Genomic DNA, 55,038 nt, shown 5'->3' with positions numbered 1-55,038 from the left:
ACAGGGCCGGCAGCTTTTCCCGGACCCAGGCACGGGCCTCGGTGGCGCTGGGGGCGGAGAGGGCCAGCTTGGCCAGTTCCTGCGCCTCGGCCAGGGTTACGGTTTTCAGCACGGCAGCTACGGCGGCCAGGGAGCGCGCGGTCATGGACAGGGTGGTCACGCCCAGGCCGGTAAGGACGACGGCGAGGGCCGGGTCCGCGGCAGCCTCACCGCACACGCCCACGGGTTTGTTGCTGCCTTCCGCCCGCGAGCCTTCCACGGTGAGGCCCACCAGGCGCAGGACGGCCGGCTGCCAGGGGGTGTTCAGGTTGGCGAGCGGGCCCAGCTGGCGGTCCGCCGCCATGGCGTACTGCGTGAGGTCGTTGGTGCCCAGGCTGGCGAACCCGACCTCGCGCAGGATGGACTCGGCCGTCAGGGCGGCGGAGGGAACCTCCACCATCACGCCAGGGGTCTTGATGCCGGCGTCCGCGCACATGGAGGCGAAGCGTGCGGCCTCTTCCGCGGTGGAGATCATCGGTGCCATGACCCACACGTCCGCTTCGGACTGGTCCGCTGCCAGCGCGATGGCTTCGAGCTGCCGGTCCAGCACGCCGGGGGTGGTGAAATCGGTGCGGTAGCCGCGGACGCCCAAGGCCGGATTGGGTTCGGTGGAATCGGTGAGGAAGGGCAGCGGCTTGTCGGCCCCGGCGTCCAGCGTGCGCAGGACCACCTTCTTGCCCGGGAAGGCATCGAACACGCTCTTGTACGCCGCGGCCTGCTCTTCCACGGAGGGTTCGGTGTCCCGTTCCAGGAAGCAGAATTCGGTGCGGAACAGGCCCACGCCCTGGGCGCCCAACTTGGCGGCAGCCTCTGCGTCCTTGCCGCCACCCACGTTGGCCAGCAGCGGCACCTCGTGGCCGTCCGCCGTCATGCCGGTTCCGGTGAACTCGGCCAGCAGGGACGCGGTGGCCGCCCAGGCCTCGGCGGCGTCGCGGAGCTGAGCGTCAGGCTCTGTGGTGACGGTGCCGGCGGCGCCGTCGACGTACACGTCGGTGCCATCGGGGAGTTCGTCAACGCCGACGGCGGCGACCACCGCGGGCAGTCCCAGCGAGCGGGCGATGATGGCGGTGTGCGACTGCGGCCCGCCGCCGGAAGTCACCAGTGCCAGGACCTTGTTCGGGTCCAGGGTGGCGGTGTCCGCCGGGGCGAGGTCGTCGGCCACCAGGACAAACGGGGTGTCCGAGGCAGGAATGCCGGGTGCTGCCACGCCGCGCAGTTCCGCCACGATGCGGGCGCGGACATCCAGGACGTCCGTGGCACGCTCGGCCATGTAGCCGCCCAGGTTGAGCAGCATTTCCGACACGGAGGAGCCGGACTCCCAGATGGCTCTTTCGGCCGACGTCCCGCGGGCCACCAGCTTGGCGGCGCCCTTGATCAGCATGGTGTCCTTCGCCATCAGCGCGGTGGCTTCCAGGACGGCCTTGCCGTCACCGCTGGCGTGCGCCGCGCGGGCCTTCAGCTCGTCATGGACGGCGGTGGCGGCGGCTTTCAGTGCTGCCGTGGCTTCCTCAGGAGTGGTGCCTTCTGCCAGCTGCTGGCCTGCAGGCGGTTCGCTGATGGGCTTGGGCATCTGCCGGACGGTGCCGATGATGCGGCCGGGGCTGACGCCAACTCCTGGGAAGTTCTGCACTGAAGGTCCTTAGGTCTACGGAAATGTGCCGGAAAAAAATTGTATGTGATTCAGTTCATATAGCGACGCTATAGGTGCTAGGGTAGCGGTTATGAGTTTGGATGGCCAGCTTCCCCCCAAAATGCGACTGCTGCGTGCTGCGGCGGAGTTGTTGGCCAAATCCGCGGGGACGCCCGTCTCCACCCGCCAGATCACGCAGCTGGCGGGGGTTACCGCCCCCACGCTGTACCACCACTTCGGCGACAAGGAAGGCCTCTTCGACGCTGTCGTCGCGGCCGGCTTCGAGGAATATGTCGCCGGGGAACGTGATTTCGCCCCGTCCGGGAACCCTCTTGAGGACATCCGGAGAATGTGGGACAACCACGTCCAGTTCGGCCTCAACCAGCCGGAGCTGTACCTGGTGATGTTCGGCAATATCCGTCCGGAAAGCCGCCCGGCCATCGTGGCTGATGCAGAGGCGCTCATGGAGGAAATGCTGAACAAGGCAGCGGTGGCGGGCCAGCTGAACGTCCAGCCGCGCGAGGCGGCCAGGTCCATCCTGGCGGCCAACGTGGGCGTGACGCTGATGCTGATTGCGGAGCCCGCCGCCGAACGGAACCTCGAACTGTCCACCATGACCCGCGACGCCATGATTTACGCCGTGGCCACCGAGCGTGCCGCCGATGCGGCTCCGGGCGGCTCCGGAAAGTCATCGGTGGTGGTGGCAGCGATTGCCCTGAACGCCGCACTTCAGGCCTCGCACTCCGACCAGCTCTCCAGTTCGGAACTCAAACTGTTCCTCGAATGGCTTCACCGGATCAGCACCAGCTCTTAGACATCGGACCATCCTGCGGAGCCGCAGGAATCACGGTTAGGAATTCACATGGCAACAGAGACAGTTGCAAAGCCACGTACCAGCGCGCGCGTGCACGTCCAGAAGTTTGGCACCTTCCTCTCCGGAATGATCATGCCCAACATCGGCGCGTTCATCGCCTGGGGCATCATCACGGCCCTCTTCATCGAGAAGGGCTGGCTGCCGGTGCCGGAACTGGGCGGCTTCGGCACCAACGCGGAGGGCGATCCCAACACCGGCCTGGTGGGCCCCATGATCACCTACCTGCTGCCCCTCTTGATTGCCTACACCGGCGGCCGGATGGTCTATGACGTCCGCGGCGGTGTGGTGGGCGCCATCGGCACCATGGGCGTGATCGTGGGCGCCGGCATCCCGATGTTCATTGGTGCCATGATCATGGGGCCCCTGGGTGGCTGGACCATGAAGAAGATCGACTCCCTCTGGGACGGAAAGATCCGCCCGGGCTTCGAAATGCTGGTCAACAACTTCTCCGCCGGCATCTGGGGCGCGCTCCTGGCCATGCTGGGCTTCTACGGCATCTCGCCACTGGTCACCGCATTCAGCGAAGGCGCCGGTAGGGTGGTCCAGTTCCTGGTGGACAACGGCCTGCTGCCGCTTACCAGCATTTTCATCGAGCCGGCCAAGGTCCTCTTCCTGAACAACGCCATCAACCACGGCGTGCTGACCCCGCTGGGCGTCCAGCAGTCCCTGGAGCAGGGCAAATCCATCCTGTTCCTGCTCGAAGCCAACCCCGGCCCCGGCCTGGGCATCCTGCTGGCCTACATGTTCTTCGGCCGCGGCGTGGCCAAGGCCTCTGCTCCCGGTGCGGCCATCATCCACTTCCTGGGCGGCATCCACGAAATCTACTTCCCGTATGTACTGATGCGTCCGCTGCTGATCCTGGCCGCCATCGCCGGCGGCATGACCGGCGTGGCAACGCTGGCCATCACCGGTTCCGGCCTGGTTGCCCCGGCAGCCCCGGGCTCCATCATCGCGGTACTCGCCCAGACCTCGCGCGACAGCTACGTGGGCGTGATCCTTTCGGTGCTGCTGGCCACTACCGTTTCCTTCCTGGTGGCCTCTGTGATCCTCAAGACCACCAAGCACAGTGATGAGGTGGACCTCAACGACGCCACCGCGAAGATGGAGCAGATGAAGGGCAAAAAGAGCTCAGTTGCCTCCACCTTGACCGGCGCCGGCGCCGGTGCTGCCACAGGCGGCGGCGTGGGCGTCCTGGCCGGGCCGGTGCGCAACATCGTCTTCGCGTGCGACGCCGGGATGGGCTCCAGCGCCATGGGCGCCTCCGTGCTGCGGAACAAGATCAAGGCGGCCGGCTTCCCGGAGGTGAAGGTCACCAACGCCTCCATCGCCAACCTCAGCGACACCTACGACGTTGTGGTCACCCACCAGGACCTCACAGAGCGGGCAAAGCATTCGACCGGAAGCGCAGTGCACTACTCCGTGGACAACTTCATGAACAGCCCGCGCTACGACGAGATCGTGGAGCTGGTCCGGGAGAAGAACACGGAAGGGGAGGCGGAGGCCGTTGCCGCGCCTGAGGCAAGTGCCGCCGTCGTACGCCCCGAAACCGGCGCGGCACCCGAGGTGCTGGCGCGCGACAGCGTGATCCTGGAAGGTTCCGCCACCACGCGGGACGCCGCGATCGACGAGGCAGGGCAGCTGCTGCTGGCCCGTGGCGCCGTGGATGAGGGCTACCTGGCCGCGATGCACGAGCGCGAGGAATCCGTGTCCACGTATATGGGCAGCTACCTGGCCATCCCGCACGGCACCAACGCCGCCAAGGACCACATCCGCACGTCGGCCGTGTCCGTGGTGCGCTATCCGCAGGGCATCGACTGGAACGGCAAGGAGGTCAAGTTCGTGGTGGGCGTGGCCGGCGTGAACAACGAACACCTGCACATCCTGTCCTCCATCGCCAAGGTGTTCACGGACAAGGAGCAGGTGGCCCGGCTGGAGGCTGCCACCACCGTGGACGAGGTCCTGGCGCTCTTCGGAAAGGTCAATTCATAGTGAAGGCTGTCCATTTCGGCGCAGGGAACATCGGCCGCGGCTTCGTGGGCCTGCTGCTGCACGACGCCGGTTACGAGGTGGTGTTCGCGGACGTCGCCGACGAGCTGATCAAGCAGTTGGCGGCCGCGGACAGCTACGCGGTGCACGAGGTGGGGGAGGACCCCGCCGTGCGGACGGTCAACAACTTCCGCGCGCTGAACTCCACCACGCAGGAGGCGGAACTCGTTGCGGAAATCGCGACGGCGGACATCGTCACGACTGCGGTGGGACCCCACATCCTGAAGTTCGTGGCGCCGGTTATTGCGCGCGGCATCGTTGCGCGGGAGCCCGGTCTGGCACCGCTGCAGGTGATGGCGTGCGAGAACGCAATCAACGCCACGGACATCCTGGCCAAGGAGGTGGCCGCCCAGCCGGGCGCCGCCGCAGGTGCCCTGGACGGGAAAGTTGTGTTCGCCAACACAGCCGTGGACCGGATCGTGCCCAACCAGGAGCCCGGGCAGGGCCTGGACGTCACCGTGGAGACGTTCTACGAGTGGGTCATCGACCGCACTGCCTTTGCTGATGCCGCACCGGTAATTCCCGGTGCCACCTTCGTGGACGACCTCGCGCCCTACATCGAGCGGAAGCTGTTCACGGTCAATACCGGGCACGCCTCGGCCGCCTACCTCGGGTTCGAGGCGGGGCTGGAGAAGATCTCCGACGCGATGGCGGACCAGGACGTTGCCGAGGACGTCCGGGCGGTGCTGGAGGAAACCAAGCAACTCTTGGTGGCCAAGCACGGTTTCAGCAACGACGAGCAGGAGGCGTATGTCCAGAAGATTCTGGTCCGCTTCGCCAACCCGCACCTGCCGGACACCGTCACCCGGGTGGGCCGCGCACCCCTGCGGAAGCTGAGCCGGCACGAGAGGTTCATCGGTCCGGCGGCGGAGCTCGCCGAACGCGGCGTTGTCCCGGAGGCGCTGCTGGGGGCCATCGCCGCCGCGCTGCGCTTCACCGACCCCGCCGATTCCGAGGCCACCGAGCTGGCAGCCATCCTGGCCACCGAAAGCGCGGCAGGGGCAACGGCGCGGATCACCGGGCTGGAGCCGGAGCACCCGCTGTTCAACGCCGTCGCCACCCTGGTGGAGGAGCGGCAGGCGGAACTGGCAGCCGCCCCGAACTGACCCCATCCCGCTTAACCGCGACGCCGGCACCCACCCGGGTGCCGGCGTCGTGCGTTGAGGGCGGGGTGTTACGCCTTAGCCGAGCCTTTCGCGACGAACAGCGTCTCGGCCTGTTCCAGGGACATGCCATTGGTTTCCGGCACCTTGAACATGACGAAAAAGAAGGACGCCGCGGCGAACAGCGCGTACATGGCGTAGGTCAGCGGCAGCGAGCCGGCGGCCATTACCGGGAAGCTCAGGGTGATGGCGAAGTTCGCCACCCACTGCGCCGCTGCGGCCAGGCCCAGGGCGCGGGCGCGGATCCGGGAAGGGAATATCTCGCCCAGCAGCACCCACACCAGCGGGCCCCACGAGGCGCCGAAGCTGACCACGAAGACGTTCGCCGCCACCAGCGCAACCGGACCCCACGCGCCCGGCAACGAAATCTCGGACCCCGCTCCTGTGGCGGAGGAGAACGCCAGCGCCATGGCCCCAAGGGACACGGCCATGCCCACAGACCCGGCCAGCAGGATGGGTCGGCGGCCAATCCGGTCCACCAGTGCGATGGCCACGAGGGTCACCAGGATGTTTGTCACGGACGTTGCCACGGAGATGGCCAGCGAGTCCTTTTCCTGGAAGCCCACCGCCTTCCACAGCGTGGTGGAGTAGTAGAAGATCACGTTGATGCCCACGAACTGCTGGAGCACGGAAAGAGTGATGCCCACCCACACCACGGCCTGCAGGCCAAACGTCTTACCGCGGAGCGAGCCCTTCTGCCCGGCGAGTTTGTCATCCTCGATGGCGTCCCGGACTTCGCGGATGTGCCGGTCCACGTCGCCGGCCGCCACGATTGAACTGAACACCTTCCGGGCCTGCTCTTCCTTGCCCTGGAACACCAGGAACCGCGGGGATTCCGGCAGCGTATAGGCAACCCAGCCATACACCACGGCGGGAAGTGCGGCTGCAAGGAACATCCAGCGCCACGCCTCGAGGCCCAGCCAGAGCGGCTGGTCGGCGCCGCCGGCACCGGTGGCCAGCAGCGCGTCGGACAGCAGTGCGGCGAAGATACCGGTGGTGATGGCCAGCTGCTGGAGGGATGCCAGACGGCCGCGGACCTGCCGCGGGGAGATTTCCGAGATGTAGGCCGGCGCGATCACCGAGGCCAGGCCGATGCCGAGGCCGCCCACCAGGCGCCAGAAGATCAGGTCCCACACGCTGAACGCGAAGCCGGTGCCCAGTGCACTCACCAGGAACAGCAGTGCGCCGATCTTCATCGCCGGGATGCGGCCGTAGCGGTCCGCCACCTTGCCGGCCAGGTACGCGCCGGCCGCGCAGCCGAGCAGGGCGATGGCCACGGCAAAGCCCGTGACGGCCTCGGACAGCACGAATTCGTCCTTCATCGCGTCCACGGCGCCGTTCACCACGGAAGAGTCGAACCCGAACAGGAAGCCGCCAACCGCCCCCGCGAGTGCCAGCCAGATCACCCGCCTCGGAATGTGCGTGGTCGTCTGCTCCTGGGCAGTGGGCATGGTTCTCCCTGGGTCTGGGGGTTTGATGGATGCGGTGCGGACGTCGTCGGCTGCCCGGCCCAACCGGCCGGCGCACTCGCGCTGTACAGTGTGGCACGCCACGGCCCGCGGTTCCACTCGGGCGGCCGGGGACGCGGCGGCCGGAAATGTACGACGGCGGGAGGCGCCGCCGTCGTACGCCTCCTCTCCCGGGCTGCTCGTTATCCGTCACTTCCGGCACGCTTTTGGCTCGCCTCAACGGGGGAAACCGCGGATTGTAGGGGAAATACAACGGGAGGCGGCCCAAAAGGCTGCCTCCCGTGACGCCCGGAGGATGCCCTAGTGGGCGGGGACCTGCCGGGAGTCCTCTCCCTCCCGTGCGACGCTCTGGTCCGTCAGCTTCTTCCTGGGCAGCGCCAGGCTGATCAGGAAGGCCAGCGCGGTGAGGCCCGCGGCGGTGAGCATGACCGCGTCGATCGAGTGCGCGAACCCCTCGGTGATGGGCCGCGTCAGCGTGCTGTTGGCGGTGTGCAGCCAGCTGGTGTCGTTGAGCGAATCGTGAGATGCGCCCTGCTGGAAGAACTCGTACAGCTTGGCGTTCGCCGGATCCGCAGCCACCGACGGGTCCGCCAGGACGGACAGGTAGGCCGGGTCAGCCATGGCGGCCTTCATGCCGTCCGCGATGCGGGCGGCGGCAAGGCTGAACAGCATGGAAATGAACACGGCCGTGCCCACTGCCCCGCCCATGGAGCGGAAGAATGCGGCGGAGGAAGTGCCCACACCCATGTCCCGCGGAGGCACGGACGTCTGCATGGCCAGGGTGAGCGGCTGCATGCAGAAACCCAGGCCCATGCCGAAGAACACCGCGATGAGGCCCGGGACCCAGAGTTCGGTGTCCACTCCGAGGGAGAAGCCCATGGCCAGTGCGGCCACGGTAAGGATGGCGGTGCCCATGATGGGGAAGATCCGGAAGGTGCCCGAGGCGGAAATGGTGCGGCCTGCCGTGATGGAGCCGGCCAGGATGCCCACGGTAAAGGTGATCATCATGAGCCCCGCTTCCGTGGGCGTAAGGCCCTTCACCAGTTGCAGGTAGAGCGGCAGCATCGCGATGGCCCCGAACATTCCGATGCCGATGATGAAGTTCAGCAGCGAGGACAGCCCGAAGGTGGAGTTCCGGAAGAGCCGGAGCGGAATCAGCGCGTAGTCACCGGCGCGCTTCTCGGCCAGCAGGAACCAGGCGATGCCTGCCACGCCCAAGCCATAGCAGAGGAAGGAGTTCAGTGAGGTCCAGCCCCAGCTGCGGCCCTGCTCTGCCACCAGGAGGAGCGGGACGATGGCCAGGGTGATGGCCGCGGCTCCCCAGTAGTCGATCTTCTGTTTCAGGTGCTTGGCGGGGAGGTGCAGGAAGAGGAACACCACGGTGAGTGCGGCCAGGCCGATGGGCAGGTTGATGAAGAACACCCAGCGCCAGCCGTCGAAGCCCAGGATGGTCTCCGCACCGGCGAACGCGCCGCCCACCACCGGGCCCAGCACCGAGGAGATGCCGAAGACGGCCATGAAGTAGCCCTGGTACTTGGCCCGGTCCTTGAGCGAGACGATGTCCCCGATGATGGTCAGCGCCAGTGCCAGCAGGCCGCCCGCGCCGAGGCCCTGGACGCCGCGGGCGAAGGCAAGTTCGGTCATCGAGTTGACCGAGCCGGCGTACAGCGAGCCCACCAGGAAGATGGCGATCGCCGTGAGGTAGAGGGGCCGGCGGCCGAAGATGTCGCTCAGTTTGCCGTACAGCGGCGTGCTGACAGTGGACGTGATCAGGTAGGCCGTGGTGGCCCAGGCCTGGAGCGAGAGGCCGCCCAGGTCGTTGGCGATGGTGTAGATGGACGTGGACACGATGGTCTGGTCCAGCGATGCCAGGAACATGCCCAGCATCAGGCCCACCATCACGGTGACGATCTGGCGCTGGGTCAGCGTTCCGCCGGCGCCGGGCGCGGCAGGGCGTTTGGACATGTGGTGCTCCAGGGAAGAAAGGGAATCAAGCCGATAGTTGCTTTCAGTAACTATCCCATGCCCGGTTTTCTTCCCATTGCCGGGAATTTTTTCGCTGCGCCCCTAACGCTCCACCAGGATGCCGTCCGGATCGCACCAGATCATGGCGCCGGTCCGGACAGTCACGCCGTCGATTACCACGTCCACATCGACCTCCCCGGCGCCGTCCTTGGCGCTCTTTCGAGGGTTGCTGCCCAGGGCCTTAACGCCCAGGTCCAGCCGGACGATCGCCTCGCGGTCCCGGATGGCGCCATTAATAACGACGCCGGACCACCCGTTCGCCACGGCGCTCTCGGCGATCATGTCCCCCATCAGTGCGGTGCCCAGCGAGCCGCCGCCGTCCACCACCAGTACCGCCCCGTGGCCCGGGGTGGCCAGCGTGGCCTTGACCAGCCCGTTGTCCTGGAAGCAGCGGATGGTCCGGGCCTTGCCGCTGAAGTGGCTCCGCCCGCCCAGCGACTGGAACTGCAGCGGAACGGAGGCCAGCTGCTCTCCGCGCTCGTCGTAGAGATCTGCTGTGTTGATGGGCTGGTTCATGCGTCTCCTTGATACGGCGCGGGCGATGTAGGCCCAGCGGGTTGCAGTAGCTTGGGTTACCGCCCACGATAGTCTGACTCCTGACATCACCGCCGCACGTCCGCCGCATCAGGGGAAAGACGCCCATGAGCCTGTCCAGCACTCCCGTTCCGGCGGAGCCTGCGGCCGCGGCGCTCGCCGAGCCCACCCGAAAGGTCACGGCCCGCTGGGTGACCGGTCTGGTGCTGGTCAACGTGGGCATCAATGCCGCCTTCTTCGGCCCCATCAACGTTTTCATCGGGCAGCAGGCCATCAGCATTGATGCCCCCAGCAAGGAAGCGATCCTGTCGCTTGTCACGGCGTGCGGGGCCGCGGTCTCACTGGTGGCCAACCCGCTGTTCGGTGCGCTCTCGGACCGCACCACGTCCCGGCTCGGCCGGCGGTCCCCCTGGGTCCTGGCCGGTGCGATCCTTGCTGCGGCCGCGCTCCTGGCGATGTCCGGTGCCGCGGCGGTGGCCCTGATGGTGCTCTTCTGGTGCCTGGTCCAGCTCGGCGCCAACGCGGCGTACGCCGCCATCACCGCCGCCGTTCCGGACCGCGTCCCCATCCCCCAGCGCGGAGGGGTGGGCGGCCTGGCGGCCATGGGACAGACGCTGGGGATCCTGACCGGGGCGGTGTTCGGGGCCGTGGTGTCCGGAAACTTCATGGTGGGGTATTGGCTCTGCGCGGCGGCGCTGCTCCTGTCCGTGCTGCCGTACCTGTTCCACCGGAACGATCCAGTCCTCGCTCCGGGGGTGCTGCCGCCGTTCCGGCCGGGAACGTTCCTCCGCGGGTTCTACGTCAGCCCCAGGCGTTACCCGGACTTCGGCTGGGCCTGGCTTACCCGCTTTCTGGTCAATGTGGGGAACCAGATGACCATCGTCTACCTGCTCTTCTTTCTGCGGGACATCATCAGGCACGATGATCCGGCCGCCGGTGTCCTCATTCTCACCGGCATTTACGCGCTGATGGTCATGGTGACGGCGGTGCTCGCCGGCCCGTGGAGCGACCGGGTGGGCCGGCGGAAGCCCTTCGTTATCGGCTCATCGGCCACCATCGCCATGGCCGGCGCCATCATGGCATTTTTTCCGGTGTGGCCGGGTGCGCTTGCCGGCGCCGCGGTGCTCGGTATCGGCTTTGGCGCCTATTTGGCCGTGGACTTTGCTCTCCTCACCCAGGTCCTGCCGCAGGCCGCAGACCGGGGCAAGGACATGGGCGTGATCAACGTGGCCAATTCGTTGCCCCAGGTGGTGGCGCCGGGCCTGGCGTTCCTCTCCGTCCAGTTCCTCGGCGGGTATGCCACGTTGTTCATGACGGCGGCCGTCATCGGTCTGTTGGGGGCCGTTTTCGTGGTGAAAATCAAGGGCGTGGCCTGACCTTTGCCGCGGGCTCGAAGGCTCCGGACCCTTCGGAAAATAAGTCACCTGACTAATTACGCAACGGAGCCGTGACGTATAGTTAATCCGGATTGCAGGCGGTCCGTGATGGGGAAGGTCCCGGCTGCTGCAACGTCGAAACCAACCCCCGGAATATGATGCCTGAGACTTTTCCAGATCATCCGCCCATGGCCGCCCGACCCTCCGCTCCGCGGCAGCAGCTGCGCTATTCCCGCATCCTGGGCGTGGCCGGGAGTTTCGCCCGCAAGGGGCTGTGCGACGTGGAGCTCACCGAAGTTGCCGCCCGGGCTGACGTCCCGCTGGGCACCATGTACCGCTACTTTCCCACCCGGACGCACCTGATACTGGCCCTGTACCGCCACCAGCTTGAGGAGCTTGAGGCCGAGGGGCTGGTGATTACTCCGCGGTTCCGGGGCCGCGGGCTCACCGGACTTTTGATGGAGATCTTCCACATGCGGGTCATGCAGCCGGCCGTCGAGCAGTGCCTCAGCCGCGGGGTCTACCTGCCGAACCACGACGCCACCGCCCTGCTGCGCGAGATCGATGAGCTGAGCGAGCGCATTGTCGGGGAGGCCAGCGCCGACCGGACGGCAGCCCGCATGCTGCTGCTGGTGGTCACTGGTCTGGTCCAGTCCGTCAGGAACCGCCGCTTGTCGCTGTTTGAGGCTGAAGAAGACCTCAAGAAGGCGTGTTCGCACCTCGCCTGCGGTGACCGCGTGGGCTACACACTCCACCACAGCGCGTAACCGGTCTAGACCAATCCAGCAATAAATCCGCCATAATCACATGACGTGGATCACATTCCCGGGTGATAAAACGTTTTAGCTGAGGTCGAGTCATGTCAAGGACCAATTTTCCGGCCCTCCCTATTGCCTACGATTGCTTCAGAGCGAAGCCACAGGGCGCATCCCCGCAGCTTCCACGGACCCGCCACCCCTGGGTTTCCTGACGCAACCCATTCCATCCCGGAGCCCGCGCCCCGCGGCGGGCCGGACCACCACGTGCCGTCTGAGGACGGCCAGCACCAGGAGACAACGACGTGTCCATTGACGCCATCACCACCACCGATAATTCCGCAGCCACCGCGCTGACCGAGGCCGAGATATTCCACGCCCACCAGGGCGGCAAGCTCTCCGTAACCAGCACCGTTCCGCTGTCCAACAAGCGCGACCTTTCCATCGCCTACACGCCCGGCGTCGCCCAGGTCAGCCGCGCCATCCACAACCAGCCGGAGCTGGCCCGTACCCTGACTTGGGCCGAGCGCCTCGTCGTCGTCGTCAGCGACGGCACGGCCGTCCTGGGCCTGGGCAACATCGGCGCCAGTGCGTCCCTGCCTGTCATGGAGGGCAAGTCCGCCCTCTTCAAGACCTTCGGCGACCTCGACTCCATCCCCCTGGTGCTTAACACCACGGACGTGGACGAGATCGTGGAGACCCTGGTCCGCCTACGCCCCAGCTTCGGAGCCGTGAACCTGGAGGACATCTCCGCCCCGCGCTGCTTCGAGCTCGAAGAAAAGCTCATCGAAGCACTCGACTGCCCGGTCATGCACGATGACCAGCATGGCACCGCCGTCGTGGCCCTCGCCGCCCTGACCAACGCCGCCAAGGTGACCGGCCGTGGGCTGGAAGGTCTCAAGATCGTCGTCTCGGGCGCCGGCGCCGCGGGCATCGCCGTCGCGGAAATCCTCCTGGCCGCCGGCATCTCCGATGTCGTGCTGCTGGACTCCCGCGGCGTCATCAACAGCGCCCGTCCCGACCTTGCCGCCGATGCAGGCAGCAAGAAGGCAGACATCGCCGGCCGCAGCAATCCCCGCGGCATCAGCGGCGGACCCGCCGAGGCCCTGGCCGGAGCGGACGTCTTCATCGGCGTCTCGTCGTCGAAGCTGGCAGAGGAACACCTGCAGCTCATGAACCAGGACGCCATCGTCTTCGCGCTCTCCAACCCGGACCCCGAAGTCCTCCCAGAGGTCGCTGCCAAGTACGCCGCCGTCGTGGCGACGGGCCGCAGCGACTTCCCCAACCAGATCAACAACGTCCTGGCGTTCCCCGGTATCTTCCGCGGGGCGCTGGACGCCGGCGCCCGCCGCATCACCCCGGCCATGAAGCTCGCGGCGGCGAACGCCATCGCCGAGCTCGCGGCAGAGGACCTTGCGGCGGACTACATCGTCCCCAGCCCGCTGGACCCGCGCGTCGCACCCGCTGTCACCGCGGCAGTGGCGGCAGCGGCTGCGCAGTAGGGCTCTTCCCGCAGCAAACCACGACGGCGGCGCCTCCTCACGCAAGGAGGCGCCGCCGTGGTGTCTGCGGTGTGCGGAATTTATGTGGGTCCAAGGGAGAGCCGCACCCGACTGGGTAGGCGCCGCCCCATAAATGGAGTACCGGCTACCCGGGTGGCTGCTCTTCCTCCTCCCTACGCTGGGATGGCGACGGATTTCTCATTCGCGGCAAGAGCGTCTGTGATTTGTTGCAGGGTGGACGGCAAAATGGAACTTCATCAACTACTGGTCCGGGACCTCCGCTTCCTGTTGTTGGCGCCGCCGGCCCGACTTTCGCCGAACCTTCATGGCTGCAGCTGGGGCGTTGTGGGGATCGTCATGAAACAACTGGAGAAGGAGCAAACAAAAATGAAGAAGCTATTAGCTGCCGGCGCTGTTGCCGCAATGGTATTGCTTGGCGGCGCAGCTGCGCCGGCCATGGCTGTGCCCGACGTCTGTGACGGAGGCGATTCCGGCAAGATTGACGTTTCGGGGGACCCGGAAAGTGTCACGGTGTACGCACCCGATGGAAAGGTCATCACGGCCTATTGCGTCAAGGCAGGACAGTTGACTGAAGTTGTCTACGTCAGTCCAGTTACGGTTCTGACGATTACACCAACGAACGGCAAGGACATTTCGCATTACTCCGTGTGGTACGACGAGGGCGGTTACCAGAGCTGACGCAGCGGGATGGGCGGCCGCACGTAAAGCGGCCCGCCCATCCCTAGACTGGAGCGCATGAACTCCGAGACCGTGGTGACCATCCTGTGCGGCCTGGCGATCCTGGTGGGGGTGGCAGGGACAATCATTCCGGTCCTGCCGGGCAGCATCCTGATCGGTGCCGGGCTCCTCGCGTGGGCCATCTGGGGCGGCGCGGGAGCCGCCGGCTGGGTGGTGTTCGCCGTGGGCATGCTCTTCGTCGCCGCGGGGATGGGCGCCAGCGCCGTGCTGACCGGCCGGAAGCTGAAGCAGCACGCCATTCCGGGGCACAGCATCGTGGTGGGCCTGGTGGCAGGCGTGGTGGGCATGTTCATCATCCCCGTGGCCGGCCTGTTCGTCGGGTTTGCGGCGGGCCTGCTGCTCAGCGAACTCGCCCGGACACGGAACCTTGGCACCGCTGCCACGTCCAGCTGGGCTGCACTTAAGGCGACCGGGCTGGGCATGCTGGCCGAGTTCGGGCTGGCCTGCCTCGCCGCGAGCACCTGGGTGCTGGGTGTTTGGGTGGCCGCGCTGAACGGCTGATCCCGTGGGCGCGGTCGTCGCCGGGGGCCAATGCGCCATTAAGATAGGAAGATGACCGCCGGGGACTCTGCACCGATTTTTTGGGACAGCCGGGACCTCACTCCGTTCGGCCCGCTGCAGGTACGCACGCCGGTCCACGATCTCGCCGGGGGAGTGGGGGAGCTGATTACGGGCGCGCTCGGTGGCCGCCATCCGGCACTGCTCGCGGTGGACGGCCCGGTCCCGCGCCCCCGGCTCCTTCTCCCCCGGCCCGCCAAGGCCGTCCACCAGGCCATCTTCACCAGCCGTGAACCGGCCCCGTTGATCAGCCTGGCCCGCGCCAATCCCGGCTGGGCCGGCCTCTGCTACCTGATGGCGGGGCTGCTTGAGTACCAGCACGGCGGCTACCTGCGAGCCTCGGAGCTGCTGCAGCGCGGCCTGGCCACCAGGAACGACGACGACGCCAACCGTTACTCCTCCACCTACCTCATGCGCGTAGTCACCCGGGTCGAGGTCGCCGAACGCCTGGCCGTCCCCGTCCTCTTCAGTGAGGAGTCCGTCTTCCTGGCGCTCGCGCATTCGTTCCGCGAGACGGGCCGGACGGAAGCGGCGCTGGAGGCGCTGGCCGGGCTGCCTCCGTCGCTCCCCGCCGCCCTGGCCCGCTGCACCCTGGCCCTTTCGCTGGGCAGGAGCCGCACCGTGATCGACTGGACCGAGGGGCTGCTGAACGCGGACGACCTCTCCGCCGCGCTCCTCCTGGTCCGCGCCCGCGCACTCCGCCGTGAAGGCCGCCTGAACGCCGCGCAGGACACCATCGCCGAAGTCCTGCGCCGCAAAAAGACCCATGTGATGCTGCGGAATGACGCCCTGACGGACCGGGCGCTGCTGCTCCTGGAATCGTCCCGCCGGTCGCTCAATCCTCGGGACTGGCGCAGGAGGCATGAAGACCCCGTGCCGCAGAAGGAACTGGAGGCGCCGGTGCCCATCCGCAAGGACCAGGAACTGCGCCGGATCTGGGAGCAGGACTGGCGCCGGCTCAGCGACGACTAAGCCAGGACCTGTTCACCCAGCAGTGCAGCTCCCAACAACACCATGAGCACGCCGCTGGCGAGTGTGACCGCGCGGGCGGCAGTGGGGCGGCTCTGCAGCAGCGTCCGGGACAGCAGTGCCACCGCCGTGTAGATGAACGCGACCAGCAGCACGAACGTCAGGCCCAGCAGGCCGGACTGCACCGGAACCGGCAGGGCCGCATCCGCACTGACGAACTGCGGCACCAGGGCCACGAAAAACAGCAGCCCTTTCGGGTTGATGCCGCTGGTGCCCACGCCCTGCAGGAAGGCCTTGAGCTGGGTACCACCTGGGCTTCCGGAACCTCCCGGACCGGAACGCCCGACGGCGGCTCCCGCACTGAATGAGGCCCCCCGCCACGTGCGGAGGGTGCTGATGCCGAGCCACAGCAGGTACACGGCGCCGGCCACGGTGAGCCATCCCAATACGCCGGGCATGCCGGCCAGCAGTGCGGCCAGGCCCGCCACCAGCAGGACGGTGTGCAGGACATAGCCGCTGCACAGGCCGGCAACGGCGGGGACGAAACTGCGCTGCCGGAGACCCGCGGCGATGGTGAACGCCCAGTCCACTCCCGGAGTGCAGGCCAGCGCAACCGCCACCACGATGAAGGCCAGGAACAGCTCGGGATTCATGGGATTCTCCTGTCGGAATGTCGTATTGCACAAACCTTAGGAAGTTCCCGGACGAAAGTGCTGTCCCTTTTTAGCTGAACCATCGCTGCAGTCAATAAGATTATTGCGTGATTGACCATATCGACAGGAATATTTTGCGCCACCTCCGTGAGGACGGCCGCATGACTGCCACGGCGCTGGCCGCAAAGGTGGGCCTGACCGTGGCGCCATGCCACCGCCGGCTGCGCGACCTGGAGCAGTCCGGCGTGATCCGGGGCTATAAAGCGGACATCGACCCGGCCGCCGTCGGCCTTGGTTTTGAAGCGATTGTGTTCGTCACTCTGCGCCAGGTGGACCGGCCCACGATGGAAATCTTCGAAGGCCGCGTGGCGGACCATCCCAACATCGTGGAGGCCCAGCGGCTGTTCGGCTCGCCCGACTACCTCCTTAAGGTCATTGCCGAGGACCTGCCCGCGTACCAGCGGTTCTACGACTCGGAACTGACGTCGCTGCCGGGCGTGGAGCGGCTCACCTCGACACTGGTCATGAAGACGGTCAAGCCCAACGCCGGGCCACCCGTCTAGCACCGCTTCGTGCCGCAGGAGCCGTTCACTCCTGCAGCAGGCCGGTGGTGCGGTAGGGGATGACCTCGCGGAGGAACATACTGGTGGAGGTCCGAACGATGCCCGGGCACAGCCGGATCTCCTCAGATACCCGGTAGAGATCGTCCGGGCTGGTGGCCACCACCCGGATGAGCAGGTCTGTGTCGCCGGCCGGAGCGTGGCACTCCAGCACTTCGGGAATGTTCCGCAGTGCCGCGATGGCCTCGTTGAGGTGGCTCTGGTCCAGCTCCGCGCTGACGGACGCGGCAACCCCCCGGCCCAAGGCAGCCGGCAGCACCCGGCTGCTGTGCGGGCGCAGGGCTCCGGATGCGGTCATCCGTTCCAGCCGGGACTGGACCGTACCCCGGGCAAGCCCCAGGCGCTGGGCCAGCACCATGATGGGGACGCGCGGGTCCTCGTCCAGTGCATGGAGGATGCGGCGGTCGGTAGAGTCGAGTTGCTGCAATCTGATCACTTTCCTGCCGGTTGGCGGCTCTCCTATTGGTCAAATTGACCAATCGACTGGGTGCTCGTTGCACCAACTGTAGGGCTGGTGCTGAAATATTGGCAACAGGGCATCGGCTACCGCCGGGCCCCGCAGGCTACAGGCTCTCCGGCACACCTCCCGGCAGCTGCATCCGCTTCCCGCAAGGAGGCTGCCGCTGATTGACTCTTGTTCACGCATTGTCATTCCGCACCACCACGGCAAGAGCCCCTGAGCCACCGATCGCCGGAGTTCCGGATTCATCGGTAGCTGAGGGGCTCTTGCCTTGCTGCGTTTAGGGTGGATTCATGACCCCAGCCGGCCGCTTCGCTCCCAGCCCGTCCGGTGAACTGCACGTGGGGAACCTGCGTACCGCCATCCTGGCCTGGCTTTTCGCCCGTTCTACCGGCCGCCGGTTCCTGCTCCGCGTGGAGGACCTGGACCGCGCCCGCTCCGGGGCCGAGGTGCTGCAGCTGCGCGATCTTGCGGCGATCGGACTGACCTGGGACGGCGAACCGGTGCGGCAAACCGCGCGGGGTCCCCTCTACGACGCCGCGATCGGGCGGCTCCGTGCCGCCGGGCTCACGTACGAATGTTTCTGTACCCGTCGGGAAATCCAGGAAGCACCCTCGGCGCCGCACGCGCCGCAGGGTGCCTACCCGGGAACGTGCCGGAACCTCGATCCGGCAGAACTCGAATTCAAACGGTCCATCCGGCCAGCCGCGATCCGGCTCAAGGCAGGCATCCGGGAGTACACCGTCACGGATGTGCTGCACGGGACATATAAGGGGTCCGTGGACGACTTCGTCCTGCGGCGCAATGACGGCGTTGTTGCCTACAACCTCGCTGTCGTGGTGGACGACGCCGCGCAGGGTATCGATCAGGTGGTCCGCGGCGACGATTTGCTTTCCTCCACACCCCGCCAGGCGTATCTGGCTTCGCTCTTAGATATTCCAGCTCCGGAATATGCGCACGTTCCACTGGTGGTTAATCACGACGGCGCCCGGCTGGCCAAGCGCGACGGTGCCGTCACACTGGGCGACCTGGCTGCTGCCGGGGTACCGGCGGAGGACGTGCGTGACAGGCTTTTGGCCTCGCTCGGCCTGCCGGGCGGGAGCCTGGAACGGGCGCTTGCCGAGTTCCGACCCGGGGCCCTCCCGCGGGAACCGTGGGTCTGGCCCGGATCCTGACCTCCCGCCCGGCGCGTAGGGTGGAGCCATGTCCGCACCAGAATCCGAAGAAGCAACCGCCCCGCAGCGCCGGTTCACCGTGGAGACCGCCAGGGTCCTGGCCGCGGTGGCCCACGGCCGGCAGAAGGACAAACTGAAGCGCCCTTACCGTGAGCACGTCCTGGCCGTCGGCGATGCCCTCGCGGACTTCGACGACGAGATCCGGATCGCCGGGTATCTTCATGACATCGCGGAGGACACACCGATGACCCGGCATGCCCTGTTGGAGATGGGCGTTCCGGAGCGTTCCGTGGACATCATCGAGCGGGTAACGAACCGGCTGCACAGCAACCCGGACGACTACCAGGCGGGTATCAACGAGATCGCCCAGGACCATGACGCAGCCCTGGTCAAGATCGCGGACAATGCGCACAACTCGCTGCCGGAGCGGGTCCAGGCGCTGGCGGAGAAGTGGCCGGACAAGCCGCCTGTCACCAAGTACCGGGACGCCCGGCCCGTGCTGTATGCCGCGGTCGAGGTCGAAGAGGTCAGGAAGATCCTTGCCCGCGTCAACCCGTGGCTGCTGGACGAGCTGGACTAGACCCGACCCAGCGCGTCGATGTCCTCGAGGAAGTCCTGGTGCACCTCGGCGCTGACGGTGGTCCGGGTCTCGCTGATGGCGTCCAGGTAATCCTGGGTGGAGGGCCCCTTCCGCACCGCGTCACGGACGGAAGCCGTCCCGCCCGAGGCCAGTCCGCCGTCGTCGTACACTGCCTTCTCCAGCGCCCGCTGGGAGGCGCTGCGGGCCGCGTACTCGATGTCCGCGGGTGAGAAGCCCTCGGTCTTTTCCACCAGCAGCGCCACGTCCACGGAGTCCCCTACGGGGGCGGGAATGAAGCGCTGCCACATGGCTTCGCGGGCCTGGCGGTCGGGCAGCCCGATGGGAATGACGTAGTCGAACCGGCCGTGGCGCAGGAATGCCGAGTCCAGGGCGCGGATGAAGTTGGTGGCGCACACCAGCAGCCGGCCGGGCTGCTCACGGAACGCCGGGATGATCTTCAGCAGCTCGTTGGTGACGCCCTGGAGCGGTGAGGGCGGCTCGCCCGACCGCTGCGAGGCGATCTCCTCCACCTCGTCTATGAACACCACGGCATGTTCCAGCTCGGCGATTTCCAGGAACGTTTCACGAAGTGCCCCCGCCAGTCCTTGGGGATCCGCTGCAAGCCTGGAGGGGAATACTTCCACGAACGGCCACTCGAGGCGGGACGCGATGGCCTTGGCGAAGGTGGTCTTGCCGGTGCCGGGCGGGCCGAAGAGCACCACCGCGCGCGGCGGGACCACCCCGAACTCGTCGGCAAGATCGGCCTCGGCGAGCGGCAGCACCAGGCGCCGCTCCAGCAGTTCCTTCTCCCGGCGCATGCCGGCCACGTTTTCCCACAGATCGCGCGCCAGGATGCGGCCACCCAGCTGGCCCAGCGCGCCGAGTTCCTGCCGCTGGACGGGGATGGTCCGCTCGAAGTACCGCAGGTTCTTCTTCAACGCGAAACCGCGGCCCAGGAACGCCTCCACGCGGGTTTCGGATTCCGGCATCAGCGCGGACAGCTTGTTCAGCCCGTGCGGCGCCATGCGGTTCTCGACGGCGGCCAGCAGGGAGGTGCCAATCCCGCGGCCGCGGTACTCGGGCAAAGTGGCCAGGAAGACGATCCAGCCCTGATCATGCGCGGCTCGCCCGACGGCGGCACCCACCACCTGCTCGCCGAGCACGGCCACCACGGCGTGATCCTTTTCGCAGGAAGCCAGCACCTCGGACAGCGCGTACACGGGCTCGACGTTGTTTTCCTTGAGGGTTTCCCAAAGGTGCAGGATCCCGTCCAGATCCGCCGAATGGAAGTCCCTGATCCGCCAGGTGGTCATATGCGTCTCTCCTGTGGTTCGTCCTTGAGCCAGCGCGCGCCAACACTGCCGAGCATAGGCGAGCACCCAGTGCGGGGTCACTTCAGGCCCCGTGAAGGCCCGTTATTTGGCCGGATGTGACCCCGGGTTGCATGGAAGACGCGGGAAAGCCTAGAGTCCCAGGGATGTGAGGGACGCTTGCAGGGTGTTTGCCGAATGCTCAAGGGCTGCGCGTTCCCAGTCATCCATGGGCATGTCCAGCACCCGTTCCACCCCACCACGGTTCACGATGCTCGGCAGGGAGAGAGCGACGCCAGATATGCCGTAGTTGCCGTCCAGCACCGTTGAGACGGGCAGTACGGCGTTCTCATCGCGGAGCAGGGCCTCCACGATCCGTGCGCCCGAGAGGCCGATCGCGTAGTTCGTTGCCCCCTTGCCCGCGATCACCTTGTATGCCGCCTGCGTGACTTCGCGGGCGGCTGCTTCCAGATACCCGGACGTAAATACGCGTTCGCCGTTTGTTGTCCAGTCGCGGATGGGTACGGGGCCGATCGTTGCGCCGGACCAGACCGGGAACTCGGTGTCGCCGTGCTCGCCCACCATGCTGGCGTGCACGCTGGCTACCGCAACGCCTGCGCGCCGCGCGAGGAGCCAGCGGAGCCGGGACGTGTCCAGCACAGTCCCTGAGGAGAAGATCCTCCCTGTAGGCAGTCCGGAGATCCGCTGGGCAGCAACGGTCAGGACGTCGCACGGGTTGGTGACCAGCACGTATACGGCGTTCGGTGCCCGTTCCAGCAGTTGCGGCATCAGCTGCTCGAGAATGCGGACGTTGGTGCCGGCCAGGTCCAGGCGCGTCTGGCCAGGAGCCTGCTTCGCTCCGGCCGTAATGACCACGACGTCGGCACCCTCAGTTACTGCGATATCCCCGCCGCCGGTGACGGATGCGGCCTTCGCAGCGAACTGGGTGCCGTGCGCCAGATCCAGGACCTCGGCTTCGGCTTTGGCAGTGTTGACGTCGAACAGGGCGACGTTGCCCGCTGATCCTCGGATCAGGGCCGCATAAGCAAGTGAGGTGCCGACGCTTCCGGCGCCGACGACCGCGAGCTTGGATCCTGACATGAGTTCCCCCTTCTTCCCTCCGCGTTGGCTTTCATGCTACCGACGAGGGCAGGTCACTGGTGCCGCGGATGGGCATTGTGGCAGGCGCTACTTGCTCAAATTGGCCAGGCGTTCGGGGCTGAGGAGTTCCTGGAGCCGGGCATCCGTGAGGAGCCCGCGTTCAAGGACGAGCTCAGCGACGCCCTTGCCCGTGGCGAGTGCTTCCTGGGCAATGGCAGTGGCCGTGGCGTAGCCAAGGTGGGGGTTGAGCGCCGTCACCAGGCCGATGGACTGCTCGACGGTGAGCCGAAGATGTGCGGCGTTGGCGGTGATGCCCCGGATGCAGCGTGCCGTAAGGGTGCGGCACGCTGCCTCCAGGTGCGAAATGCTCTTGTGGAGGCTGTGGACAATGACCGGTTCGAAGGCATTGAGCTGGAGCTGCCCGGCCTCGGCCGCCATGGTGATGGTGACGTCGTTGCCGATGACTTCGTAGGCCACCTGGCTGACCACTTCCGGGATCACCGGGTTGATCTTGCCGGGCATGATTGAGGAGCCGGACTGGACAGCCGGCAGGTTGATCTCGCCGAACCCGGCCCGCGGGCCGGAGGAGAGGAGGCGGAGGTCGTTGCAGATCTTGGACAGCTTGACCGCCACGCGCTTCAGGACGCCGGACAGGTGCACGAACGCACCGACGTCCTGGGTGGCTTCGATCAGATCGGGCGCCGTGACCAGCGGCAGGCCGGTGACCTCGGCGAGGTGACGGCAGGCAGCCTCGGCGTACCCGGCGTGGGCGTTCAGGCCTGTTCCGATGGCCGTGGCACCCAGGTTGATTTCATGGATGAGCAGTTCCGCCTCGGCCAGGCGGAGCCGGTCCTCACCGATGGTGACGGCGTAGGAGCCGAACTCCTGGCCCAGGGTCATGGGAACGGCGTCCTGCAGCTGGGTGCGGCCCATCTTCACCACCGTGCGGAACTCGACGGCCTTGGCGGCGCAGGCCTCTTCGAGTTCCTCGAGGGCGGCCAGCAGCTCACGCGCGGCGAAGATGGTGCCAAGCTTCACCGCGGTGGGGTAGACGTCATTGGTGGACTGGCTGAGGTTGACGTGGTCGTTGGGGTGCAGCCGGGCGTAGTCGCCCTTGGACCGCCCCAGGATTTCCAGGGCCCGGTTGGCGATGACTTCGTTGGCGTTCATGTTCGACGACGTCCCCGCACCTCCCTGGATGACGTCCACCACGAACTGGTCGGCCAGGCGTCCGGCCAGGATGTCCTGGCAGGCCTGCTCGATGGCCGCTGCGCGTTCGGCGTCCAGCAGGCCCAGGTCCCGGTTGGCGCGGGCTGCCGCGAGCTTTACTGCGGCGAGTCCGCGGACCAGGTGAAGGTTGGAGGCCAAGGGCTGGCCTGTGATGGGGAAGTTCTCGACGGCGCGGAGCGTGTGGACGCCCCAGTAGGCGGTGGCGGGGACATCGCGGTCGCCGAGCAGGTCGTGCTCGGACCGGGTGTCCGCGGCGGTTTCTGTGATGGTCATGGGGGTCCTCAGGGTGGGGTTTCGCGGGTCAGGACAGGAAGTCTGCGGCCTGGAGCAGGCCGACACTGCGGCCGCCGCCCAGCACGGGGGCCGTGGCGATGGGCTCGAGCGCGGCGGTATCAACGCCCAGGGCTTCGAGCAAGGCGGCGGTGGCGGGCATCCGGGCCCGGTCGCCGCCGTCGGAAATCTTGACGGCGGTGGCCCGGCCGTCCGGGAGCCCCACCAGCTGCACGCCCTCGAAACCGTCCTTCGCCACGGCACCCGGAAGCGCGCGCATCAGCTCGGTGACATCCCGGCGCTGGCCGGCCACCATCACGGGGTGGTGCTGCATGGCGAGTCCGACGGCGGCCTCCGCACCCCGGGAGCCCGGCCCGCCGTCGTCGGCCGCGGCGGCGTTGGCGATCCGCCCGAAGGCGCGGGCCATTCCGCGCAGGGTCAGGGCGAACAGCGGGGTGCCGCAGCCGTCGGTGCTCCGGGTGAGCGGTTCCTCGCCGGTCAGTTCCGTGACGGTGCCGGCGATGAGCTGCTGCAAGGGATGCGACGGGTCCAAGTAGCCGCGGACGGGCCAGCCGTTGATGACGCAGGTGGCGGCCATGGCGGCGTGCTTGCCGGAGCAGTTCTGGGTCAGCTGCGTGGCGTGGAGGCCCGCCTGTAGCCATGACTCGCGCTCGATGGTCCCGTAGGGCAGGTCGGTGCTGTTTTCGAGGTCGTTGATAGTCAGACCGTGCATGGTGAGGATCCGCTGGGTGCCGCTGCGGTGGCGGGCGCCGCCGGAGTGGCTTGCCGAGGCGAGTGCCAGCAGGTCCGCCGGAAGCTGGAGGCCGGCGCGGACCATGGCCACGGCCTGGAGCGGTTTGAGCGACGAGCGCGGGTAGAACGGGGCAAGAGGATCGCCGGCGGTGAGCAGGGCGGTGCCGTCCGGTGCGGTGGCGACGGCCGATCCGTAATGGACGCTTTCCACCACGCCGTCCCGGGTGGCGGTGACGAGGGGAGCGTGCCGTGGAAGCGCGGCAGCAGTGAGGTCGGGGGAAGGCGCAGGGGAGAGCATGGGTTCCTTGGTGGTTCTACTTGTTGAGGATGGTTCCGAGGGTGCGGTCCACTGCGTCGAGGTGCCGCGCCATGGCGGCCCGTGCTGCGTCGGCGGACCCGGCCTCGATGGCGGCGAGGATTTCCTGGTGCTCTTTGTCGGAGTCGCGTTGCCGGTCCGCCACGATGTTCAGGGTTTCGGATTGGAAGGCCAGGGCGCCGCGGATGTCTGCGACAACGCTGGCGAAGACCTTGTTGCCGCTGGCGGCTGCGATGGCAGCGTGGAAGCTGGAGTCCAGTGCGACCCATGCTTCGGGATCTGACTCGCCGGCCATGGCAGTGACGATGCTGCGGAGAGTGTCCAGTTCCTCCTCGGACCGGCGCTCGGCGGCGAGTCCGGCGGCGGGGACCTCAATGTGGGGACGGGCTTCGGTGAGGTCGCGGGCGGAGTACTGGCCGAGCGTGAGGTCGTTCGCCACCGTGCTGGCCACGACGAAGGTGCCCTTGCCCGTCTTGGTGACCGTCAGACCCAGCGCGGTGCAGGACCGGAGTGCTTCGCGGACGACGGAGCGGCTGACCCCGTACTGCTGGGCCAGGGTTGCCTCCGCGCTGAGTTTGCCACCCACGGGAATGGTGCCCGCTTCAATGTCCTTGCGGATGGCGCTGAACACCGCTTCCGCTGCACTAAGGCGCGCGAGGGGAGGAGTTGCAGGCTGTCCTGCTGTCCGGCTGTCTGACAGGTCCACAGGTTCAAATATGGCAGGGGTCACAGGGGGTGTCAACTTTCTGGCGCCCGTCATATCAGACTGTCCGGCATGAGTGATGCCGTGCGCAGCTACTGGGACAGCCAGGCCGGGACGTTCGACGCCGAAGCGGACCATGGACTGCTGGACCCGGCCGTCCGGGAAGCGTGGGCGGAACTGCTCCTGCCGCTGATGCCCGGCCCGGGTTGCGATGTGGCGGACCTTGGTTGCGGGACCGGCAGCCTTTCACTGTTGCTGGGCGAGGCCGGGCACCACGTGTGGGGGGTTGGATGTGTCCGGTCAAATGGTGGCCAAGGCGCGGACCAAACTGGCGGCGGCGGGCGTGCCCGCTGAGTTTGAAGTGGGCGACGCATCAGTGCCCCCACGGGCCCGCGGTTCTGTTGACGTAGTTCTTGCCCGCCATGTCCTGTGGGCACTCCCGGACCCCGGAAGTGCGTTGGCCTGTTGGGCAGGACTGCTTAGGGGGCCGGGCGTCATGGTTCTGGTGGAGGGGTTGTGGGGGACCGGCGCGGGAATTCCTGCGGACCGCTGCCTCGATCTGGTCCGCGCCCACCGCAGGAGCGCAACCCTGACGGTGCTCAATGACCCCGCCCTGTGGGGCAGGGAGATTGCGGACGAGCGCTACCTTGTTGTGAGCGCAGCCTAGGGCGCTGTTTTCTGGTTGCCCCGGGGGTACTGCCCTCATGTGGCTCTCGAGCGATTGGTCGCATCGGCACGTTCGTGCTGATCCGTGACCCTGGTGTCTGGATAATGCGATGCGTATGCTGGACATCAGCCCAATCGGTACGTTCGTTCCTAAGGAGGGCGCTTGGGTTCCTTTTCAGAACAGCTCGCCGCCGGCGTGCGCGCGCGCCGGGCTGTCCTCCGCCTCACGCAGCACGATCTGGCCGACATGGCAGGCGTGTCCGAACGTTTCGTGCGTTTCGTGGAGCAGGGCAAGGCGAGCGTCCAGCTGGATTCGCTGCTTGCGGTGCTGGACACGCTGGGGTTGGAATTGACAGTGGGCACACGGGTCAGCAAGGCCGCCCGCACGTTAGCCGAGGTGCCCGCGCAGGACAGGGCTGAATGATGAGGCACCGCGTCGCGGACATCTACAAGGCGGGCGTCCTTGCCGCACGCCTCGAACGGCACGACGGCGGAACCCGTTTCAGCTACCTGCCCGCGTACCTCAAGACCGGGGGACCCGCCGTCGCCACGTCCCTGCCGCTCAGCAGTGAACCTGTGTTCTCGGCGGCAGGTGCTGCACCGCCCTATTTCACCGGCCTGCTGCCGGAGGGACGCCGGCTCAATGCGCTGCGGCGTTCGATCAAGACCAGCGCGGACGACGACCTTTCCCTGCTCATCGCTGCCGGCGGCAATCCGGTGGGTGACGTGCAGATCGTGGGCCACGGCGAGCCGCTGGACCCGGATGACCACGCGGTCCCCCTGGACCAGAGGGAACCCGTGGACTTTGACCGGCTGCTCGGAGACCCGGACCTGATCGACCCTGTTGCCCTGGCCGGCGTACAGGACAAGCTGTCTGCCGGCATGATCTCGGTGCCGGTGTCCGCAACCGGGCGCCAGTTCATCCTGAAACTGAACGCCCCGGAGTTCCCGCACGTGGTGGAGAACGAGCTGTTGATGTTCCGCTACGCGGCGCGGCTGAGGATCCCGCTGAGCCGTGTCCGGCTGATCCGGGATGTCGCCGGCCGACCGGGACTGCTGGTGGAACGCTTCGACCGCGTTCCCACGCCAGGCGGACCGGCGGGCAAGATGCAAAGGCTGGCCGTCGAGGACGGGGCGCAAGTGCTGCAGCTCTACCCAGCGGACAAGTACAACGCCGGGTACAGCCAGGTCTGCCACGCGCTCGCCGAGCATTGCGCCGCGCCGCTTCCCGCCCTGCGAAACCTTGCCATCCAGGCCGCTTTCGCCTGGCTCACCGGCAACGGGGACCTGCATGCCAAGAACGTCTCCATGGTCCAGCAGCCCCACGGCGAGTGGACCATCGCGCCGGTGTACGACATTCCCTCCACCGTGGTCTACGGCGACAAAACACTTGCCCTAACCCTCAACGGCAAGCGCACCGGCATCTCGCGCCGGCACTTCCTGGGCTGGGCCATCGAGCTGGGCCTGACCGCACGCACGGCCGCCCAAGTGGCGGATATTGCCCTGAAAGCATCCGGACCGCTCATCGGTGACCTAGAGTCCGGGGCTGCTTTTGGTACGGCGGGCGGAGGCCGGGCAGGAACGCCCGACGGCGGCGGCTCGCCGTTCCCCGAGCTCGTCACCAGGGCATGGGTCAAGGAGTTAAAGCACCGACGCAGGCTGATGGAGGGCTAGGAAGGCCAGGGATGCCGCTACAGGTGCTGGATGCCTGCCCGCTGCATGGCGTCCTTGTAGATGTCCACGTTCTTGGTCAGAAGCTCTTCCTGCTTGGCTTCCGAGACGGCAAAGGCCCGGCCGCCCAGGGCACTGGCCTTGTAGATCTTGATACCGCTGTTCCTCAGGGACGAGTGATAGGTCTTCTCGAAGAGGGTGAGGAAAGCGGAAGCGTCCGTGCCATGCGCAATGATGGCCGAGACGCGGGAGTTGATCTTGAGGAACTGCCGGAATGGGCGCAGGCCGTCCGTCTTTTCCTGCACGCTCAGGGCCGACGGCATGCCCGGGTCCCGAACCCAGGGGTAGGCGTTCCACGGCATAACGTACCGCGGGTCCAGTTCAGCCAATTCGTAGATCTGGGTGGCGCGGCGGGCGGCCTCGTCGTCGTTGTTATGGGAGACAAAACCTGATTCGGTGCCCTTCCCCGGACTGATGTGGAGGCTGACGATCCGGCACTCGTCTTCGTCGTGGACAGGGTCGATGTACGGGACGGTGGAGCCCGGCTTTTTTTCCATCAACTCGTCGCAAAGCTGGGTTACCTTCGCGATGTTCGGTTCCTGTAGCAGGGCCTTCTTTTCGTCCCAGTCAATCGTCACGATGTCTCCCTCGGCAGCAAGGCGTCCAGAATCAGGCGTCTTATGCCACTCTACGCTTTCACCGCTGGAGGTGGGCAGGGGAGACCGGAAGCACCACCTCTCAACCGGCGCCTGCCGGCAAAGTCAGGCGGGAACCGGCAGTTGGTGATCCGTCGGCGGCGCTTCCTGCGACATTGTTCGCGACATGGTTCCCGACGACAGCGGCGCTGTTTCCAGTGGACTTGTTCCCGGCAGCGGTGGCGCTGTGGACCGGTAGCCGTGGCCGGTGGGGGTGCGGAGCTCCACCGTGTGCCGGGACCCGGGCACAGGCGTGGCCGACCAGCCGGGGGACTCTTTGGCGTGATTGCAGGCTTCACACAGCCCCTGGCCGTTCCTGGCGGTAGTGGCTCCGCCGCGGTGCCACGCGAGGACATGGTCGTGGTGGCGGATGGGCGCGTCGCAGTAAGGCGTGCGGCAGACGTCGTCGCGCACCTGGAGCATGCGCCGGAGACCCGGCGGAAAGAGGCGGGCCCGGGAATCCAGCGCAACCAGTTCCCCGCTGCCCGGTGCTGTGTAGAGCCGCCTGAGGAAGACTTCCGGGGTGGGGGTGGATTCCGGCGCTGGTACCGCGCCGCCGACGACTGCTGCACGTGCGCTTTCGGCCGGGATGATGCCGTAACCGGCCAACCGGGCGGGCTCGGAGTCGCCCTGGAAGAGGGTGCGGTCGGTCATCACCAGCTGGACCTCGATGCTCGTCACGCCTCCGGGAGTGCCGGTAACGCGCTCGACCAGGGAATCAGCCATGATCTGGCCCCTGGAACGACCGTCGCCGGCCGAGCGCAGCGAATCAGCCTCCCGGGTCAGCGCCGCATGCACGGCCACGCCCTGGGCGACCGGAAGCAAGGCACTCAGGTAGGTCATGGTGTCCGGTGCCGGCCGGAGGCTCACGGCGCGTTCCGAAGCGGCGTGGCTGGCCCGCTGCGCCACCGACCGCGGGTCCCGGCGGTAAGCGGCCGTGCGGACGGCGGCAAGGATAGCCCGGTCACCGGCTCCGGCGAGCCCGCCGCTGTCCGTCCCCAGTTCCTCGTCCACGGCACACCTGTCCGCAGCGGACAGGCAGGCGGTTTCCCGTACCAGCAGCGTGGCTCGCCACTCGTTGAGCTGTCCGCGCTGGAGGGCAGCCAGCGTGTGGGGCATCTCGGTGACCAAGGCCCGGGCCAGGCCCAGCAGCCTTCCTCCCCGGGCCGGGGATTCCCGGCGGGCCAAGGCAATCTGCGCCGCAACACCTGTTCCCAACTCCCCGGAGGGGACGCCGGCGGCGGCCTGGTCGCGGCGTTCGGCAGCATCGAAAGCGACGGCAATCCGGGCCTGGAGCGCGGCGGCGGCGGATTTCAGATCTTCCAGGAGGCGCAGTTGATCGATCATGCCGGGCCCCTCCGCGGCAACGGGCACGCGGTCCAGCAGCTCCAGGACGTCGGGAACCGCGGGCAGGCCGCGGCTCTCCGTCTCCTGCATCCCTGCTGGTTCCCCGAGCATCGCCATGAACCAAGTCTTCCAGCCCGCCCGGCCACCACCCCGTAAGCATCTGGCCTATGTGGATAAACCGCGCTCTGTGCAAAAACCGAACAGGTTCCTGGCTCAGAAACCCAACCCCCGCGCCAGATGACCCGGCTTACAAACCCGCCCAGCCGCCGTCGTACGTAAAACGTCCTGCCACCAGCGTGGCCGCCACGGGCATCGCGGCGAACTGGGAGTCCGGAGCAGTCAGCGGGTCGGTGTCCAGCAGCACCAAGTCAGCAGGGTCACCCGCCCGGACTCCAAGCCCAAACCGTCCCCGCGTCGAGGCATCCAGCGCCTGCTCCCGCGTGATGGCCTCCTGCGGCTGCCATGGCGGCCGTCCGTCCAGAGCCGACCGCGTCGTGGCAGCAGACATTCCCGCCCACGGATCGAGGCGCGCCACCGGGGCGTCGGAACCGAGCGCGAGTGTGGCGCCGGCGTCCAGCAGCGACCGCAGCGGAAACGCCCGATCCGTACCCTCCGGCCAATTGGATTCCGCGGCGTCGCGGTCGTCCAGCGCGTGCAGGGGCTGGACGCTCGCCGTCACGCCCAGGGCGCCGAACCGCGGGAAATCCTCCCGCCGCACAAACTGCGCGTGCTCGATCCGCCCGCCAATCCCGGCCCGCTCGAAAGCATCCAGCGCCACCTGGTTCGCCGCGTCGCCAATCGCATGGACGGCCGGGAGGAACCCGGTCTCCCGGGCACGTCCCAGCAGCGCCAGGAGCTCCCCGGTGCTGACCGTCAGGAGCCCGTGCCCGCCGAACGGATACGGATCGACGCAGTATGCGGTGCGCGTGTTGAGCGAGCCGTCGATGAGCACCTTGAGCGGCCCGACGCGCAACAGTCCGCCGCCGCCGTCCACCTTGAGCCCTGTCCGCAGGCCCTCCGAAGCCGCGCGAGCCAGGTCCTCCGGATAGACGCCGGCTTCCACCCGCAGGGCGTCGAATCCGCCGGCGATCCGCCGCAGCCAGGGGTCCTGGTTCCACGTCATCTCCAGGTCGACCACGCCCACCACGCCCCGCGCCGCAGCAGCCCGGGCCGCGGAGTCCACCCACTTGTCCACCACAGCGTCAGGCAGCCGGCCGAGCTCCCTGGTCAGGCCGAACGCCGGTTCCTCGCGCAGCAGACCGGACCCGTCCAGCTCCACGCCATAGCGGCGCCCGGCGGCGCTGTTGAGCCACACGCAGTGCAGGTCGTGGCTCACCAGGGCAATGGGGCGGTCCCCGGCCGCGGCGTCCAGCAGGTCACGCGTGGGACTGTCCCTCCACAGGGCGTCCCGGAAGCCAACGCCCACAAAGGTCGCCTCTTCCGGGGCTTCTTCGGCAACGGAACGGCCGACGGCGGCGGCCGCCTCCTGAGCCGACGCTGCGCTTGAGAGGTCCAAACGGTTCGAGTGCATGGCCCACTGGGTCATGTGGACGTGCTCGTCCCACAGCCCCGGAATCACGTAACGGCCACCGCAGTCCAGGGAAAGAGAGTCAGTCCGGGGAGCGTTACCGTGTGGAAAGACCCCGGCCACGGCACCGTCAACCATGTGGACGTCGTAGACAGAACCGCTGCCGGGAAGGCGTACTGCTTCCAGCACCAGGCCGGTCACGCCGGTCCCCGGAGGCGGTCCATTTCGCGGCGGTCTTTCTTGGTGGGCCGGCCGGTCCCGCGGTCCCGCTGCGGAATCCCAAGGGCCGGGGCCAGCGGGCGGGGCGGGGTGTGGTCCGTGAAGCAGTGGGAGGCTGCCTCGGCGCCGACACGTTTGGCGATGAGCCGGCGGACTTCAAGAATGCGTTCATATCCCGGCATGCGGACCGTGACCGTGTCACCGGTGACCAGCGTTGCCGACGCCTTGGCCGGGGTGCCGTTGAGGCGGACGTGGCCCGCGCGGCAAGACGCCGTGGCGGCTGACCGGGTCTTATAGGCGCGGATGGCCCACAGCCAGGCATCAATGCGGACGGTGGCGGGGGAAGAAGGAAGGCTCGTCATGGCTGGGACCGAGTATAGCCCCGGGATCCGGAGCCCTCACTCAACCCGCACACGCACCCGCTGGACCACGTTGTTGCCCATCCCCTGGTAGTTCCAGTTCTGCTCCAGGGGCTGGGCAGCTCCGGTGATATCAGAAGCGCGGCAGCTCAGGACATGCTCACCCGGATCGGCCACCCACGGGAGGGTCCACTTCCGCCAGGCGAACCCGCCCACCGGAGGCTCCAGCTGGGCGGGAACCCACTTGCCATCGATGCCCACCTCCACCGCGGTGACTGCGCCTTCCCCGGACCACGCACGGCCCTGCAGCAGAACAGGCCCGTGCGGCAGGAACCGGTGACGCGTGAAGAAGTCCGGGACGCCCGGCGGAACCATCAGCGAACGCACCCTGATCCGCGAAACGGGAGTGCCGCCGTCGTCCGCGGAATCCTGGTAGCGGTAGGCGACGTCCTGCTGGAACCCGGTGAAGCGGGTGGTGGCCACCTCGATCGACTCCAGCCATTTCACGCTGGCCATCCCGTACCAGCCCGGCACCACCAGGCGCAGCGGGTAGCCGTGCTGCGGCGGCAGGGCGCCGCCGTTCATGGCGTAGGCAAGCACGACGTCGGGACGCAGCGCGTCGCGGATCGGCAGGCTCCGCGCATATCGCTGGGGGACGCCGCCCTGCATACCGGAGTCTGCGCCGGTGAAGACCACCTCGACGGCGTTCGGCAGCACCCCGGCCTTGCCCAGCAGGTAGGCCAGCGGCACCCCGGTCCACTCCGCGGTGCCGACACCCTCAAGCACCCACGGCTGGCTGAGCGGCCGCGGCTCCAGGAGGGAGCGGCCGTTGCCGGCGCACTCGAGGGTGACGGGCACGGTGATGGCCGGTTCGCGGCGCAGCGCTGCCATCGACAACTCAAGGGAGCGTTCCACGGCGCCATGAACGCGCAGGTGCCAATGCTCGGCGTCAATGTCCGGAATGTCGAAGTGTGTCAGGACGTAGTGCAGCCCGGGCGGGGTGACCTCGTAGCGGAGCGCCTCGAGCGGCATGGAGTGGTTCCGCGCGGCGAGCTGGAGTTCCTCCCGGGTCAGCGGCCCGGTAGAGGGAGGGGCTGTGTGGCGGCTCCGCTGTGACTGCTTCATTGCGCTGCGTCCTGGTGTCCGGTGTGGCGGGTTCCCCCTCCTCACAGGTTTACGCCCGGGCGTAGAAGCCGTCAACGGCCCCGCCGCCCTCCCGGTTAACCGGGGGTGGGCGGCGGGGCCGACGGGAGCCTAGGCTTCCCGCTGGGCCGGTGACTTGGTCTGTGCCGGATCCCGCTCCGCCAGGGAGCCGATGGCGTCGTCGATCCGCTTCAGCACCTGCGGTTCCAGCTTCACGCCGGCGGCAGCAACACTGTCCGCGATCTGCTCCGGCCGGGACGCGCCAATGATCGCGGAGGCCACGTTCGGGTTCTGCAGGACCCAGGCGACGGCCAGCTGCGGCATGGACAATCCGGCCTCGGCGGCGATCGGCTTCAAGTCCTGCACGCCGGACAGGACGTCATCGCGCATCCAGCGTTCGATCATCTTGGCCCCGCCCTTCTGGTCCGTGGCGCGGCTGCCTTCCGGAGCGGGCTGGCCGGGCAGGTACTTGCCGCTCAGGACGCCCTGCGCCATCGGCGACCAGACGATCTGCGAGACGCCCAGTTCCTCCGACGCCGGAACCACCTCTGCCTCGATGACCCGCCAGAGCATGGAGTACTGCGGCTGGTTGGAGATCAGCTGGAAGCCCAGCTCCTTGGAGAGAGCGTGGCCCTCCCGCAGCTGTTCGGCGGTCCATTCGGAGACGCCAATATACAGCGCCTTGCCCTGCCGCACGATGTCCGCGAAGGCCTGCATGGTCTCTTCCAGCGGCGTTTCGAAGTCGTAGCGGTGTGCCTGGTACAGGTCCACGTAGTCCGTCTGCAGCCGGCGCAGCGACCCGTTGATGGACTCCATGATGTGCTTCCGGGACAGGCCCAGGTCGTTCTTGCCCTTGGGGCCGGTGGGACCGTACACCTTGGTGAAGATTTCCAGCGACTCGCGGCGCTCGCCCTTCAGCGCCTCACCCAGCACCGTTTCGGCGGCAGTGTTCGCGTAGACGTCGGCGGTGTCGAAGGTGCTGATGCCGGCGTCGAGGGCGGCGCGGACGCACTGCGTGGCGACGTCGTTCTCCACCTGCGAGCCGTGTGTCAGCCAGTTGCCGAACGTAATTTCCGAGACTTTGAAACCGCTGTTTCCGAGATACCTGAATTCCATGGGTTTCACGCTAACCCAGTTGGTTGCTCAGGGTAAGGGCTGTTTGCCCTTCGGACGGGAGCGCGGACCCGGCAGCGAACCCTCCGGCAGGTCGGGTCCGGCGAGCGATACCAGAGATCCGGTGTCCAGCGGCGCCAGCGGCCTGGGCGCGGGCGGCTTCCGGAACGACCGCGGCACTTCGCCTGCGGGCCGGCTGCTCTCCACCGCGGATTCCACCAGCGGCGCCACCTCCACGACGCTGGCCGCGGGCACCTTGGGATCGGGCAGGTCGCGGACCGTGAGCTTGATGTCCGGGGTGGCCGCGCGTGCCCGGGCCATGGCGCGCGCATCAGCCTCTGCAACGGCAGCAGCCCAGTCGCTGGCCAGGGCCGGCGGCTCACGGTGCCCGGCTGCCACAGCGGGGTGGTGTACGACGGCGGAGCGCAGCGCCGCCTTCATCCGCGCCGGCTTCAACCGTCGCGGATCCAGCCGTTGCGGGCTGAGTGCGGAACGCCAGTTCCGCCGCGCCCGGGGGGCGGCAGCACCGTCGTCGGACGTTGAAACTTCATCCAGGTCCCCGGCAGTGGCGGCCCCGGCTCCCGTGAGCCGCACCAGGGGAATGGATTCGCGGTTGGGTCGGTAGCCCAGGAGGGTCATCAGCACCAGGGCGGCAAGACGGCCCACACCGGCCAGCACCAGGGTAACGACGCCCAAAAGGAAGAGCACCAGGAACATCACGACGGCGATGCCAACGGTGCCCAAAAAGGTCAGGTTGAGGATGAGGGGGTCCGCATTTTCCACGTCATCTCTCCTCTCTGCCGGCAGCGAGGCCCGCGCCGGCGCCCGCTCGTCCAGGGCATCAGCTCTTCTCCACCATACGGATTTTTGGAGTCGATTGCCGGTGTGAAGGACGGCCGGGCCGGGTTGTTTCAAAGCTGTTACCGGATATGACAGCATCGGGCTTATGAACGGAAATCGGGATGCCGCCCACTGCCCCTGCCTGTCCGGCGAGCAGTACGGGGAGTGCTGCGGGCGGTTCCACTCGGGCTGCTCCGAGGCCGCCACTGCGGAGCAGCTGATGCGTTCCCGGTACAGTGCGTTCGCGTTCCTTGACGCCGGGTACCTGCGGCGGACGCACCACCCGGACACGGCCCCGGCGGAGCTGGAGCTGGACCCGGAGATGGAGTGGCGGCGCCTCGATATCGTGTCCACCAGCCGGGGCGGGCCGCTGGATATCGAGGGCACGGTGGAGTTCAAGGCCTACTACCGGCACGGCCCGGAACGCGGCGTCCTCCATGAGGCCAGCAGGTTTGTCCGCGAGGGCGGCCGCTGGTACTACGTGGACGGAACGTTCCTCGACTGACTCCTGCGGCGTCCTCAAGGGCCTGCGGCAGGCTACTCGTCGCGGTAGTCGCTCTCCGGCGTGAACCCGGCGCGGTCCACGTTCCGGTGGTAGCGCATGCCAGCCAGTCCTCCCAGCACGGCACCCAGCAGTGCCACTGCGGCGACGACGACGGCCGCGATGATGCTGGTGGTGGTCAGTTCGCCCTCGTTGATGGGAATCCGGGGGAAGCTGTTCAGGCTTGCCAGCACGTTGAAGCGCTGGCCGGCCACCAGGCCGAGGACCGCCATGACGATCGCGGCGATGAGTGCCCAGATCCAGACCATCAGGCCCTGCTTGGCGCCGTTGAAGCGGGCCATCCGGCCTGCCACGTAACCTCCGCAGTAGTAGGACACCAGGAGGATCACCAGCAGGATGATGATGCCCACCAGTCCGATGGTGCCGTTGTTGGCCACCTCGCTGACGGCGTCTCCGACGTCGGCGTTGTTCGCCAGGCCCACGGCGGTCCCGGCGGCCGCGACCAGCGCGGTCAACAGGACGGCCATGCCCGTCGCGGTCAGCCAGCCGAAGAAGGCAGATCCGGCCTTGATGCCGCCAAACTGCTCCTTCTCGCGGATGAAAGCCGTTTCGCGATCCGCGAGGCCGGGGTCGGTGACCGGTGCCGTCGGGACATAGTCCCGCGTGGCGGAGGCCCCGGAAGTAGCCGGGGTTCCGGCCGCTTCGGGGTAGGCGCGGGTGGCGTCGTCGTCCGTCCGGGGCCGGTCAAAGGCCCGGGTATCGTCCTCGCGGGCGCGCCGGGAAGGCAGGTTCTCTGGGTCCGTTGAGCTGCTCATGGTTCAACTCAACCACCCGACCCAAAGGATAGCAAGCGTGCTTACTGTGCGGTGACCAGCGGTTTTACCGGTACTTCCGGTGCAGGTTTTCCCGCGTGGAGGCGCCGGGGGAGGCGTCTGCGATCCATGGGCCGGTCCCTTCGGACTGGTCCAGCACCCCTGCCTCAAGCCAGGTGTAATCGCCGGCGAGGACCTTGCGCGTGAGGCGCCGGTCGGCGTCGTCCGTGTTGCGCCATAGCTGGTCGAAGTATTCGTCCACCCGCACGCGCGCCTGTTCGCAGTACGCCTCCGCCAATTCGTAGGCGCCGGCGCCCTTCTCCGGTGACGTGCGCATCAGCATCTCGGCCCGGGAGCAGCAGGCGGTCATCGCGAACAGTTCGGCGCCGATGTCCACCACGCGCCCCAGGAATGCCTGCTTCCGCTCGAGTTTCGCCTGCCAGCGGCCCATGGCGTAGAACGTTTGCCGGGCCAGCCGCCGGGACGAACGCTCCACGAACCGCAGGTGCTTGGCCAGCCGGCCGAACTCGCCGTAGGAGCGCGGGTCCATGCCGGCGCCGGCCACGAGCCTGGGCAGCCACTTGGCGTAGAAGCCGGAGGCTCCGACGGCGGCACGCGCCTTGTCCTGCAGGCTCGCATCCATGGAGGCGAGGCTGCCCGCGGCTGCCAGGTGCGCGTCCACTGCTTCCCGGGCAATCAGCAGGCGCATGATTTCCGAGGAGCCCTCGAAGATCCGGTTAATCCGCAGGTCCCGCAACTGCTGCTCGGCCGGGACCGCGCGCTCGCCGCGTGCAGCGAGCGATTCGGCGGTCTCGAAGCCGCGGCCGCCGCGGATCTGCACCAGCTCGTCAGCGATCCGGCAGCTGATTTCGGTGGCCCAGAGTTTGGCCAAGGCGGCCTCGATGCGGACATCCTTCTGCCCGGCGTCGGCGAGTTCGGCGGAGAGTTCAAAGACGGCATCCAGGGCAAACGCGGAGGCGGCGATGAAGGCGATCTTCTTGCCCACGGACTCATGTTCACCGACGGGCCGGCCCCACTGGGTGCGGGCGTTGGACCATTCGCGGGCGATCTTCAGGCTCCAGCGCCCCGATGCCACGCACAGGGCAGGGATGGAAAGCCGCCCTGTATTAAGGGTGGTCAGCGCGATCTTCAGGCCCTGCCCTTCGCGGCCCAGCCGGTTGGCGGCGGGCACCCGGACCTGGTGGAACCGGGTGACGCCGTTCTCGATGCCGCGCAGGCCCATGAAGGCGTTCCGGTTCTCCACCGTGATCCCTGGGGAATCCATCTCCACCACGAAGGCGCTGATCCCGCCCTTGTGAACGGTTCCGTCCGGGCCGGTGTATGCCGGGACCACCGCCATCACCACCACGAGTTCCGCAATCACCCCGTTGGTGGTCCAAAGTTTCACGCCGTCCAAAAGGTAGGCGCCGCCGTCGTCCGTTGGCGTTGCCGTCGCGCCCATCCGGGCGGGGTCACTGCCCACATCCGGTTCTGTCAGGAGGAAAGCGGTGATGGCGCCGGCGGCGCAGCGCGGCAGGTACTCGCGCTTCTGCTCCGGGGTGCCGAAAACCTTGATCGGTTCCGGGACGCCGATGGACTGGTGGGCCGAGAGCAGGGCGCCGAGGCTGGGGTGCACGCTCCCGAGCAGTGCCAGTGCCCGGCCGTAGTACACCAGGGAGAGGCCCAACCCGCCGTAGTCCTGCGGGATCTTCATGCCAAAGACACCCAACTCGGCCAGGCCGCGGATGTAATTGTCCGGGATTTTGGCTTCCCGCTCGATCACGCTCCCGTCCAGGGTCTTCGCGTAGTCGGTGAGCCGGGCCATGAAGGCTTCACCGCGCTCCACATCCTCGGAGCGCGCGGCGGGCCACGGGTGCACCAGCCCCAGGTCGAAGCTGCCCAGGTACAGGCCCTTGGCGAAGCTCGGCCGCTCCCAAGTGGATTCGCGGGCGGCTTCGGCGACGGCGCGGGCGTCGTCCGCGGTGGCTCCGGCGCCGAGGTTGCCGGCCGGGACGGGGGTCTCCGCGTCCGGGGCATCAGTGGTTGGGGTGTCAGTTGCGGAGCTCATGGGTCATCTCCTTGGCCGGACCGGCCGGTGTAGCCATGGATCCGCCGGGTTGGAGAACCCTTCAGCTGTCTCTCTATATTACCCGCGGGTAGGTACCCGTGCTAGGGGCCGGGACCGGCTCGCGGGCACCGCTGGCCGAAGTCCGGGAGGGAAATCCGACGGCGGCCCGCGCCACGATCTCCCAGCCCGCGTTGATCCCGTGCACCACCGCCAGGAGCATGCCTGCGGCCACCGCCCAGGCGAGCCTCCCCAGCCCCAACAGCAGCATGGCCGCGAGCGCCGCGGTGAGCACGAAGATGGCCAGGACGGCTGCGAAGACCAGGGTCGCGATGAACACCAGGGTCGCGGTTTCCAGTGCGCTGAGATCGAACTGCATTATTCCCCCTGCTGCGAAACGTGTGATGGCTGCTTTTTGGCCGGAATCAGTAGCAGAAGCGTAGGTGCGGGCCGCGCCGCCAGCCAGAGCCAAAAGACCCGGCGGGGCTGTTGATACGGGATCGAGACACTACGCCCGGGTAGGTCACGGCCGGGTCGCGGCCCCCACCGCTTTAGGTGGACTGCGTTAACCTTGAGGGTGGCAGTTTTCCGCCGCCGCCGGACCACCGAACCCCCCAACCAGCCCGAGGAGAGTGCGTGCCCCGCTCCGCCAGGTCATCCGCTGACGCCATCAGCGCCCGGCTCAGGGACCTCGAACTCCTCACGAAGGGGCCGGCGTGGGCGCTGACGCGTTCGGCGCCGTGGGTCATCGCGGTGCTGCAGGCCTCCTTTACCCGCACCCGGCCGCAGCTTCCGCTCGAGGAGTTCCATGCCGACGTCGACTCCTTCCTCGAGGAGCTCCGGCGTCAGGAGCCCGCGCTGGGCGGAGGGGCCAACGGGAAGGCGTTCGGCGACGAATGGACGCGCAGGCAGTTCCTCACCCGCCGCAATCAGTCCGGCCAGATCGTCTACGAGGTCACCGAGCCCGCCGCCCGCGTGCTCGCTTTCCTGGACAGCCTCTCCAGCGACCGGTCCACCCTCAACGGTTCCCGCCTGGGCACCCTGCTGGGGGACGTGGAGAAGCTGGCCAACGAAACCAACCCGGATCAAAGCGCCCGCCTCGAATCCCTGGAAGAGGAGATCGAGGAGCGGCAGCAGCTGATCCAGGACATCAGCAGCGGCGAATTTGACGGCCTGCTCGATGATGATGAAGCCGTGGAAGCCGCCGGGAACATCCTGGACCTGGCCGCGAGTCTTCCGGCGGACTACAAGAAGATGCGTGACCGGATCGAGGAGCTGGTGGGCGGGCTGCGCAACCAGATCATCGAGGAATCGCTCACCAAGGGTGCCACGATGGCGCAGGTGCTGGAGGCGGACAAGCGGCTGCGGCAAAGCCCGGAGGGCAGGACCTTCCGGTCCTTCGCGGCCTTCCTTGAGGATCCGCAGCAGCAGCTTCGCTTCCGGTCTGCGATCAGCGAGGTCCTGGGCCGGCAGTTCGCGGACGACCTTTCAGCGGAGGACCGCGAGACCCTCAAGAACCTGGTGGCGGAACTCCGGCAGCAGCACAGCCAGATCCAGCGCATCTACGGCAAGCTCAGCGAAAGTCTGAACACCTACGTCCAGAGCGACGATTTCCGCCAGTCCGTCCGTCTCCGCCAGGTCCTGCGCGAGGCCGAGCAGGCCATTCGATCCCTTCCCTACGAGCGCGAGCGGCCTGCCTTGGTGGCCGGCCCGGTCCTCTACAACGCAGCGTTCGAGTCCCTCTCCATGGTCAAGCTCTTCGACCCGGACGAGTTCGCCGCCCCGCCCAGGCTTGCTGATCCGATTGCCTTCAGCGATTCGGACCGGGTGCGCTCGCCGAGGACCGCCAAGGCCAAGCCGGAGGTGATCCGAGCGGCCATGGCGGGAGCCGGCACGCTCGCGGAGGCCTGGGCCCAGCTACCGCCGGAGGAGCAGCACATCAACACCATCCGCGGCCTCCTCTCGCACGCCCTGCACGCCGGGGCGGACTTCAGCCGGGATGCCTGGGATGGCGTGGACTTTGAACAGATTGACGGCACCACCCGCAGGGCCTACCTTCCGGTGGTCACGCTCGCAAAGGATTCTGATGACTGAAGAAATTACGACGGCGGCGCCCCCGGAGCGGCACGCCGCACCTGCGCCGCGGGACACCTTCGTTGACGGCGCCGCGCTGTTCCCGGGCGACACCGGGGTGCTCCCCATGAAGGTGCGGCAGGCGCTGGTCAGGCTCCTCAAGGGCCCCTACATCGACGGCGGCCGGGACGAGAAGCTGTGGACCGTGCTCCTGGACAACCAGGTGATCCTCCGCAGCCGCCTGTCCGAGCTGTTCCTTGCCCTCCAGCTGGACCATGAGCGGAAAATTGCCGTGCTGCGGCCGGTGGACCCGGACGCGATCGGCGCGAGCGCCCGCTCCAGCATCCTGCGCCAGCAGCGTGCCCTGAGCCGGGTGGAGACCATCGTCCTGCTCCGACTGCGCCTGCTCCTGGACCGCCACGTCACCGCGCAGACGGACCCCACCGTGACCCGCGAGGAAATCACCGATCTCGTGGCGCACTACCAGCCCGCCGGCCAGCAGGACGCCTTGCGCGATTCGGACGTGGTCACCCGCGCCATCAGCAAGCTGCTGGCCCGCCAGCTCCTCCTCCCCACCGGGCTCGAAGACGTCTACACCATCTCCAACGCCCTGCCCCTGGCCCTCCCGTTCGAGAACATCGGCGACATCCCGGCACAGATCGAAGCCCTCGTTGCCGCCACAACAGACCTCACAGGAACAGAGCCCCTTATTGATCTCGACGGCCAGGGTGAAGACGACGAAGCGGAGGCCACGAAGTGACGATCGCGAGCATGCTGCCGCTGGGCGAGGCCATCAACCCGGGCCAGATGCGCCTGGCGCTGGTGCAGGTGGTCAACTGGGGCACGTTCCACGGTGCCCACACCATGCACGTGGACCGGAACGGCACATTGCTGACCGGCAACTCCGGGGTGGGCAAGTCGACGCTCTTTGATGCGATGCTGCGGGTCTTTGACGCCCGTCCCCGGTCCAACGAAGCTGCCGCCCAGCGCGCCGGCGGGGCTGTGGAGGACAAGAGGACCACCTTCACGTATATGCGCGGGAAGGTGGGCGACAAGGCAGTGGGAGAAGGCTCGGCGAGTGCCTTCCAGCGCCCCGGGGCCACCTGGTCCGCCGTCGCCCTCACGTTCGACAACGCCGCCGGCACCCGGGTGACGGTGTCTGCGCTGTTCGACCTGCCCAAGAACGGCACCGAATCCAGCGTGGGCCGGTTCTACCTCATCGACAACGCGCCGCTGGACCTCGAAGCGCTGGAGGGGATTGCGGACAAGCGGTTTACCAGGGCTGCCCTGGAGGCGGTGTTCCCGAACGCCCAGGTGTTTGACGTGCACAAGGCTTTCGCGGAACGCTTCCGCCGGCTGCTGGGCATCAACTCGGACCAGGCGCTGCCGCTGCTGCGCGTCATCCAGGCGGGCAAGGGCCTGGGCGGCAGCGTTAACACCTTCTTCCGCGACCAGGTTCTGGACGCGCCCGCCACCCTCGCCGCCGCCGATGACGTGGTGGAGGAGTTCAGCAACCTTATGTCCATCCGGCAGCGGCTGGAGGATGTCCGGCAGCAGCGCGACCAGCTGGCCCCGGTTCCCGGCCTGAACCGCGAATACGCGCAGGCCCTGCTGGACGCCAACCGGCTCCGCGACCTCACCGGCGAAGCGTTCGAGTCGTACCGGCAGCAGCTTGCGGTGTCCGTGCACCAGAAGACACTGGCCCGCTTCAAGGAGCTGGCACAGGCCAAGGCCAAGGCACTCGGCGCCGAGCGAGCCGTCCGGGACGGGTTGGCTAAGGAGCTGCGCCAGCTCGAAGCGGACTACAACAACCAGGGCGGCAACGCCATTTCCGCGATCGAACAGGCCCTCGAGAATGCCCGGGTGGGCCTCCGGCTCCGCCAACAGGTGGAGGAATCCGCGCAGCAGGCGCTCGCCGACGCCGGCCTGCAGCTGGAATGGACAGCGGAAGGCTGGGATCAGGCCCACGAACAGGCCGCCGCGCGGTCCGCCGAACTCAGGGACGATTCGCACGCCCTCCAGGAGCTCCGTTTCGAGGCCTTCGACGCGCACGCAACCCGCAAGCGCGAACTTGCCGCGGCTGAGCAGGAACTCGTCTCGCTGAAGACGCGCAAATCCCTGCTGCCGCCGTCGAGCATTGAAAACCGTGCCGCGATCGCCGCCGCCACGGGCGTACCGGAGGACCGGATGCCCTTCGCCGGCGAACTGATGGACCTTGCCGAGGGGGAGGAACAGTGGCGCCCCGCTGCCGAGCGCGCCCTCCGCAGCCTGGCCACCACCCTGCTGGTCCCCGGCGAGCACTTCGCCGCCGTCACCCGGTACCTGAACGGCCACAACATCCGCGGCGCGCTGCGGGCGGTGGACATCTCCAAGCCCCTCACCGGCGGTGCGCTCGCCGTGGAGGAAGCGCATGACGGCGACCTGCTCACCAAGCTGGACATCCTCGCCACCGGTTCGGCTGCTGAAGCCGGTGCCTGGGTCCGCGAGCGGGTCGCCCTGGACTTCGCGTATCCGTGCGTGGAGGATCCGGACGAGCTGGCGCGCCTGGACAAGGGCCTCAGCCTTGGCGGCGTGGTCAAGCGGAACCGCCATACGGTGGAAAAGGACGACCGCTTCACCAGCCGGCAGGACTACGTGCTGGGCTTCGACAACGCCGCCAAGCTGGAGCTGGTGGCCGGTCAGGTGGAGGACCTTCGGCAGGAAGTGGCCAAGGCTGCCGAACTGGCGCAGAGTCGCGAGGACTCGCACCAGGGCATGGGCCGGCAGCTCGAGGCCCTGCGGCGGATCGCCGAGGACGAACGGACCTGGGACCAGGTCTCGGCCGTCGTGGCGGCCAAGGAACTGGTGCGGATAGAGCAGCGGCTGAAGGATGCCCTGGCGGCGCAGGCAGACCTTGAACCCCTGCGCGCCGCCATCGATGAAGTGCGGCAGAAACACCAGGCCAGCACCGAGGCCGCGGCCGTCCTGCAGAGCGAATACAAGGCCCTGGACCGGGAGCTCACCACCGCTGATGCGCTGCTGGAAGCCGCGCGTGGCCGCCTGGCTGATGCACCGCCGTCGGACGCTGCCGTTGCCGCGCTGGAACCTTACTTTGCGGACTTCGGCGACGTGGCGGAGATGCACGAACTGGACAACCTGGCTAACCGCGTGCGGACCGTACTCCTCGGTGAAACGCATGCGGCGGAGTCGCGCGGGCAGGCCACCGCCGAGCGGCTGACGCGCATTTTCGAAGCGTTCGTTCGGGACTGGGGGAGCGCGATTTCCGCGGACCATGGCACCACCATCGGCGCCGCGGGGGAGTTCGAGGGCCGGTACCACGCGATCGTCAACGACGGCCTGCCCGCGCAGGAAGCCGAGTTCCGGCAGTTCTTCAACCAGCGCACGCACGAATCCTTCAGCACGCTCCTGCACCTGCTGGACGAGGAACGCCGCTCCATCACCAGCCGCATCCTTCCCCTGAACGGAATCCTGTCCGAGGTGAACTTCCACGAGGGCAGCTACCTGGAACTGGACATCAAGCAGACGCTGCCGGCCACGGCCAAGCAGTTCAAGGACGCCATCCAGAACGCGCTGAAGGCCCGGCACGCCCGTGTTCCAAAGACTGACGCGGCCGCCCCCGACCGCGACGACGACGCCGAGCTCACCGCCCGCTACAAGTCCTTGGAAACCCTGGTCAAACGGCTGGGTTCGCAGGCGCCGGAGGACCGCAGGTGGCGGGCCGAGGTGCTGGACGTGCGCGGACACCTGTTCATCCAGTGCAAGGAACACCGCGCGGTGGGCGGCAAGACCGACGTGTTCATGCACGCGGACACTGGCTCCATGTCCGGCGGCGAACGGCAGCGGTTCACCGCGTTCATCATGGCCGCGGCGCTCAGCTACCAGCTGGGCATTGCCGAGCAGGGCTTCACCACGTACGGCACGGTGATGATGGACGAGGCGTTCGTGCTGGCCTCTGAGGAATTTGCTGGCGCCGGCATCAAGGCGCTGCACGAGTTCGGGTTCCAGCTGTTGCTGGCCGCTCCGGAGAACGTCATCGACCTGTCCCGGCACCTGGGCTCTGTCACCGAAATCCTGCGGGACAAGCGCACCAACCGCTCCGGCGTGCTCACGGCCCCGGTCATCCGTCCCCGCCCGGGCGACGAGGGGGCGTGGCGGTCCGAGGCGAACCCGGTGGACATCGTGCTCCGCTGACCCCGGACGCTCTCTCACTTGATGTCGCTTTTCCCCGAACCCTCTCTCACCCGGTGAGAGAGGGTTCGGGATTTTTCAGCGTTAACTGAGAGAGCGTCGGGGGTGGGCTTCGTCACATCGGGTATTAAGTTACGCTAACGTTGCGTAATAGAGCAGAGGCTAGGCTAGCCTTACTTAGGTTCGCATCATTCACCTAAGGAGTTCCGTGACTTCCCCCCTCTTCCCCGGCCTCAGCGCCACCCGCCGCACGCTGCTCAAGTCGGCCGGCAAGGCATCGGCCGTCCTGGCCGCAGCGGCACTCACCCTCTCCGCCTGCTCCACGGGCCCGGCGTCCTCCGCTCCTGCCGAAACCGGCAGCGAAGGGCAGTTCCCCGTGACCATCGAGCACGTCTACGGCGAGACCACCATCGAGAAGCAGCCCACCCGCGTTGCCACCGTTTCCTGGGTTAATGACGATGTCGCCATCGCCCTGGGCGTTGTCCCGGTAGGCGTCCCCAAGAACGAGTGGGGCGGCAACGACAAGGGCTCCACCCCCTGGAAGGACGCAGTCCTCGAGAAGCTCGGCGCCGGCTTCGGTACCGAAAAGGCCCCGGCCCAGTACTCCGAGGCTGACGGCATCAACTTCACCGAGGTCGCCAAGCTCAACCCGGACGTCATCCTGGCCGCCTACTCCGGCCTTACCGAAGAGGACTACAAGAAGCTCAGCGAGATCGCCCCGGTGGTGGCACACCCCGAGCTGGCCTACGGCACCTCCTGGCAGGACTCCACCTCCATCATTGGCAAAGCCCTGGGCAAGGAAGCAGAAGCCGCCAAGCTGATCTCCGACACCGAGGCCACCATCAAGGAAAAGGTCGCCGAGTACCCCCAGATCCAGGGCAAGAGCTTCATCTACGGCAACCTGGAGCCTGCCAAGGGCGACGGCGTCAACGTCTACACCGCCAACGACAACCGCCCCCGCTTCCTTAGCGAAATCGGCATGAAGCTTGCGCCCGTCGTTGAAGAGAAGTCCAAGGGTTCCAAGGAATTCTTCCTTCCCTGGTCCGCTGAAAAGGCCAACGAACTTGAATCCGACGTCTTCGTGACCTGGGTTCCGGACTCCTCCACCACCAAGGCCATCAAGGCCGACCCGCTGCTCAGCCAGATCCCCGCCATCAAGGACGGCGCCCTGGTGGCCGACTCGGACAACACCCTCACGCTGTCCATCTCGGCCTCCTCCCCGCTGAGCCTGCCGTGGTCCCTGGACACGTTCCTGCCGCAGCTGGCCACCGCCGCGGATGCCGTGAAGTAACAGTTCCATGACGCAAAGTACGACGACGGCGCGCAGCGAGGCGCGAGATCCCGGCGCTTTGGCGCCGGGAAAGCGGCGGGACGTCACGTCTCGACGCCCCGACGGCGCCGGCTCCCCCGCACGGGGCAACCGCGCCGCCTGGCTGCTGGCCGCCGTCGTCGTACTTGCGCTCCTGGCCGGGGCATCCCTGGCCATCGGCGCCCGGGACCTGTCCCTGGCCACCGTGTGGCAGGCGCTGGTCCAGTTTGATCCGGACAACGGGGACCATGCCGTAGTCCATGCCCGCATTCCCCGCACCGTCCTTGGCCTGCTGGCCGGCGGTGCGTTGGGACTTGCGGGCGCTGCCATGCAGGGGGTGGCCCGCAACCCGCTGGCCGACCCCGGCATCATGGGCGTCAACGCCGGTGCCGCGCTGGCTGTGGTCACCGGGATCTACGTCTTTGGCGTCGGCTCACTGTCCGGCTACATCTGGTTCGCGTTCGCGGGCGCGGCGAGTGCCGCCGTCGTGGTTTACCTGGTGGCCTCCCTGGGCAGGGAAGGCGCCACCCCCGTGAAGCTGGCGCTGGCCGGTGCCGCGCTGAGTGCGGGGCTGTACTCGCTGATGAACGTCATCCTGGTGTCCAGCCAGGACACCCTGGACCGGTTCCGCTTCTGGCAGGTGGGCGGCGTGGCCGGCCGCGACTGGTCTGTGGTCCTCCCCGGCCTGCCGTTCCTTGCCGTCGGCGCGCTGATCGTGCTGCTGACCGGCCGCATCCTGAACAGCCTTGCCCTGGGTGACGACATCGCCCGGGGCCTTGGCCAGCGCGTCGGCCTGGCCCGGGCGGTTACTGCCCTGGGCATCGTGCTGCTGGCCGGCTCCGCCACTGCGCTGGCCGGTCCGATCGGTTTCGTTGGCCTGGTCATTCCGCATGCCGTCCGGTTCCTCACCGGCCCGGACTACCGCTGGATCCTTCCGTTCTCGCTGGTGGCCGCGCCAGCGCTGCTTCTGGCTGCGGACATCATCGGCCGCGTGATTCTGCTCCCCGGCGAGGTCCCCGCCGGCATCATGACCGCCCTGGTGGGTGCGCCCGTCTTCGTGTGGCTGGTCCGCCGCGGGAAGGGAGCCGGACTGTGAGCCCCTCAACCCCCGCACCCACTGCACCCCCCGCCGTTGCTCTATCAGATACGGCTGCTAAAACGGGCCCGAAAGCACCAAAGGTGATAGAGCAACGCGGGGGACGGCGCGGAGGCGGGAGGACCGCGCTGCTGGCCGCCGGCGTCGTGGTCCTGTTCGCCGCGTCCGTGCTGCTGGGCAGCTATACGGTGACCGTTCCGGACTTCTTCACCATCGTCGTCAACCACCTGACCGGTGGGCCCAAAATCCCCGGCGCCAGCTTCATCGTGATGGAAAACAAGCTGCCGCGCGCGGTCATCGCCACCATGATCGGCGTTGCCTTCGGCCTGGCCGGCGCCCTGTTCCAGACGCTGCTGCGCAACCCGTTGGCCAGCCCGGACGTGATCGGAATCAGCTACGGGGCCAGTGCGGCAGCAGTCATCGCCATCGTGGTGTTCGGCGCGTCCGGCGCCGTGGTGTCCGGCGCAGCGCTCGGTGGTGCCCTGGCCGTGGCGGCGCTCATTTACGCGATCTCCAGCGGCGGCGCCATGCGCGGCGGAACCGGCGGTATGGCGGCCGGCAACCGGCTGGTGCTGGCCGGCGTCGGGATCGCGGCGGCGCTGCATGCCCTGGTCAGTTTCCTGATGACCCGCGCCGATATCCGCACCGCGGCGGAGGCACTCGTCTGGCTGAACGGCTCGCTGAACTCCGCGAGCTGGGACCGCGCAGGCGTCCTGTTCCTTGCACTCCTGCTCCTGGTTCCCGCCGTCGCGGTGATCGCCGGCCCGCTGCGCATCCTCGAGCTCGGGGACGACACCGCGGCAGGCCTGGGCATCCGGGTCAACGCCGCGCGGCTGGCCCTGGTGGTCATCGCGGTGGCCCTGGCAGCGGTGGCGACGGCGGCAGCCGGCCCGGTCGCGTTCGTCGCCTTCCTGGCGGGCCCCATCGCCAGGCGCGCCACCGGGAAAGCCAGCCTTCCGGCGTCGGCCCTGGTGGGCGCCCTCATTGTCCTCGCTGCGGATTACTTCGCCGCCAATCTGGCGCCCCTGCTGCTGGACGGCACCGTCCTGCCGGTGGGGGTCATCACCGGCGCTCTCGGTGCCCCCTTCCTGCTGTGGCTGCTGGTCACCGCCAACCGAAAGGACGCCTGACGTGGCAGTTCTCAACGCCAAGGACCTGACGCTGAAGTACGACCAGCGCTGCGTGGTGGACGGGCTCTCCGTGGAGATCCCGGAAGGCAAGGTGACCATGATCGTGGGCGCCAACGCCTGCGGTAAGTCCACCCTGCTCCGCGGCCTCTCCCGGCTCCTGAAGCCCGCCGGCGGCGCAGTGACCCTGGACGGCAAGGACATCCACGCCCGGCCTGCCCGCGAACTCGCCCGCACCCTGGGCCTCCTGCCGCAGCACCCCACGGCGCCGGACGGCATCACGGTCCGGGACCTCGTTGGCCGCGGCCGGTACCCGCACCAGGGCTTCTTCCGTAGTTGGAGCGAGAAGGACGACGCTGCCGTGCAGCGCGCGCTGGAGACCACCGAAACGCTCGCCCTCGCCGAGCGCGACGTGGACGAACTCTCCGGCGGCCAGCGCCAGCGGGTATGGATTGCCATGGCCCTGGCACAGGAGACCGACGTCCTGCTGTTGGATGAACCCACCACCTATCTGGACCTGGCGCACCAGGTGGAGGTCCTGGACCTCATCACGGACCTGAACCGCCAACGCGGCACCACCGTGGCCATCGTGCTGCATGACCTCAACCTCGCGGCGCGCTACGCGGACTACGTCATCGCCATGAAGGGCGGCGCCGTGGTGGCTGGCGGCAGCCCCCGCGAAGTGGTCACCGAAGAATTGGTCCGCACCGTTTTCGGGCTGGAATCCCGCGTGATCCCGGACCCGGTGACCGGAACCCCGCTTGTTGTCCCCATCGGCCGCCATCACGTCCCTGCCACTGAACTGGAGCTCGTTTCATGAAGACCCGCGAAGTCGCCTCCGCACAGGCCATCAACACCGAGCCCATGACCCTGGCCTTCGAGGTCACAGTGTCCTCGGTCCGGCAGCTCAGCCCCAACTTCCGGCGGATCACGTTCGGCGGCTACTCGCTGCGCGACTTCGGTGTCCACGGCGGGACGCTGGACCTGCGGATCAAGCTGATGATCCCTTCCCTCGCTGGCGACGGCAGCCCCCTGCCGCTCCCTGCATTCGAGATGACGCAGGCCGGCTGGTACCGGGAGTGGCTGGCCATGGACCCGGCAGTGCGGGGTTCCATGCGCACCTACACGGTCCGCGAGGCGCGCCTGGACGGGGTGTACCCGGAGATCGACGTGGACTTCGTGATGCACTTCGATGACGAGGGCCACGGCGGGCCTGCGGCCAACTGGGCGCTTGACGCAAAGCCCGGGGACGCCATCACCATCATCGGCCCCAATAACCGCGCCGCGCACTGTGTCACGGCGGAGATCTACTCCGGCATCGAATGGCGGCCGGGCCTGGCGCAGCGTGTCCTGCTGGCCGGCGACGAGACCGCCGTCCCTGCCATCTCTGCAATCCTCGAGAGCCTGCCGCCCTACATGACCGGCCACGCGTTCCTGGAAGTTCCCGAGGCCGGCGACTTCCAGGAGCTGAAGACCGCCGCGGACATTGAGATCATCTGGCTGGCCCGCGGCGCCCGGATCGGCCGTTCGCGCCCGCACGGCGAGCTGCTGTCCGAGGCCGTGCGCAAGGCCGTCCCCGTGCCCGGCTGGGTGGGGATCAAAGCGTCCGACGGCGGTGCGGGGCCAGAGCCCGAGGATGTCAACGTTGACGTGGACATCCTTTGGGAGACGCCCGCGCGGATGGACACGGCAGCGATTGGCGCCTCCAAGAACCCTGACATGCCAGCCGGCGCGATGCCGTTCTACGCCTGGATTGCGGGGGAGGCCGGTGTCATCAAGGACATGCGGCGGTACCTGGTCCGCGACGTGGGCATCGACCGGAAGCAGGTGGCCTTCATGGGCTACTGGCGCAGGGGCAAAGCCGAACTCTGACGCTCTATCACTCCTGGTGCATTTACCCCCGGCGCTCTCTCAGCTTTAGCGGGGCGCGGACGCTTCCAGGGCGTCCAGGGTGAGCCGGACCAGCCGGTCCACTTCCGCTTCGGAACCGGCCTGCGCTGCTGCGGCCAGGGCGTGCAGGCAGAACCGCGTTAGCTCGGCCGGGGCAATGTCGGTGCGGATTGTGCCGTCGTCGGCCGCCTTGCGGAGGATCACTTCCAGGAACTGTTCCTTGTGCTGCAGCGCGCCGGACTGCTGCAGCACTGCCGCGATGGCACTGTCGTGGTGCCGGTGAACCACCATCGCGTGGATGCGCAGCACCTGTTCGAGCTGCCGGCGGGGGTCTCCGCCCGCAGCCTTGACGGAATGCAGCTGCTCCAGTTCCCCGGCCATCTGACGGTGGTGTTCAGCCTGCAGGATGGACTGGACGTCCGGGAAGTATTTGTAGAGCGTGGCCCGGCTGACGCCGGCCGATGCTGCCACGTCCGACATAGTGACGGACAGGACGCCGTGTTCCGCCGCCAGCGACACAGTAGCGTCCAGGATGGCCTCGCGCACTGCAGTCCTATGCGCGCTCATAGTTTCACTCCACAGCTTGGGCACGCTTAAGTGTACGGGCTGACCGGTAGGCGACACCATGTCTATGGAGTTACACTCTGTATAGATAAACTGTTTACCGCCTGCCCAGCGGGACGGCCCCAGCAAAGGAAACCAGCATGGAGGAGCAGAACCCCCGCCAAAGACGGCAGTCCCCGCCGTTGCCGCGCTGGGTCAAGATTTCGCTGATCGTGATGGCAGGGTTGGCGGTCCTGGCGGGGGTGGCATTGCTCAGCGGCCATGGGCCGGTGCAACACGGCCCTGCCATGCATGGGTCGGCCGCGCACGGGCTGGCCATCAACGGATCCGCCGCCCGATGGTTGTAGGGCAGAAGCTCCGGAAGGGCCTGTTGGTCCTGCACATCTCCGTCTCCGTGGGCTGGATCGGTGCAGTCCTGGCATTCCTGGCGGTCGCAGCAGGCACGCGACGGTCGGCCAATCCGGAGGCGGAGCAAGCGGCTTTTTCAATCATGGAAACAATCGGGTGGACGGTCCTGGTGCCACTCAGCTTGGCCTCCCTGATGACAGGCATACTGCAGTCGCTTGTCACGCCGTGGGGCTTGGTCCGGCATTACTGGGTCCTGGCCAAACTGTTGATCACGGTGGTGGCAACGGCGGTGCTGCTGGTGTTCATGGAGGGGTTCGGGCACCGCGGCCCTGAGGCAGGCGGTCCGCACGGCAACACGCCGGGCTCTTCCTCCATCCTCCACGCCTCCGGAGGCCTCGTCCTGCTGGTGTTGGCCCTGCTGCTCTCGGTCTACAAACCCCGCGGGCTGACCGGCTGGGGCCTGCGCAAAGCGCAATCCTGACGCGTGTGCCGCCCCGCCCGGGCCTGACCCCCGCACTAACTGTTCACCCCGCCGTCGTCCGTCCTTTGGCTTGATTGGCTACCGTGGGCGGGTGCCTCCCGAACCATTGCTTCCCCAAACTGGCCGCCGGGTCTTCGTCGCCTTGGGGGATTCGTTCACGGAGGGCGTCGGGGACCGGAACGAGGCCATGCCCAACGGTGTCAGGGGATGGGCTGACCGTGTAGCGGACAAGTTGGCGAGGCACCAGCCCGGGTGGAAGTACGCCAACCTGGCTATCCGCAGCAAACGGCTTCGGAACATCATCGAGGAGCAGTTGGAACCGGCGCTGGCCATGCGGCCGTCATTGATCACACTGTACGCCGGCGGCAACGACATCCTGGACCTGAAAACCGATATGGCCGCGCTCATGGCCGACTACGAGCAACTGGTGGCCACGCTGGCGGAAACGGGCGCGGTGCTGGTCCTGTTCACTGGCTTCGACGTGAAGGTATCCGCCCTGCTGGAGCCCCTAAAGAAGCGCAACGCCTTCTACAACCGGCGCGTGCGAGAAATTGCGCAGAAATATGATGCCGTGTTGGTGGATTACTGGTGCTTGGATGCCTTTCACGACCGAAGGATGTGGGATTCGGATCGCCTGCACATGTCCAAGGCGGGCCACAAATATCTTGCCGGGCAGGTGCTGGACCAGCTGGGCGTGCCGCACAAAATCCGGCCGAAGGACTGGGAGCCTCCCACCCGGCTGAGCCTGCGCGAATGGGAACGGCACCAGCGCCAGTGGGTGCACGACTGGGTACTGCCGCTGTTCGGACGCAAGCTGCGCGGGGTGACGCTGGGTGATGAACTGACCCCGCGCTGGCCGCAGCCGGTCAAGGTGCCGCGCAAGGGCGGGATGAAGAAAGTGGCCCGGGAAGCCCAGCTCGCGAGGGAGGCCGGACGTTAGCTGTCGAGCAGGTTTTCGAACCCGGCAGCAACGCGGCCCGCGTGGAACTCCATGACCTCAAAGTCGGCCACGCCATTGACGTAGAACGGATCCTTGGCCAATGCCGCGTCCAGTACCGGGCGGTCCGCCTGGGACAGGAGCAGCCCGCCTGTGCGCGGAATCTTGCGCCCGGCAGCGATGAACACCCCGTCGTCGAAAGCCTGCTGCAGCCACGCGATATGGGCGTCATTGTGGAAATCGACGATGTCCTGGGGAACCCGGTAGCTCAGGGAGACAACATACATGCGCCCAGCCTACCGGCCTGTCGCCAGCGCTTGAAGGATCAATCGTAGAATGGACGGATGACTGAACCGCGCTGGCTCAACCCCGACGAACGCCGTGCCTGGCTAGCCCTGGTCAGCATCAACACGCTGCTTCCCGCCGCCCTGGACACCAAGCTGCACGCCGCAGGGAAGCTCTCGCTTTTCGACTACACCGTGCTGGCAATGCTGTCCGAGGCCGAGGAGCGGTTCCTGCCCATGAGCGAACTCGCCGCCCGCACCAGTGCATCACTGTCACGGCTTTCGCACGTGGTCACCAAGCTGCAGAAGCGTGGCTGGGTGGAGCGCCGGCCGCACCCGCACGATGCCCGCGTCACCATTGCGCACCTCACTCCGGAAGGGATGGACACCATCGTGGCGCTCGCGCCGGACCACGTGGAGACCGTGCGGAACCTCTTCCTCGACGCCCTTTCTGAACAGGACGTGCTGGACCTGGCCCGAATCGGGGAAAAGATCGTGGGCCGTCTCGACGACGACCACTGGATCCTGCGGGAAACCTAGCCTCCGCGCCGCTGCTTGGTTGCTCCCGGCAACGGGTGGCAAACTATCCGGATGGACTTTACTACCCGGTTCGTGGCCCTTGGCGATTCCTTCACGGAAGGCGTGGGAGATGACGACCCTGCCCGCCCGAACGGGGTCCGCGGCTGGGCGGATCGCGTGGCCGAACGGCTGGGAGCCGAGGATCCCGGCTTTGGGTACGCCAACCTTGCCATCCGCGGGAGGAAACTCCGCCAGATCCTGGCAGAGCAGGTGGACGCCGCCGTCGAACTTAAGCCCACCCTGGTGACCATCTACGCGGGCGCCAACGACATCCTCCGCCCCCGGATCGATATCGACGACCTTCTCGGAGAGTACGACGACGGCATCCGCAGGTTGAGTGCTACGGGCGCCACTATCGTGATGTTCACCGGGTTCGACGCGCGCGGTTCCAAGGTTTTCGGCACCATGCGCGGGCGCACCGCCATCTACAACGAGCTGGTCCGCGGCATTGCCGGCGACCACGGCGCGCTGCTGGTGGATTACTGGCGCTTCAGCGAGTACTACGACTGGGGGATGTGGGCCCGGGACCGGATGCACATGTCCGCCGCCGGCCACGCGAACATGGCAAAGCGCGTCCTGGAGGTGCTCAAGTACGACCACTCCATCGACATCCCGCCGATGACGCCGGTCCCCGAACTGAGCGGCAGCGAAGCCTTGCGCGCCAATGCCCAGTGGCTCCGGGAATACGCCGGACCCTGGGTCATGCGGCGGGTGACGGGCAAGTCCTCGGGGGACAACCTTTCGCCCAAGTACCCCGCGCTGACCCGGCTATAGCGCCGCGGGCAGGTGCCGCCGTCGTGCGCCCCTTATACACCCTGCGGGAGCCGGATTGGTCTTTAATTGCGCGAACTCGTAGACTTGGTAGGCGCTAAGTGCGCGGAGCGTGCGCAATTGCTCCGGTGGCCCGGTAATTTTCTCCAGGGCGGCCGGTAGTTAGGGGCTCAAGTTGCGTGACTAACCGTTGCCCTTCTTCACTTTTGGGTCGCACTTAGCAGCATGGTCCAGCAGCAGATATGCGGATCATTACTTTCAATTCTTGAGGAGAAGTCATGGCAGCACACTGCCAAGTGACCGGGGCCGAGCCGGGCTTTGGGCACAGCATTTCGCACTCGCACCGCCGCAACAAGCGTCGGTTCGATCCGAACATCCAGAAGAAGCGCTACTGGGTTCCGTCCCTGCGCCGTAATGTCACGCTGCAGGTTTCTGCACGCGGCATCAAGACCATCGACGTGCGCGGCATCGACGCGGTCGTCGCCAGCATTCTTGCTCGTGGGGTGAAGCTCTAGTGGCTAAGGACAAGGACGTACGTCCGATCATCAAGCTCAAGTCGACCGCGGGCACGGGTTACACCTACGTAACCCGCAAGAACCGTCGTAACGACCCGGACCGCATGGTCCTGAAGAAGTACGACCCCAAGATCCGCCAGCACGTCGAATTCCGAGAGGAGCGCTAAACAATGGCTAAGAAGTCCAAGATTGCTCGCAACGAGCAGCGCAAGGTCATCGTTGAGCGTTACGCCGCAAAGCGCCTCGAGCTGAAGAAGACCCTGGTTGACGAAAACGCAACCGACGAAGCACGCGAAGCAGCCCGCCTGGGCCTGCAGAAGCTGCCCCGCAACGCGTCCCCGATCCGTCTGCGTAACCGCGACATCATCGACGGCCGCCCCCGCGGTACCTTCCAGAAGTTCGGTATCTCCCGTGTCCGCTTCCGCGACATGGCCCACAAGGGCGAACTCCCGGGCATCACCAAGTCTTCCTGGTAATTCAGTCCCGCTGAATCCAGCTGCTTGAAAAAGGCCGGCAACCATGTGGTTGCCGGCCTTTTTGTGCTTTAACGCGGCCTCGCTTTTGCGCCGCCTAATGTGGGGCAGCACACAAATTGGGTTTACGACGGCGGAGGCCGGTTTTGGTGTCCGTGTGGTGTGTTTTTCGTTGTGTTGTGGGGGTTTTTGGGGGTGTGGGGTGGGGGTGGTGGTGGATTTGCGGGTGGGGTGGTGGGGGTGTATTGTTTTCTAAGTCGCCGCGAGGGAGACAGCGAAGAGCTGGGTACCGCGGGTGGCGAATCCCCCGAATTTCAAGGCCAGTTTCTGGTTGCTCTTTAGGGCGCTGGATTGTTGGTGGGGTGGTTTCTTGTTCCGAGTGGGTCCTGGAAGATGGATTTGCGTTGGGGTGGGGGATCGGGTAAGTTTGAAAAGTTGCTCCGGAGCGATCCTGAACGTTGGTTTGGGTGGTGCCGGGTGTGTCTGTTGTTTGAGAACTCAATAGTGTGCCAAGTTTGTTGATACCAATTGTTTTATTGATTGGTTGTTTTTGCTGTGCCGCCACCCCGTGGT

General features: G+C 67.2%; 56 protein-coding genes and 1 pseudogene (1 of these 57 only partly in view). 34 read left to right on the top strand and 23 right to left on the bottom strand.

All coding sequences use genetic code 11. The features are described from left to right. On the bottom strand, nt 1-1,669 hold the 5' portion of the coding sequence (ptsP, locus tag ACFWIX_RS11465; RefSeq protein ID WP_377216247.1) for a phosphoenolpyruvate--protein phosphotransferase. The gene continues 17 nt to the left of window position 1, outside the view; only the first 1,669 of its 1,686 coding nucleotides appear in the window; the start codon lies at nt 1,667-1,669; its stop codon lies off the left edge, out of view. Nucleotides 1,670-1,760: 91 nt separating this feature from the next. On the opposite strand from ptsP, the gene ACFWIX_RS11460 reads away from it, so the two are divergent. The 3 genes from ACFWIX_RS11460 to ACFWIX_RS11450 are packed head-to-tail and all read left to right on the top strand — an operon-like array spanning nt 1,761 to nt 5,695. Further along, nucleotides 1,761-2,483, top strand: a complete 723-nt coding sequence (locus ACFWIX_RS11460; protein WP_377216246.1) for a TetR/AcrR family transcriptional regulator — start codon at nt 1,761-1,763, stop codon at nt 2,481-2,483. 48 nt (nt 2,484-2,531) lie between these two features. Beyond that, the gene (locus ACFWIX_RS11455; protein WP_377216245.1) at nt 2,532-4,532 is read left to right on the top strand and encodes a PTS mannitol transporter subunit IICBA; all 2,001 of its coding nucleotides are present in this window, start codon (nt 2,532-2,534) and stop codon (nt 4,530-4,532) included. Further along, on the top strand, nt 4,532-5,695 hold the full coding sequence (locus ACFWIX_RS11450; protein ID WP_377216244.1) for a mannitol-1-phosphate 5-dehydrogenase: 1,164 nt from the start codon (nt 4,532-4,534) through the stop codon (nt 5,693-5,695). Before ACFWIX_RS11455 ends, ACFWIX_RS11450 begins: the two co-directional genes overlap by 1 nt. 68 nt (nt 5,696-5,763) lie before the next feature. Here ACFWIX_RS11450 and ACFWIX_RS11445 read toward each other — a convergent pair whose 3' ends face one another. The 3 genes from ACFWIX_RS11445 to rraA all read right to left on the bottom strand — a co-directional run bounded on the left by ACFWIX_RS11445 (nt 5,764) and on the right by rraA (nt 9,762). Then, nucleotides 5,764-7,203, bottom strand: coding sequence for a sugar porter family MFS transporter (locus ACFWIX_RS11445; RefSeq protein ID WP_377216243.1), 1,440 nt, complete (start codon nt 7,201-7,203; stop codon nt 5,764-5,766). A gap of 318 nt (nt 7,204-7,521) precedes the next feature. Then, a complete protein-coding gene (locus ACFWIX_RS11440) occupies nt 7,522-9,186 on the bottom strand; it encodes an MDR family MFS transporter (protein ID WP_377216242.1) in 1,665 nt (554 codons plus the stop codon). A gap of 102 nt (nt 9,187-9,288) precedes the next feature. Further along, entirely contained in the window at nt 9,289-9,762 is a 474-nt protein-coding gene (gene rraA / locus ACFWIX_RS11435; RefSeq protein WP_377216241.1) for a ribonuclease E activity regulator RraA, read from the bottom strand. 125 nt (nt 9,763-9,887) lie between these two features. Here rraA and ACFWIX_RS11430 point away from each other — a divergent pair, with 125 nt between their 5' ends. The 6 genes from ACFWIX_RS11430 to ACFWIX_RS11405 all read left to right on the top strand — a co-directional run bounded on the left by ACFWIX_RS11430 (nt 9,888) and on the right by ACFWIX_RS11405 (nt 15,702). Beyond that, nucleotides 9,888-11,156 carry an MFS transporter gene (locus tag ACFWIX_RS11430; protein WP_377216240.1) on the top strand — a complete coding sequence of 423 codons (1,269 nt, stop codon included), beginning with the start codon at nt 9,888-9,890 and terminating at the stop codon, nt 11,154-11,156. A gap of 158 nt (nt 11,157-11,314) precedes the next feature. Further along, nucleotides 11,315-11,923, top strand: a complete 609-nt coding sequence (locus ACFWIX_RS11425) for a TetR/AcrR family transcriptional regulator (RefSeq protein WP_377216239.1) — start codon at nt 11,315-11,317, stop codon at nt 11,921-11,923. 293 nt (nt 11,924-12,216) lie between these two features. Beyond that, nucleotides 12,217-13,413 (top strand): NADP-dependent malic enzyme, encoded by a 1,197-nt coding sequence (locus tag ACFWIX_RS11420; RefSeq protein WP_377216238.1) that lies wholly within the window; start codon nt 12,217-12,219, stop codon nt 13,411-13,413. A 246-nt stretch (nt 13,414-13,659) separates the two neighbouring features. After that, a complete protein-coding gene (locus tag ACFWIX_RS11415) occupies nt 13,660-14,112 on the top strand; it encodes a hypothetical protein (RefSeq protein WP_377216237.1) in 453 nt (150 codons plus the stop codon). Between the two features lie 57 nt (nt 14,113-14,169). Next, entirely contained in the window at nt 14,170-14,673 is a 504-nt protein-coding gene (locus ACFWIX_RS11410; RefSeq protein ID WP_377216236.1) for a DUF456 domain-containing protein, read from the top strand. A gap of 51 nt (nt 14,674-14,724) precedes the next feature. Next, complete coding sequence (locus tag ACFWIX_RS11405) at nt 14,725-15,702, top strand: hypothetical protein (RefSeq protein WP_377216235.1); 978 nt, start codon at nt 14,725-14,727, stop codon at nt 15,700-15,702. On the opposite strand, the gene ACFWIX_RS11400 is transcribed toward ACFWIX_RS11405, so the two are convergent. Then, nucleotides 15,699-16,352 carry a LysE family translocator gene (locus ACFWIX_RS11400; RefSeq protein WP_377216234.1) on the bottom strand — a complete coding sequence of 218 codons (654 nt, stop codon included), beginning with the start codon at nt 16,350-16,352 and terminating at the stop codon, nt 15,699-15,701. The genes ACFWIX_RS11405 and ACFWIX_RS11400 overlap by 4 nt on opposite strands. A 107-nt stretch (nt 16,353-16,459) precedes the next feature. On the opposite strand from ACFWIX_RS11400, the gene ACFWIX_RS11395 reads away from it, so the two are divergent. Further along, nucleotides 16,460-16,915 carry an Lrp/AsnC family transcriptional regulator gene (locus ACFWIX_RS11395; protein WP_377216233.1) on the top strand — a complete coding sequence of 152 codons (456 nt, stop codon included), beginning with the start codon at nt 16,460-16,462 and terminating at the stop codon, nt 16,913-16,915. A gap of 25 nt (nt 16,916-16,940) precedes the next feature. Here the strand turns inward: ACFWIX_RS11395 and ACFWIX_RS11390 are convergent, their stop codons facing one another. Further along, nucleotides 16,941-17,399, bottom strand: a complete 459-nt coding sequence (locus ACFWIX_RS11390; protein WP_377216232.1) for an Lrp/AsnC family transcriptional regulator — start codon at nt 17,397-17,399, stop codon at nt 16,941-16,943. A 326-nt stretch (nt 17,400-17,725) separates the two neighbouring features. Here ACFWIX_RS11390 and gluQRS point away from each other — a divergent pair, with 326 nt between their 5' ends. Beyond that, nucleotides 17,726-18,607: a tRNA glutamyl-Q(34) synthetase GluQRS gene (gluQRS, locus tag ACFWIX_RS11385; RefSeq protein ID WP_377216231.1), complete on the top strand. Its 882-nt coding sequence runs from the start codon at nt 17,726-17,728 to the stop codon at nt 18,605-18,607. A 28-nt stretch (nt 18,608-18,635) separates the two neighbouring features. After that, nucleotides 18,636-19,187, top strand: a complete 552-nt coding sequence (locus ACFWIX_RS11380) for a phosphohydrolase (protein ID WP_377216230.1) — start codon at nt 18,636-18,638, stop codon at nt 19,185-19,187. On the opposite strand, the gene ACFWIX_RS11375 is transcribed toward ACFWIX_RS11380, so the two are convergent. The 5 genes from ACFWIX_RS11375 to ACFWIX_RS11355 form a co-directional block, all read right to left on the bottom strand. Further along, nucleotides 19,184-20,500 carry an ATP-binding protein gene (locus ACFWIX_RS11375; protein WP_377216229.1) on the bottom strand — a complete coding sequence of 439 codons (1,317 nt, stop codon included), beginning with the start codon at nt 20,498-20,500 and terminating at the stop codon, nt 19,184-19,186. The genes ACFWIX_RS11380 and ACFWIX_RS11375 overlap by 4 nt on opposite strands. A gap of 150 nt (nt 20,501-20,650) precedes the next feature. After that, nucleotides 20,651-21,598: an L-lactate dehydrogenase gene (locus ACFWIX_RS11370; protein ID WP_377216228.1), complete on the bottom strand. Its 948-nt coding sequence runs from the start codon at nt 21,596-21,598 to the stop codon at nt 20,651-20,653. An 87-nt stretch (nt 21,599-21,685) separates the two neighbouring features. Continuing rightward, the gene (locus tag ACFWIX_RS11365) at nt 21,686-23,101 is read right to left on the bottom strand and encodes an aspartate ammonia-lyase (RefSeq protein ID WP_377216227.1); all 1,416 of its coding nucleotides are present in this window, start codon (nt 23,099-23,101) and stop codon (nt 21,686-21,688) included. A gap of 28 nt (nt 23,102-23,129) precedes the next feature. Next, nucleotides 23,130-24,149, bottom strand: coding sequence for an asparaginase (locus ACFWIX_RS11360; protein WP_377216226.1), 1,020 nt, complete (start codon nt 24,147-24,149; stop codon nt 23,130-23,132). Between the two features lie 16 nt (nt 24,150-24,165). After that, nucleotides 24,166-24,873, bottom strand: a complete 708-nt coding sequence (locus ACFWIX_RS11355; RefSeq protein WP_377216225.1) for a FadR/GntR family transcriptional regulator — start codon at nt 24,871-24,873, stop codon at nt 24,166-24,168. A gap of 69 nt (nt 24,874-24,942) precedes the next feature. On the opposite strand from ACFWIX_RS11355, the gene ACFWIX_RS11350 reads away from it, so the two are divergent. The 5 genes and pseudogenes from ACFWIX_RS11350 to ACFWIX_RS11330 all read left to right on the top strand — a co-directional run bounded on the left by ACFWIX_RS11350 (nt 24,943) and on the right by ACFWIX_RS11330 (nt 27,210). Then, the gene (locus tag ACFWIX_RS11350) at nt 24,943-25,224 is read left to right on the top strand and encodes a hypothetical protein (RefSeq protein ID WP_377216224.1); all 282 of its coding nucleotides are present in this window, start codon (nt 24,943-24,945) and stop codon (nt 25,222-25,224) included. Next, nucleotides 25,157-25,312 (top strand): annotated as a pseudogene (locus ACFWIX_RS11345) (class I SAM-dependent methyltransferase); the annotation flags it as partial. The gene ACFWIX_RS11350 and the pseudogene ACFWIX_RS11345, both read left to right, overlap by 68 nt. Nucleotides 25,313-25,366: 54 nt before the next feature. Next, complete coding sequence (locus ACFWIX_RS11340) at nt 25,367-25,537, top strand: hypothetical protein (RefSeq protein WP_377216404.1); 171 nt, start codon at nt 25,367-25,369, stop codon at nt 25,535-25,537. A 162-nt stretch (nt 25,538-25,699) separates the two neighbouring features. Further along, complete coding sequence (locus tag ACFWIX_RS11335) at nt 25,700-25,960, top strand: helix-turn-helix transcriptional regulator (RefSeq protein ID WP_377216223.1); 261 nt, start codon at nt 25,700-25,702, stop codon at nt 25,958-25,960. After that, a complete protein-coding gene (locus tag ACFWIX_RS11330) occupies nt 25,957-27,210 on the top strand; it encodes a type II toxin-antitoxin system HipA family toxin (RefSeq protein ID WP_377216222.1) in 1,254 nt (417 codons plus the stop codon). The genes ACFWIX_RS11335 and ACFWIX_RS11330 overlap by 4 nt, the downstream gene beginning before the upstream one ends. Nucleotides 27,211-27,227: 17 nt before the next feature. Here the strand turns inward: ACFWIX_RS11330 and ACFWIX_RS11325 are convergent, their stop codons facing one another. The 7 genes from ACFWIX_RS11325 to ACFWIX_RS11295 form a co-directional block, all read right to left on the bottom strand. Beyond that, nucleotides 27,228-27,845 carry a uracil-DNA glycosylase gene (locus tag ACFWIX_RS11325; RefSeq protein ID WP_377216221.1) on the bottom strand — a complete coding sequence of 206 codons (618 nt, stop codon included), beginning with the start codon at nt 27,843-27,845 and terminating at the stop codon, nt 27,228-27,230. 123 nt (nt 27,846-27,968) lie between these two features. After that, nucleotides 27,969-29,366: an HNH endonuclease gene (locus ACFWIX_RS11320; protein ID WP_377216220.1), complete on the bottom strand. Its 1,398-nt coding sequence runs from the start codon at nt 29,364-29,366 to the stop codon at nt 27,969-27,971. A gap of 130 nt (nt 29,367-29,496) precedes the next feature. After that, nucleotides 29,497-30,915, bottom strand: a complete 1,419-nt coding sequence (locus ACFWIX_RS11315) for an amidohydrolase (RefSeq protein ID WP_377216399.1) — start codon at nt 30,913-30,915, stop codon at nt 29,497-29,499. A gap of 59 nt (nt 30,916-30,974) precedes the next feature. Then, entirely contained in the window at nt 30,975-31,358 is a 384-nt protein-coding gene (locus ACFWIX_RS11310) for an RNA-binding S4 domain-containing protein (RefSeq protein WP_377216219.1), read from the bottom strand. 36 nt (nt 31,359-31,394) lie between these two features. Continuing rightward, entirely contained in the window at nt 31,395-32,480 is a 1,086-nt protein-coding gene (locus ACFWIX_RS11305; RefSeq protein ID WP_377216218.1) for a sulfite oxidase, read from the bottom strand. 129 nt (nt 32,481-32,609) lie between these two features. Next, nucleotides 32,610-33,614 (bottom strand): aldo/keto reductase family protein, encoded by a 1,005-nt coding sequence (locus ACFWIX_RS11300; RefSeq protein WP_377216217.1) that lies wholly within the window; start codon nt 33,612-33,614, stop codon nt 32,610-32,612. Nucleotides 33,615-33,641: 27 nt separating this feature from the next. Further along, nucleotides 33,642-34,394 carry a hypothetical protein gene (locus tag ACFWIX_RS11295; RefSeq protein ID WP_377216216.1) on the bottom strand — a complete coding sequence of 251 codons (753 nt, stop codon included), beginning with the start codon at nt 34,392-34,394 and terminating at the stop codon, nt 33,642-33,644. Between the two features lie 163 nt (nt 34,395-34,557). Between ACFWIX_RS11295 and ACFWIX_RS11290 the strand changes: the two genes are divergently transcribed. Then, entirely contained in the window at nt 34,558-34,956 is a 399-nt protein-coding gene (locus tag ACFWIX_RS11290; protein ID WP_377216215.1) for a YchJ family protein, read from the top strand. Between the two features lie 32 nt (nt 34,957-34,988). Here ACFWIX_RS11290 and ACFWIX_RS11285 read toward each other — a convergent pair whose 3' ends face one another. From ACFWIX_RS11285 to ACFWIX_RS11275, 3 genes are all read right to left on the bottom strand, one after another. Then, nucleotides 34,989-35,768, bottom strand: coding sequence for a hypothetical protein (locus ACFWIX_RS11285; protein WP_377216214.1), 780 nt, complete (start codon nt 35,766-35,768; stop codon nt 34,989-34,991). Nucleotides 35,769-35,832: 64 nt separating this feature from the next. After that, nucleotides 35,833-37,833 (bottom strand): acyl-CoA dehydrogenase family protein, encoded by a 2,001-nt coding sequence (locus tag ACFWIX_RS11280; protein WP_377216213.1) that lies wholly within the window; start codon nt 37,831-37,833, stop codon nt 35,833-35,835. Nucleotides 37,834-37,906: 73 nt separating this feature from the next. Further along, the gene (locus tag ACFWIX_RS11275; RefSeq protein WP_377216212.1) at nt 37,907-38,209 is read right to left on the bottom strand and encodes a hypothetical protein; all 303 of its coding nucleotides are present in this window, start codon (nt 38,207-38,209) and stop codon (nt 37,907-37,909) included. A 257-nt stretch (nt 38,210-38,466) separates the two neighbouring features. On the opposite strand from ACFWIX_RS11275, the gene ACFWIX_RS11270 reads away from it, so the two are divergent. The 8 genes from ACFWIX_RS11270 (at nt 38,467) to ACFWIX_RS11235 (ending at nt 49,495) form a co-directional block, all read left to right on the top strand. Then, the gene (locus tag ACFWIX_RS11270) at nt 38,467-39,924 is read left to right on the top strand and encodes a DUF3375 family protein (RefSeq protein ID WP_377216211.1); all 1,458 of its coding nucleotides are present in this window, start codon (nt 38,467-38,469) and stop codon (nt 39,922-39,924) included. Next, complete coding sequence (locus ACFWIX_RS11265; protein WP_377216210.1) at nt 39,917-40,663, top strand: DUF4194 domain-containing protein; 747 nt, start codon at nt 39,917-39,919, stop codon at nt 40,661-40,663. The genes ACFWIX_RS11270 and ACFWIX_RS11265 overlap by 8 nt, the downstream gene beginning before the upstream one ends. Then, nucleotides 40,660-44,094: an ATP-binding protein gene (locus tag ACFWIX_RS11260; RefSeq protein ID WP_377216209.1), complete on the top strand. Its 3,435-nt coding sequence runs from the start codon at nt 40,660-40,662 to the stop codon at nt 44,092-44,094. The genes ACFWIX_RS11265 and ACFWIX_RS11260 overlap by 4 nt, the downstream gene beginning before the upstream one ends. Nucleotides 44,095-44,299: 205 nt before the next feature. After that, on the top strand, nt 44,300-45,382 hold the full coding sequence (locus ACFWIX_RS11255; protein WP_377216208.1) for an iron-siderophore ABC transporter substrate-binding protein: 1,083 nt from the start codon (nt 44,300-44,302) through the stop codon (nt 45,380-45,382). Between the two features lie 7 nt (nt 45,383-45,389). After that, nucleotides 45,390-46,496, top strand: coding sequence for a FecCD family ABC transporter permease (locus ACFWIX_RS11250; protein WP_377216207.1), 1,107 nt, complete (start codon nt 45,390-45,392; stop codon nt 46,494-46,496). A gap of 83 nt (nt 46,497-46,579) precedes the next feature. Beyond that, a complete protein-coding gene (locus ACFWIX_RS11245) occupies nt 46,580-47,626 on the top strand; it encodes a FecCD family ABC transporter permease (RefSeq protein ID WP_377216206.1) in 1,047 nt (348 codons plus the stop codon). A gap of 1 nt (nt 47,627) precedes the next feature. Next, the gene (locus ACFWIX_RS11240) at nt 47,628-48,443 is read left to right on the top strand and encodes an ABC transporter ATP-binding protein (protein ID WP_377216205.1); all 816 of its coding nucleotides are present in this window, start codon (nt 47,628-47,630) and stop codon (nt 48,441-48,443) included. After that, entirely contained in the window at nt 48,440-49,495 is a 1,056-nt protein-coding gene (locus ACFWIX_RS11235) for a siderophore-interacting protein (RefSeq protein ID WP_377216204.1), read from the top strand. The genes ACFWIX_RS11240 and ACFWIX_RS11235 overlap by 4 nt, the downstream gene beginning before the upstream one ends. Nucleotides 49,496-49,540: 45 nt before the next feature. On the opposite strand, the gene ACFWIX_RS11230 is transcribed toward ACFWIX_RS11235, so the two are convergent. Beyond that, on the bottom strand, nt 49,541-50,080 hold the full coding sequence (locus tag ACFWIX_RS11230; protein WP_377216203.1) for a TetR/AcrR family transcriptional regulator: 540 nt from the start codon (nt 50,078-50,080) through the stop codon (nt 49,541-49,543). 137 nt (nt 50,081-50,217) lie between these two features. Between ACFWIX_RS11230 and ACFWIX_RS11225 the strand changes: the two genes are divergently transcribed. The 3 genes from ACFWIX_RS11225 to ACFWIX_RS11215 all read left to right on the top strand — a co-directional run bounded on the left by ACFWIX_RS11225 (nt 50,218) and on the right by ACFWIX_RS11215 (nt 51,846). Continuing rightward, nucleotides 50,218-50,424: a hypothetical protein gene (locus ACFWIX_RS11225; RefSeq protein ID WP_377216202.1), complete on the top strand. Its 207-nt coding sequence runs from the start codon at nt 50,218-50,220 to the stop codon at nt 50,422-50,424. Further along, complete coding sequence (locus tag ACFWIX_RS11220) at nt 50,415-50,906, top strand: DUF2269 domain-containing protein (RefSeq protein WP_377216201.1); 492 nt, start codon at nt 50,415-50,417, stop codon at nt 50,904-50,906. The genes ACFWIX_RS11225 and ACFWIX_RS11220 overlap by 10 nt, the downstream gene beginning before the upstream one ends. 91 nt (nt 50,907-50,997) lie before the next feature. Beyond that, on the top strand, nt 50,998-51,846 hold the full coding sequence (locus ACFWIX_RS11215; RefSeq protein WP_377216200.1) for an SGNH/GDSL hydrolase family protein: 849 nt from the start codon (nt 50,998-51,000) through the stop codon (nt 51,844-51,846). On the opposite strand, the gene ACFWIX_RS11210 is transcribed toward ACFWIX_RS11215, so the two are convergent. After that, nucleotides 51,843-52,130, bottom strand: coding sequence for a YciI family protein (locus ACFWIX_RS11210; protein WP_377216199.1), 288 nt, complete (start codon nt 52,128-52,130; stop codon nt 51,843-51,845). The two genes, ACFWIX_RS11215 and ACFWIX_RS11210, sit on opposite strands and share 4 nt — an antisense overlap. A 57-nt stretch (nt 52,131-52,187) precedes the next feature. Between ACFWIX_RS11210 and ACFWIX_RS11205 the strand changes: the two genes are divergently transcribed. The 5 genes from ACFWIX_RS11205 (at nt 52,188) to rpsN (ending at nt 54,468) form a co-directional block, all read left to right on the top strand. Then, a complete protein-coding gene (locus tag ACFWIX_RS11205) occupies nt 52,188-52,667 on the top strand; it encodes a MarR family winged helix-turn-helix transcriptional regulator (RefSeq protein ID WP_377216198.1) in 480 nt (159 codons plus the stop codon). A 51-nt stretch (nt 52,668-52,718) separates the two neighbouring features. Further along, a complete protein-coding gene (locus ACFWIX_RS11200) occupies nt 52,719-53,480 on the top strand; it encodes an SGNH/GDSL hydrolase family protein (RefSeq protein ID WP_377216197.1) in 762 nt (253 codons plus the stop codon). Nucleotides 53,481-53,755: 275 nt separating this feature from the next. Beyond that, on the top strand, nt 53,756-53,992 hold the full coding sequence (gene rpmB, locus ACFWIX_RS11195) for a 50S ribosomal protein L28 (RefSeq protein WP_015938871.1): 237 nt from the start codon (nt 53,756-53,758) through the stop codon (nt 53,990-53,992). Beyond that, nucleotides 53,992-54,159, top strand: a complete 168-nt coding sequence (gene rpmG, locus ACFWIX_RS11190; RefSeq protein ID WP_013602737.1) for a 50S ribosomal protein L33 — start codon at nt 53,992-53,994, stop codon at nt 54,157-54,159. Before rpmB ends, rpmG begins: the two co-directional genes overlap by 1 nt. Nucleotides 54,160-54,162: 3 nt before the next feature. Continuing rightward, nucleotides 54,163-54,468 carry a 30S ribosomal protein S14 gene (gene rpsN / locus ACFWIX_RS11185; RefSeq protein WP_009358853.1) on the top strand — a complete coding sequence of 102 codons (306 nt, stop codon included), beginning with the start codon at nt 54,163-54,165 and terminating at the stop codon, nt 54,466-54,468. Nucleotides 54,469-55,038: the final 570 nt, after the last annotated feature.

The sequence above is a fragment of the Pseudarthrobacter sp. NPDC058362 genome (assembly GCF_042723515.1).
Taxonomy (GTDB): Bacteria; Actinomycetota; Actinomycetes; order Actinomycetales; family Micrococcaceae; genus Arthrobacter.
The sequence above is the reverse complement of the archived record's forward strand: the minus strand, read 5'-3'. Positions and strand labels throughout refer to the sequence as shown.

What these genes read in the sequence shown, in the direction of transcription:
- ACFWIX_RS11380 (WP_377216230.1), top strand. Translation starts at nt 18,636, where the DNA reads ATGTCCGCACCAGAATCCGAAGAAGCAACCGCCCCGCAGCGCCGGTTC.
- rraA (WP_377216241.1), bottom strand. Translation starts at nt 9,762, where the DNA reads ATGAACCAGCCCATCAACACAGCAGATCTCTACGACGAGCGCGGAGAG.
- ACFWIX_RS11290 (WP_377216215.1), top strand. Translation starts at nt 34,558, where the DNA reads ATGAACGGAAATCGGGATGCCGCCCACTGCCCCTGCCTGTCCGGCGAG.
- ACFWIX_RS11275 (WP_377216212.1), bottom strand. Translation starts at nt 38,209, where the DNA reads ATGCAGTTCGATCTCAGCGCACTGGAAACCGCGACCCTGGTGTTCATC.
- ACFWIX_RS11315 (WP_377216399.1), bottom strand. Translation starts at nt 30,915, where the DNA reads ATGGTTGACGGTGCCGTGGCCGGGGTCTTTCCACACGGTAACGCTCCC.
- ACFWIX_RS11340 (WP_377216404.1), top strand. Translation starts at nt 25,367, where the DNA reads ATGGTTCTGGTGGAGGGGTTGTGGGGGACCGGCGCGGGAATTCCTGCG.
- ACFWIX_RS11225 (WP_377216202.1), top strand. Translation starts at nt 50,218, where the DNA reads ATGGAGGAGCAGAACCCCCGCCAAAGACGGCAGTCCCCGCCGTTGCCG.
- ACFWIX_RS11250 (WP_377216207.1), top strand. Translation starts at nt 45,390, where the DNA reads ATGACGCAAAGTACGACGACGGCGCGCAGCGAGGCGCGAGATCCCGGC.
- gluQRS (WP_377216231.1), top strand. Translation starts at nt 17,726, where the DNA reads ATGACCCCAGCCGGCCGCTTCGCTCCCAGCCCGTCCGGTGAACTGCAC.
- ACFWIX_RS11265 (WP_377216210.1), top strand. Translation starts at nt 39,917, where the DNA reads ATGACTGAAGAAATTACGACGGCGGCGCCCCCGGAGCGGCACGCCGCA.
- ACFWIX_RS11285 (WP_377216214.1), bottom strand. Translation starts at nt 35,768, where the DNA reads ATGAGCAGCTCAACGGACCCAGAGAACCTGCCTTCCCGGCGCGCCCGC.
- ACFWIX_RS11360 (WP_377216226.1), bottom strand. Translation starts at nt 24,149, where the DNA reads ATGCTCTCCCCTGCGCCTTCCCCCGACCTCACTGCTGCCGCGCTTCCA.
- ACFWIX_RS11365 (WP_377216227.1), bottom strand. Translation starts at nt 23,101, where the DNA reads ATGACCATCACAGAAACCGCCGCGGACACCCGGTCCGAGCACGACCTG.
- ACFWIX_RS11445 (WP_377216243.1), bottom strand. Translation starts at nt 7,203, where the DNA reads ATGCCCACTGCCCAGGAGCAGACGACCACGCACATTCCGAGGCGGGTG.
- ACFWIX_RS11205 (WP_377216198.1), top strand. Translation starts at nt 52,188, where the DNA reads ATGACTGAACCGCGCTGGCTCAACCCCGACGAACGCCGTGCCTGGCTA.
- ACFWIX_RS11350 (WP_377216224.1), top strand. Translation starts at nt 24,943, where the DNA reads ATGAGTGATGCCGTGCGCAGCTACTGGGACAGCCAGGCCGGGACGTTC.
- ACFWIX_RS11455 (WP_377216245.1), top strand. Translation starts at nt 2,532, where the DNA reads ATGGCAACAGAGACAGTTGCAAAGCCACGTACCAGCGCGCGCGTGCAC.
- ACFWIX_RS11300 (WP_377216217.1), bottom strand. Translation starts at nt 33,614, where the DNA reads ATGGAATTCAGGTATCTCGGAAACAGCGGTTTCAAAGTCTCGGAAATT.
- ACFWIX_RS11235 (WP_377216204.1), top strand. Translation starts at nt 48,440, where the DNA reads ATGAAGACCCGCGAAGTCGCCTCCGCACAGGCCATCAACACCGAGCCC.
- ACFWIX_RS11220 (WP_377216201.1), top strand. Translation starts at nt 50,415, where the DNA reads ATGGTTGTAGGGCAGAAGCTCCGGAAGGGCCTGTTGGTCCTGCACATC.
- ACFWIX_RS11370 (WP_377216228.1), bottom strand. Translation starts at nt 21,598, where the DNA reads ATGTCAGGATCCAAGCTCGCGGTCGTCGGCGCCGGAAGCGTCGGCACC.
- ACFWIX_RS11410 (WP_377216236.1), top strand. Translation starts at nt 14,170, where the DNA reads ATGAACTCCGAGACCGTGGTGACCATCCTGTGCGGCCTGGCGATCCTG.
- ACFWIX_RS11230 (WP_377216203.1), bottom strand. Translation starts at nt 50,080, where the DNA reads ATGAGCGCGCATAGGACTGCAGTGCGCGAGGCCATCCTGGACGCTACT.
- ACFWIX_RS11460 (WP_377216246.1), top strand. Translation starts at nt 1,761, where the DNA reads ATGAGTTTGGATGGCCAGCTTCCCCCCAAAATGCGACTGCTGCGTGCT.
- ACFWIX_RS11310 (WP_377216219.1), bottom strand. Translation starts at nt 31,358, where the DNA reads ATGACGAGCCTTCCTTCTTCCCCCGCCACCGTCCGCATTGATGCCTGG.
- rpmB (WP_015938871.1), top strand. Translation starts at nt 53,756, where the DNA reads ATGGCAGCACACTGCCAAGTGACCGGGGCCGAGCCGGGCTTTGGGCAC.
- rpsN (WP_009358853.1), top strand. Translation starts at nt 54,163, where the DNA reads ATGGCTAAGAAGTCCAAGATTGCTCGCAACGAGCAGCGCAAGGTCATC.
- ACFWIX_RS11400 (WP_377216234.1), bottom strand. Translation starts at nt 16,352, where the DNA reads ATGAATCCCGAGCTGTTCCTGGCCTTCATCGTGGTGGCGGTTGCGCTG.
- ACFWIX_RS11200 (WP_377216197.1), top strand. Translation starts at nt 52,719, where the DNA reads ATGGACTTTACTACCCGGTTCGTGGCCCTTGGCGATTCCTTCACGGAA.
- ACFWIX_RS11405 (WP_377216235.1), top strand. Translation starts at nt 14,725, where the DNA reads ATGACCGCCGGGGACTCTGCACCGATTTTTTGGGACAGCCGGGACCTC.
- ACFWIX_RS11320 (WP_377216220.1), bottom strand. Translation starts at nt 29,366, where the DNA reads ATGGCGATGCTCGGGGAACCAGCAGGGATGCAGGAGACGGAGAGCCGC.
- ACFWIX_RS11330 (WP_377216222.1), top strand. Translation starts at nt 25,957, where the DNA reads ATGATGAGGCACCGCGTCGCGGACATCTACAAGGCGGGCGTCCTTGCC.
- ACFWIX_RS11210 (WP_377216199.1), bottom strand. Translation starts at nt 52,130, where the DNA reads ATGTATGTTGTCTCCCTGAGCTACCGGGTTCCCCAGGACATCGTCGAT.
- ACFWIX_RS11375 (WP_377216229.1), bottom strand. Translation starts at nt 20,500, where the DNA reads ATGACCACCTGGCGGATCAGGGACTTCCATTCGGCGGATCTGGACGGG.
- ACFWIX_RS11280 (WP_377216213.1), bottom strand. Translation starts at nt 37,833, where the DNA reads ATGAGCTCCGCAACTGACACCCCAACCACTGATGCCCCGGACGCGGAG.
- ACFWIX_RS11430 (WP_377216240.1), top strand. Translation starts at nt 9,888, where the DNA reads ATGAGCCTGTCCAGCACTCCCGTTCCGGCGGAGCCTGCGGCCGCGGCG.
- ACFWIX_RS11305 (WP_377216218.1), bottom strand. Translation starts at nt 32,480, where the DNA reads ATGAAGCAGTCACAGCGGAGCCGCCACACAGCCCCTCCCTCTACCGGG.
- ACFWIX_RS11415 (WP_377216237.1), top strand. Translation starts at nt 13,660, where the DNA reads ATGGAACTTCATCAACTACTGGTCCGGGACCTCCGCTTCCTGTTGTTG.
- ACFWIX_RS11425 (WP_377216239.1), top strand. Translation starts at nt 11,315, where the DNA reads ATGCCTGAGACTTTTCCAGATCATCCGCCCATGGCCGCCCGACCCTCC.
- ACFWIX_RS11440 (WP_377216242.1), bottom strand. Translation starts at nt 9,186, where the DNA reads ATGTCCAAACGCCCTGCCGCGCCCGGCGCCGGCGGAACGCTGACCCAG.